The sequence below is a fragment of the Corynebacterium sp. CTNIH16 genome, assembly GCF_032821655.1.
GTDB classification, from domain to species: Bacteria; Actinomycetota; Actinomycetes; order Mycobacteriales; family Mycobacteriaceae; genus Corynebacterium; species Corynebacterium marquesiae.
Genome location: NZ_JAVBIG010000009.1, coordinates 1 through 56,157, shown reverse-complemented (window position 1 = coordinate 56,157; position 56,157 = coordinate 1). Strand labels below are relative to the sequence as shown.

Here is a 56,157-nt window from a genome sequence, read left to right as displayed (position 1 = left end):
CCGCCCCGCAGATCGAGCGCATCAAGCGCGCGGCCCCGAACGCCCGCGTCCAGATCGTTGGCTACCCCACCATCGGTTCTGGCCCGTACTACTGCCTCTTCCATTTCGGCCCGCGCCCGGCCGATTCCACCTTCCTGCCGCCAATCCAGGACTTTGAGAATAAGGCGCAGTGGATGCAGGTGGACTTGGCGGCGCGCACCGGCGTGCAGTTCCTGGATATGAAGCCTTCCACCCGCAATAACGGCATGTGTGCCGATGCAAACCAGCGCATGTGGGCTGGTCTGGTGGACTTTACTGGTGGTGACGGCAACCTGCCCATCCACATGAACCAGCGTGGCCATGAGCATGCGGCCAACGTCATCGCCCGATCCTAAAAAGGTTTTCAGTAATGCGCCGGTTTTGAAAATATCGGTACGCTCGGGCGCATGACTGTAAAAGCTGTTATTGCCCGCTCCAAGGGTGCAGAAGTCGAAACCGTCAACATTGTCGTTCCTGATCCCGGCCCTAACGACGTCATCGTGCGCGTCCAGGCCTGCGGTGTGTGCCACACCGACCTTGCCTATCGCGATGGCGATATTGAAGACGCCTTCCCCTTCCTGCTCGGCCACGAGGCCGCAGGCGTAGTAGAGACCGTAGGTTCTGCGGTCACCCACGTGGAGGAAGGCGACTTCGTCATTTTGAACTGGCGCGCCGTGTGCGGCGAGTGCCGCGCCTGCAAGAAGGGCGAGCCAAAGTACTGCTTCAATACCCACAACGCCTCCAAGAAGATGACCCTCGAGGATGGCACCGAACTTACCCCTGCGCTGGGCATCGGTTCCTTCGCGGAGAAGACCTTGGTCCACGAGGGCCAGTGCACCAAGGTGGAAGACACCGACCCGGCTGCCGCTGGCCTGCTGGGTTGCGGCATCATGGCGGGCCTCGGCGCTGCCGTGAATACCGGCGATATCCAGCTCGGCGAGTCCGTTGCCGTCTTTGGCTGCGGCGGCGTTGGCATGGCGGCCATTGCGGGCGCCAAGCTGGCGAGCGCGGCGAAAATCATCGCCGTGGATATCGACGAGTCCAAGCTGGAGACCGCCCGCGAATTCGGCGCGACCGATACCATCTGCTCCAAGGACCTTTCGGAGCAGGAGGTTATTGACGCCGTCCGCGAGCTCACCGGCGGCTTCGGCACCGATGTCTCCATCGACGCCGTGGGCATCCAGCCCACCTGGCGCCAGGCCTTCTACTCTCGCGACCACGCCGGCCGCATGGTCATGGTGGGCGTGCCGAACCTCACCGACCACGTGGACATTCCGGCCATCGACCTCTACGGCCGCGGTGGTTCCATCAAGCCTGCGTGGTACGGCGATTGCCTCCCAGAGCGCGATTTCCCCGCTTACGTAGCGCTGTCCAAGGCCGGCAACTTCCCGCTGGACAAGTTCGTCACCGAGCGCATTGCGCTTGACGACGTCGAGCAGGCCTTCGCTACCATGAAGTCCGGCAAGGTTCTGCGTTCTGTGGTGGAGTTCTAATGCGTATCGATAGCACGGTTACTTCTGGCAAGTTCCGCCTCGATGGCGGCGAATGGGATGTGGACAATAATGTCTACGTCGTGGGCGATGACTCCAGCGTCTACGTGGTGGACCCCTCCCACGACCTCGATGCGGTAGCAGAGCTCGTGGGCGACCGTCGCGTAGAAGGCATCTTGCTCACCCACGCGCACAATGACCATTGCGAGCTCGCCCCCGAGGCCGCAAAGCGCTTTGATACCGAGGTCTACCTGCACCCGGACGATGACATGCTGTGGCAGGAGTCCAATGGCGATGCTCCGTACACGCCATTGGCGGACCGCGGTCAGTTCGATATTGGCGGCGAGAAGATTACGGTCTACCACACCCCGGGTCACTCGCCGGGCTGCGTGGTGCTGCATGTGGGCGAGACGCTGCTGTCGGGCGATACGCTCTTCAACGGCGGCCCTGGTGCCACTGGCCGCAAGTACTCCGACTTCGATGTGATCATCGAGTCGCTGAAGAACGTCGTCTTCACCCTGCCGGAGGACACTAAGGTCCTGCCAGGGCATGGCGACGCCACCACGGTGGGCGCGGAGGCCGCGCGCATCGACGAATACATCGAGCGCGGCTACTAGCCTCTAAAACGCCCGCAGGTACTCGCCGTAGCCGGACTTGAGTAACGGCTCGGCGAGTTTTTCTAGCTGGGCGCGGTCGATAAAGCCCGCCTCATATGCGGCGACCTCGGGCGATCCGATAACGATCCCGGTGCGTTTTTGCATCACCTCGACGTAGGCGGAGGCCTCGCTCATCGAGTCCACCGTTCCCGTATCGAGCCATACGCTCCCGCGGTGCAGGCGCTGAACATTGAGCTCGCCGCGGCGCAGGTACTCTTCGTTCACAGCCGTGATTTCCAGTTCGCCGCGGCCGCTGGGCTTGATGCCCCTGGCTATCTCCACCACCGAGTTGTCGTAGAAGTACAAGCCCACCACCGCGTGGTTCGATCGCGGTACCTCCGGCTTTTCCTCGATGCTCAGCGCATGGCCCGCGGCGTCGAATTCCACGACACCATAGCGCTGCGGATCCGAGACCTCGTAGGCGAAGATGATGCCGCCCTCCGGATCTTGGCAGTGGGCGAGCTCGCCGCCGAAGCCGTGGAAGATATTATCGCCGAGCACGAGTGCGACGCTGTCATCGCCAATGAAATCCTCGCCAATCAAGAAGGCCTGTGCGAGTCCCTCCGGCCGCGGCTGGACCGCGTAATCGATCATCAGCCCAAGCTGCGATCCATCACCAAAGAGCCGCTGGAAGGCCTCCGCATCCTCCGGGGTGGTAATGATGAGGATCTCCCGAATACCCGCTTGAATGAGCGTGGTTAGCGGGTAATAAATCATCGGCTTGTCATAAATGGGCATGAGCTGCTTCGAGATGCCCTTGGTAATCGGGTAGAGCCGCGTGCCGGAACCGCCGGCCAGGATGATGCCTTTCATTTAATCCTCCGGGTACAGCGCCAAATACAGGGCAAGGGCCGCACGCCAATTCTGCGGCTTGAAGCCGGTAGCCTCGATTTTATCTAGCGCAAGCGTCGACTCCTTAGGGCGCGGCGCCTCGGGGCCCGCGATCTCGCGGTACTGCTCGGTGCTTACCGGAGTGACCTCGGCCGGGTCGTGGCCGATCCCGATGAACACGGCCATGGCAATCTCATCGCGGCCGACGGTATCGCCCGAGTTGGAGAGGTTATACACGCCGTAGTCCGCGTTGGAGCTGAGCAGGTGGACGATGCCCTTGGCAAGATCCTCGGCAAACGTGGGCCGCCCGCGCTGGTCGTGGATGACCTTCGGCTCCACTCCCTTATTGGCCAGCCGGCGCATGGTGGACATGAAATTTTCGCCCTCGCCAAACACCCACGAGGTGCGGATGACGTAGTGCTGCGGCGCGGTTTGCGCGGCGGTATCACCCGCGGCTTTCGACGCCCCGTATACACTGAGCGGCGACGGTAGCTCCTCCTCGGAGTGGACCTCGTTCGCCCCATCGAAGATATAGTCGCTCGAGACTTGCACCAGTGTGATCTGGTTTTCTGCGGCGATGCGTGCCAGCTTTGCAGGTCCCTCCGCGTTGACGGCCCAAGCGGCGGCGCGGTCGTTTTCGGCGCCGTTGACGTCGTTATACGCCGCGCAATTAATGATGGCCGAGTACTGCTTCCAATTCCGTTCCGGCGGATTGGTGATGTCGAAGTCGGCGTGGGTGCAAAATTCGGCGTCGGCAAGCAGGCGCTTCAACGCCCGCCCCAACTGCCCATTCGCGCCTGTGACGAGGATACGGCGGGCGGGCATCGGGCTTACGCCTTTAAGGCCTGGGTGCTGCTTGTCCTTGTCCGAAATCTCGGTGGGTTCTTGCGGCCAGTCCACGATGTCGAGGTTCACCGCGGCATAGCGCGCCTCGGCAGACCAATGCTCATTGACCAGGTAGCAGTAGGAGGTTTCCTCCAGCGCCTGAAAGCCATTAGCGACGCCCCGCGGCACAAACACCGCTGTCTCCGGCCCCACCTCGTGGGTGACGACCTCGCCAAAGCTCTCCGATCCCTCGCGTAAATCGCACCACGCGCCGAAGATCTTGCCGTGCGCCACCGAGACGAGTTTGTCCCACGGCTCGGCGTGCAGGCCGCGGGTGGCTCCGGGGTGGTTATAAGAAATATTGTTCTGCACTGGCTGGAAGCTTGCGAGCTCGGGCGCGAGGCCGGTGAATTTTTCGCGTTGCCAATTCTCCTTAAACCAGCCGCGGTTATCGCCGTGCACGTCGAGGTCGATGATGAGCAGCCCCGGGATGGCGGTTTCGGTAATACGCATATCTACTGTCCTTGCTGCTTGTAGCGGGCTTCCACGTTTTCTTTCTCGGGCTTCCACCAGCCTTCGTTATCGCGATACCACGCGATGGTGGCTTCGAGACCGGCGCGGATATCCGTGAACCGCGGGGCCCAGCCTAGCTCGCGACGCAGCTTGGCGGCGTTCATGGCATAGCGCTGGTCATGGCCGGGGCGGTCCGCCACGTGCTCATAGAGTGCGCGTCCATTGCGGGTGTGGCCCATGATTTCGCAAATCAGCTCAATGACCTGCTTATTATTAATATCCTCTTGGTCCGCGCCGATATTGTAGGTCTCGCCGATGCGGCCCCGCTCGAGGATGGCGAGCACCGCTTTGTTGTGGTCATCGACGTGAATCCAATCGCGCACCTGCTCGCCCGTGCCGTAGAGCTTGGGCGTGTGTCCGGAGAGGATATTGGTGATTTGGCGGGGGATGAACTTCTCAATGTGCTGGTACGGCCCGTAATTATTGGAGCAGTTTGAGATGGTCGCGCGCAGCCCGAAGGAACGCACCCATGCTCGCACGAGGTGGTCAGACCCCGCCTTGGTGGCTGAGTATGGGCTGGAGGGAGCGTAGGCGGTGTGCTCGATAAATTTGGTCGCTGCTCCTATCTCGAGGTCGCCGAAAACCTCGTCGGTGGAGACATGGTGGAGGCGGGTATCGTGCTTGCGGCAGGCTTCCAGAAGGGTGAATGTGCCTACGAGGTTCGTGTGGATGAAGGGCGAGGGGTCGCGCAAAGAATTGTCGTTATGGGACTCGGCGGCAAAATGAACCACTACATCCGCAGCGGCGACGAGCGGTTCTACGGTGGCGGGATCGGCGATATCCCCCTCCACGAGGTCGATATCGAGGCCGGCGAGGTTGGCGCGGTTTCCGGCGTAGGTGAGCTTATCGAGCACCGTAATGCGGGTATCGGGGCGCGCCTGGCATATTAGGCGCACGAAATTGGCGCCGATAAAACCGGCGCCGCCAGTGACGAGCATCGTTTGCATGGTTATCCAGTGTAGGGCAGTCGGGCGCGTGGCTGTGGCAGGCCGTGGGCCCCGGTCAGGCCGCACCCGGTGGTGACGGAGGTGGCGAGGGCGGATCCGTGAGCCTGCGGGCTGGGGCTTGTTCCGCAGCGGGGTGTTCGTTGACCTCCACGGTGGGCGATAGGCCGCTGGTGTGGGCGGCGCGGTAGCCCACCCGGCCAGTGACGGGATCCCGTTCGGCGTGTCCCATTCCGTTGCGGCCATCGCGGTAGTCGTTATTGTCCACGTGGTGCCGGCGGCACAGCAGCGTGAGGTTCTTGAGATCGGTGGCACCGCCGTGTGACCAGGCTTGGAGGTGGTGGACATCGCAGTCCTGCCAGGGGCGGTGGCACTCGGGGTGGGTGCAGACAAGCTCGGAGGCCGCTAGGGCTAGCTTCTGCCAGAGGGACGCGGTGCGCTTGGTGCGACCAAGCTCGAGGGGGAGGCCCTTGTCGTCCACGGCACAGAAGAAATCGTGCTGCGCGCCGCCGAGGCGGAGGAGATCGAGCGGGGAGAGTTCGATGCCGGTGCTGGTGGCGAAGCGGGTATCGCCGCCCATTGCCTCCAGTTCCTCCAAGGTGGTGGCGACGAAGAAGGAGCCGAGACCGTCGGAGTTCTTTTGGGTGGCGGAAAGATAGCTCGATAGCGCAGCGGTCAATTGGTCCGCCATGCGTTGGGCATAGGTGCGGGTATCGTCCTCGGGACTGAGATCCGCGCTGCCCTTATTCTTCGCGGGAGCAAAGGCGCTGGCGAGGATGGCGGCCGCAGAGGCGTCTAGGTAGCCGGAGATGTGCACACCGCCGTCGGCATCTTGGCGGGAGATGCTAAAGCGGCGCTTGCGGGTAGCGGCGTGTGGGTCGGGCTCGCCTGCTGGGGTGAGAGCGTGCTTATTCGCTTTGCGGATGGCCTTGCGTAGCCACTCTCGCAGGGAATCGAAGGGGCGGCGCTTGGCCTGTTCGAGGGCCTGGTTGCGCAGTTCGCTTGGGCCGGGGATGGCGTACTTGCTGAGGCTACGTAGCTCATTCTCGATGAGGTTAAGGATGCGCTCGGGGATAGGCTCTTCCTCAAAGAGCTTCTTGCGGCGCTTCTCTTCCTCGCGGCGCTCGCGGTCAGCGTGGCGGCGAGCTTCTTCTTCGGCTTGGGCGCGTGCGGCTTCGTCGGCATCGGGGCCCGCAGGGGGAGCCGGCTCCGGATCGGGGATGGGTGCGAAGAGGTTGCGTCCATTGCGGAGGCGGGCGGCGGCCTCGGCATCGGTAAGGCCTAGGCGCGTGGTCAGGTAGTCCTTGGTCTTGGAAGAGCCTACGCGGCGGCCGGCGTCATCGCGGTCTGCAATGAAAGCAAAGGCGGCGTCGATGGTGGACTTATTTCCTAGCGCCCGCTCCAAGTGTTCGAAATGTGGATGAAGAAGCTCGAAAGACAGATCGGAGGGATCTTGCATGAGGCCGCGCAGCTGGGTGAGCCCAGTGGCAACCTGCGCGATGGCGGAGTCTATCTCCGCGTGCTTGGTGGTTTGCATGATCTCTCCCTTCCTGTTCGTTTACATGTTCTATTTTGCCCAGATAAAACACCCCGTCAACAGGAAAGAAGGAATTGGTCAATAGATTAGACATTCCCCAAGAAAACGCAGCCAAAACCCCGCAAAGCGGGGCCAAAACCACTAATTCGGGAAGGGGGGAAGGGCCTTCTGGTTGAGCCAGGCGTCTACGGTGGCGTCGAAAAGCGCGGCATCAGGAGCGGCGGCGCGGAAGGTATCCAGCAACATGGAAGCTTCTACCACCGAATGCCGGTGCTCGGTGAGGTAGCTGCGGAGGGTGCTAAAGAAGGCGTCGCCAAGCAGGCGGTGAATGGCATGCACAGCCAACGCGCCGCGCTTATACACGCGGTCATCGAACATATCGCGCGCACCCGGATCAGAAACGGTGAGGTCCTGTGCCTTGCGTCCCAAGACGTGGTAGTGGGCACGCGCCGCCTCGTGCGCGGTGGTCTCGCCCTTATGCTCGGCCCATAGCCACTCGCTGTAGCAGGCAAAGCCCTCGTTGAGCCAGATATCCTTCCACTCGCTCAGGCCCACGGAATTGCCAAACCATTGGTGGGAAAGCTCGTGCGCGATAAGGCGTTCGAAGGCGTGGTCGCCCTTAATATGATTGGAGCCAAAGATGGACAGGCCCTGCGCCTCCAGCGGGATTTCTAGCTCATCTTCCGTGATGACCACCTGGTAATCCGCAAATGGGTATGGGCCATAAATGGAGGCGAAGAAGTCCACCATTTCCTGCTGCTGGGCAAACTCATCCAGCACGCGCTCGCGCAGCGCGGCCGGCGCCCAAGCGCGCGTGGAAGGTCCCAAATCAAAATTAGAGAACTCTCCTACCTGCACCGTCGCCAGATAGGTGGCCATGGGCTCGCGGGTGCGGTAGTGCCAGCGCGTGGTGGAACCGCCCGCCCGGCGGGAGACAAGGTCACCATTAGAAACCACGATAAAGGGATCATCGGCCGTAATGATGATGTCATAGAGTGCCTTGGCAGAAGGCGTATCGTCGCAGGGGAACCAGCTCGGCGCGCCATTGGGCTGGCTGGCCACCAGCGAACCGGACTCGGTTTCTTCCCAGCCGATCTCTCCCCAGGTGGTGCGGATCGGCCGCGGGCTGCCGCCGTAGCGGATCACCAGCTCAAACTCCGTGCCGGCTGCAATCTCTTCTGCGAAACGCAGGCGCAGCTTGCCGGAGGATTGGCGGAATTTAGCCACCCGCGGCGCACCCTTTGCGGTCACGCGCCGGGCCACCATCGCCCCGCCTAGATCCAGGGTCAGGGACGCCAAACCTTCATCGGCCCGGATGGCCAAAATAGCCTCGCCGTGGAGCAGGTTGGGCTCCACGCGGTAGGTCAGATCCAGCGTGTAGTGGGAAACCTCGAAACCGAGATTAAAATCTACGCCGGTATAAGGATCAGTGTGGGCACGCGAAAGGGCGGTAGGAAGCAACTTCATAATGCTGCAAGCCTACCGCCCTTTCAGTCGCGGAAAGAAACGAGCTTATTTATTGAAAGCGCGCTCGAAGACCGGCCAGGAGTCCTTAAGGTCCGCAATCCAGTGCGGCCAGGAGTGGGTGCCGGTATTGCGGAAGTTATAGGTTGCCGGGATGCCAGCCTGGTCCAGCTTGGCCTTGAAGTTGTGGGTGCAGTAGTTCACGCCAGCCTCGATGGCACCGCCTTCACCCTGCAGAATAGCGGAGCCTGCAGCGGCTGCCATAGGGTTCGTGCCCTTAGCCACGTGGTAGGAGAAGGTATCCTCCTTGCCTGCCAACCCAGAACCGGAAGAGATGTACAGCTCCGTGCCGCGCAGCTTCTCGTGGTTCATCATCGCGTCGTTATAGCGGTTTGTGGGGGAGCCGAACGGGCCCCACATCTGCTCCGTGGTCGCACCACCGCGGTTAACGGTGAGCTCAACGGCCTTGTGCTCTACCGGGTAAGCGGTGGCCGCGCAGCCGGCATAGGAGCCGACGGCATCATAGAAGCCCTGGTTGTGCTCCGCCAGTAGCAGGGAGGAGGTCGCGGACATGGACATGCCCGCAATAGCGCGGTGGTTATCGGCCTTGATGTGGCCCTCGATGGCGCCCGGCAGTTCCTTGGTAAGGAAGGTTTCCCACTTCTGCGGGCCCTTGAGGTACTTGGAGTTCGGCTCGGATACCCAGTCGGTGTAGTAGGAGAAAGCACCGGCCTGCGGGATAACCACGTTGACGTTCCTGGAGTGGTAGAAATCAACGGCATCGGAAAGCTTCAGCCAGTCCATGTCCTGCTCCGCGCCGCCTGCGCCATTGAGCAGGTAGATGGTCGGGCGGTTCTCATCCTTCGCGCGAATGACGGCCAGCGGAATCTTGCGGCCGTTCATGGCAGGGGAGGTGGCCTGCAGCTTTTCGACGCGCGGATCGTCCTTGTACTTCTGGTACCAAGTCTGCTGCTCCAGCTCCGGGGTGACCTCCAACGGGGCCAAGGTGGACTGGGCAGCGTTGCCTGCTACCTGCTGCGGGGTGAGCTGTGCGGCCCCCGCCAGCGGGGCGGATGCTAGGCCGGCGCACACGGCGGTGGCGGCCAGGATGGAGCTAAGGCGCTTCATAGTGCTTCTTTCCTGTAGTTAATGAATTCCTGATTATTCGGCAGCGACAGCAGCCTCGGCGGCCGCTGCAGCCTCCGCAGCGTTCGGAGCCGCTGCGCCCTCTGCGTCCTTGCCCTCGACAAAGTCCTTGTCCGGGGACTGGTCAGCGGCGCTCGGGGCGTCCTTAACCTGCGCATTTTCCTCGGCCTGCGGTGCCTCGATGGAAAGCTCATTAGCCTCTACCGCCGGTGCGGCCGGTCCTTCTGCAGCGTCCTTGTTAAAGCCGCGCTCGAAGGTGGCCCAGGAGGTGAAGAGGTCATCGCGCCAGCCCGGCCAGGAGTGGGTGCCGGTATTGCGGAAGTTCCAGTCTGCGTCCATGCCCTGGGAGTCCATTTTGGCCTTGAGGTCATGGGTGCAGGAGTTCATCGCGGCCTCGATGACGCCGCCCTCAACGATGAGGGTGGACGAGCCCTTAGCGCCCCAGTCATTGGCGCCGCCCAGACCGGAGTTGACCGAAACGTAGGTCTCGGATTGGCCCAGGTTATTCGGGTTAGCGTTCACCAGGGCATCGTTGTACACGTTGTAATCGCTGCCCATAGCCCCCCACATCTGGTCGGCCGAGCCACCGCCGCGGTTGACGGTCAGCTGGGTGTATAGGCGCGGCAGTGGGCGGGAGGTTGCGGCGCAGCCGGAGAAGGAGCCCACAGCGTTGTAGAAGCCCGGGTTATGCTCCGCCAGCAGCAGGGAAGAGGTAGCGGACATGGACATGCCGGCAATCGCGCGCTTGCCATTGCCGCCGATGTGCTCCTCCAGTTTGTTCGGCAGCTCCTTGGTGAGGAAGGTCTCCCACTTCTGCGGGCCCTTGAGGTAGCCGCTATTCGGGGAAGATACCCAGTCGGTGTAATAGGAGAAGGCGCCGGCCTGTGGGATGACCACGTTGACATCCTTGGACGTGTAGAAGTCCACCATGTCTTGTACGCCCTCGGTCTCAGGGTCGATGTCGTGGTTGACGGTGGCGGTTAGCCAGTCCATGCCCTGCTCAGCGCCGCCCGCGCCGTTGAGCAGGTACAGGGTGGGGCGCTTCTTCTCAAAGTCGCCGTCTGGGGTGATGACAGCCAGCGGAACCTCGCGGCCGCCCATGGCGGCGGAGGTGGCGGTCAGGGCCTTAACGTGGTTGCCGTAGTGCTTGCCCTGGCCGCTCTCGTGACCAAAGGCGTAGCCCTTCCACTTGTCCTTATCATCCAATTTGGCAATGTCTGCCACGCGGTTTTCACCCTCGATGGTGATGGCGTAGTTGATATTCTCCGGGTCCGCAGGGTTGGTCAGGTTAACCTCGCGGATGGTGGACGGGGTGGCGTCCCCCTGAATCTCGTCCGGTTCGACGGCGGAGGCGATAGGGGCGGAGAGGACTCCTGCCGCGATGGCGATGCCTGCGACGCTAGAGCCGATAGAGCGCAAAGTATGCATATTTTTAGCTTCCTCGAGTTAAGAGAATCTTCTCAGTAGGTATCGTTCCGCATAGCGGGGGTGTTAGCAAGACTCTATGCCTTAATAGCCCTTTTAATGTAGCAAAACCTGTGACGCATGTGGTTTGTGTGTCATAATTCTGAACGCAGCGCGTATGTAACGGTGGCGCTACAATCTCCGCTAGTACTAAACGTGTGAATAATGAGGTCCGCCTCCCGGGCCCATCCCTCGCTCTAGGCAAGTAAAAACACAGAAAGAAGCATAATGAACGTTTTCGATTCCATCCTCGTATCCATCAATGAAGTTCTGGGCCAGTTCCTGCACATGGGTTCCTCCATGTCCTCCGCCGCCGCATTGGCTCTCGGCCTGTTCTAAAACACCGAACCCATAGCCCTGCGTGGGGGTGTCGCGCGCTTGCCGACGCCACCGTGCAGGGCCTTTGCGCGTTTTACCCCCGAAGCGTGGGGGACTCGGGCACAAGAGTGTGACCCAATGCGCGACATGGAGGGCAAAGTTACGTATCCTAAAGGGCGTGACTAATGAACATTATGACGTAGTAGTACTCGGCGCGGGCCCTGGCGGCTACGTGGCCGCCATCCGTGCAGCTCAGCTTGGTAAGAAAGTTGCCGTAATCGAGAAGCAGTACTGGGGCGGTGTCTGCCTCAACGTAGGCTGCATCCCTTCCAAGGCGCTGCTGAAGAACGCTGAGGTTGCCCACACCTTCAACCACGAGGCCAAGGACTTCGGCATTTCCGGCGATGTCTCCTTCGACTTCGGTGTTGCCCACAAGCGTTCCCGCAAGGTTTCCGCGGGCATCGTCAAGGGTGTCCATTACCTGATGAAGAAGAACAAGATCACCGAGATCAACGGCCTTGGCTCCTTCAAGGACGATAAGACTATCGAAATCACCGATGGTGATGACAAGGGTAAGACCGTCACCTTCGATGACTGCATCATCGCTACCGGCTCCGTGGTCAAGTCTCTGCCGGGCGTAGAGCTCGGCGGCAACATCGTGTCCTACGAGGAGCAGATCCTCAACGATGAGGCCCCGAAGTCCATGGTCATCGTCGGTGCCGGCGCCATCGGCATGGAATTTGCTTATGTTCTGGCCAACTACGGCGTGGACGTTACCATCGTGGAGTTCATGGACCGCGTCCTGCCGAACGAGGACAAGGACGTCTCCAAGGCCATTGCCAAGGAGTACAAGAAGCTCGGCGTCAAGCTGCTGACCGGCTACAAGACCACCTCCGTGAAGGACAACGGCGATAATGTCACCGTTGAGGTGGAGTCCAAGGACGGCTCCAAGCAGGACACTCTCACCGTGGACCGTGCCATGATCTCCATCGGCTTCGCCCCGCGCACCGAGGGCTTCGGTCTGGAGAACACCGGCGTTGAGCTCACCGAGCGCGGCGCTATTGCCATCGATGACACCATGCGTACCAACGTCGACCACATCTACGCCATCGGTGACGTCACCGCGAAGCTGCAGCTCGCCCACGTTGCTGAGGCCCAGGGCGTTGTGGCTGCAGAGACCATCGCCGGCGTGGAGACCCAGCTTTTGGGCGACTACATGAATATGCCGCGCGCTACCTTCTGCAACCCGCAGGTCGCTTCCTTCGGCTACACCGAAGAGGCTGCCAAGGAGAAGTTCGCGGACCGCGACATTAAGGTCGCTACCTTCCCGTTCTCCGCTAACGGCAAGGCTGCTGGCCTCAATGAGACCGCGGGCTTTGTCAAGCTCATCGCGGACGGCGAGTACGGCGAGCTCATCGGCGGCCACATGGTGGGCTCCAACGTTTCCGAGCTGCTGCCAGAGCTGACCCTGGCGCAGCGCTTCGACCTCACCGCTGAGGAAATCGGCCGCAACGTCCACACCCACCCGACCCTCTCTGAGGCCATGAAGGAAGCTGCCGAGGGTATTGGCGGCCACATGATTAACCTCTAAGCAGGGCTGCTTGCCGACGTCCACCTTTTCTCCCACCACCGCCGGGAGGCTAGGACCTCGGCACACCACAACGGCAACAGCATCGGCACCGCTGATCCTCCTCCGCCCACACGGGGCAGGAGGGAAGCAGCGGTGCCGTTGCTCTTTGTATGCATAACGCGCGCAACCCTCACTGCTACTCGAAAAATTTTCGAGTAGCTTTCGAGTACTGCTAAACCGCCAGTTCAGCAGGTTATTTACTCGAAATGAGCTTTTTCGAGTAGCTTTCGAGTACTGCTAAACCGCCAGTTCAGCAGGTTATTTACTCGAAATGAGCTTTTTCGAGTAGCTTTCGAGTACTGCCGAGCATTGAATAGGTGTTAAATATTTTCGGTGGCGGACCACGTGGCGCGTGGATCTTTGGGGGATGTGCCGTGCCAGAAAATTAGGCCGGCTCTCCTGAGCTGCTGTAGGGCGGTGCGAGCAGTAGGAACGCTGAGATCGGTTAGTTCAGAAACTTCTCGAGTCCCCAGGGGGCGGGAATGTAGTTGCAGCGTATGAAGAACCTCCTCGGCGCCCTTAGGGAGGCTATCGAGCACAGAAGCGGGAACCCGTTTCTGTGCTGGGAGCGTTAGAATCACCGAGCCCGATGTTTGTTTATAGATGGGATCCGATAGTCCTACGAGCCGCATTTCGCTGTAGATTCTTCTAATTCCTTCGCCGAGTTCTTGGCCGATTTTTAATTCAGCTGCCACACGGGCGATATGCGGATTGCGAGCGAATCGAGCAATTTCTTCTGGCTTAGAAGGGTCTACTAGGCCGGGAAAGCGGCCTGGTGAGGAAATTGTGATCTTATCGGGGAAAATTTCGAAGCGAATATGGTCTCCACTGTTCGAATAAGACCTGTGGATTGCCGCATTTACTAGACCTTCGAGCCATACATCGGGTGGAATTAGAGTCTCGCGTTGAAAATGTAGGCCGGTACCTTTTCTTTCAACTTCGGGCAAGAGTGACATGATGGTCTCTCGAGCCTTTTCTAGTTGTTGTGGAATTGTTCCTTCGAAGCGCTTGTCGAAGGCCAGCTGCTGTTGACGTCCAGGTAGGCGATCAGGTTCTTCAAACTTGAGCACGCGAATATGTGCGTTTGGGAAATATAGCTGGGGTGATTTTCCAAACATGAGGACGGAGGCGACAGTGGGGCGGTCGGGCTGGCGGAGAAGGCCCCGCGCCTTAAGCGCATCGATAGGAGTGGAGGAGCCTAGAGAATGTGCATAGCTAGCTACGGATTCGTCATTCAGGTCCACAACGTTGGCTCCGCTGACTTCCGTGGAATCAAAGGTTTGCTCGCCTTTGGTATAGCGCAACTCCAGTATGTCATCGGCTTTGAGCTTCTGTGTTTGGTCCCCAACCCTTAGATAGCACTCTCCTGCGGTTGTGTAGTGGACGTTCTCTGTTGGGGAGACATGAAACAGATATATTTGCGCCGGCCCTTTGGTTGATGGGGAGTGCGATCCTGGATCTGGAATGTCGACGATTTTGACTTCATACCTGGTAGTGGGATCCGTGAATTCATGGGGAGCTTGACGCAGTTGGTTAGCCTGTTTGGCGGAAGGTAGGCCATCCAAAGTGCGGTCTGTAATCCCGACGGCGATGATCCCACCCTCCGCGTTGGCAAACGCTACTAACGCTTTTGCGAGATCTTTGGGTTGAATGTTAAAAGATTTTCGGTCAAACCATTGATCTTCTGGCTGGCTCAGTAGCTTTTCCCATGATGAGGCATATGGGGACTGGGGGTCGTAGCTCATAAGGGTAACTCTACTCGAAAATTTTTCGAGTAGATTTCGAGTAGGCTTCGAGTGCTGCCAAACCGGCAGGTCATAACGTTATTTACTCGAAACGAGCTCTTTCGAGTAGCTTTCGAGTAGTTTTCGAGTAGGTCGATTGGCGCCCAAGACGCTAGTAGGGTGCAACTGCGGAGCGGTGCGCGTCAATACTGATGATCTCATTAATGGGCGGGAAGGCGCGTTGCGCGCAATTTTCGCGCGGGCAAGTGCGGCAACCGGAGCCGATAGGGGTAGCAGAAGAGAGATCTTTGAGGTCGAGACCCTCTGCGTAGACGGTGCGGTCAGCGTGGCGAGCCTCGCAGCCTAGGCCAATGGCGAAGAGCTTATTGGTATCGCCAAAGCGACCCTGGTGGTGCTGGACGGCGCGGGAGATCCACAGGTAATTGCGGCCATCGGGCATCTGGGCCAGCTGGCGGGAGATAATGCCGGGCTGGGTGAAGGTCTCGTAAACATTCCACAACGGGCAGGTGCCGCCATTATTGGAAAAGTGCACGCCGGTGGCGGATTGGCGCTTGGACATGTTTCCTGCGCGGTCGACGCGGACAAAAGTAAAAGGAATGCCGCGGAGGTTATCGCGCTGCAGGGTGGACAGGCGGGAGGCCACGGATTCATAGCCCACGCCGAAGACCTGGCAGAGGTATTCCACGTCGTAGCCGGAGCGCTCGGCTTCGGAATGCATCAGTGCATAGGGCATCACGGTGGCGGCGGCGAAGTAGCTGGCCAAGCCGCGTTGTGCGAGGTTGCGTGAAGCATCCGAGGTAAACGGCTCCTCCTCCACTAGGGCGGCGATGTCCTCCCCGGCCTCGAGGAAGCTCAGCTCCGCGGCCATGCGGAAGGCGCGCTGGCCTTCGCTCAGGCGCGACGCGAGCCGGAACTCGCCGGTCTCGCGGTTAAAGCTGTGTAGCGTGCCATCCATCTGGGAAGTGATGTGGATATCTACGTTGTGGCGATCGCGCAGGCGCTGGGCCAGGGCGTGTTCGGTGTCGCGAATGCCGAAGTGGGTGACCGAGAGGGCGTCGGCAAGCTGCTCTGCATGGTGGTCCAGGTTGTCCAAGTAGTTTTGGCGAGCGTAGAAGAAGTCGCGCACCTCGTCGTGCGGCATGGATAGGGCCTGGGTGGCCTCGGTGGTGCGGCGGGCATCGGTGGCCAGCGAGAGCTTATCGCGCACATTGCGGTAGCGACGGTGGACGTCTACCAGTGTGCGAGCCACGGTGGGGTGGTTATAGACCAGCTCGGAGAGCTCCTGCAGCTCGACAGGGGAGGGGCAGAGCTCCTTGTCCTGGATGACGTCCTGGATCTCGGCAAGAAGGCGGGAGTCGTCATCACGGGAGAAGAAGGTGGCATCGACGCCGAAGACCTCCGTGATGCGCAGGAGCACCGGGACGGTGAGCGGGCGGACGTCGTGCTCGATCTGATTGACGTAGCTGGCGGAGAGCCCCAGCGTCGCAGCAAGGGAAGCCTGACTGAGATCGCGCTCACGGCGAAGCTGGCGAAGGCGGGATCCCACATACGTCTTACTCATGCCGGCAAGGTTACTGGCTGGCCTGCGGGTGTGCACCCTAATCGCAAAGATCTTGCAAAGAATGTTCACCTCCCTGTGGGCTGCATGTGGGTTTCATGCGAAAGTTTGACGCATAAAGGGGTAAGGCGGTCACTCTAGTAACACCGGGTGACCAAGTTCACAACTACGGAAGAAATTACGCAACGTCAATATTGCGGAATTCCGAGCAGCCAAGGTAGTGACGTTTTGCTCCGAGGCTTTTAAGGCAACCCTTACCTAAAAGAATTCTGACTTTAACCGTACCGCCGTACCGTTAGGTGAAACGCTGCAGGAATTGACTGGTAACCAGCGGTTAAGCCCAGTTAAAGTGAGGGCGACAATGGAGGTGTCATGACTTTAAGAAATCCCGACCGTGAGGCAGTAGCTCACGGCCACATTACTAACGAACCAATCCGTCAGAAGCCGGGAGTGCCCTCCTGGGTTCTGAAGCTCATCATGGCCGTCACTGGCCTGCTTTTCGCCCTCTTCGTTGTTGGCCACATGGCCGGCAACCTGAAGTTGTACTTGCCGGCGCACGGCGGCGAAGAGGCGCTGGATGAATACGGCGCATTCCTGCGCTCCATGGGCGAGCCACTGTTCCCGCATGAGGGCGCATTGTGGATCATTCGCGCCATCCTGCTGGTTGCCATCATCGCCCATATCTACGGCGCGATCGCTTTGACTGCTCGTTCCAAGGCATCCCGCGGCAAGTTCCGCCGCAGCAACCTGATGGGCGGCCTTGATTCCTTCGCCACCAAGTCCATGCTGGTCTCCGGCATCGTTTTGCTGCTGTTCATCATCTTCCACCTGCTGGACCTGACCATGGGCGTACAGCCCATCGCCCCAGGTGACTTCGCAGAGGGAGCGGTGAAGGCCAACATGATTGCTACCTTCAGTCGCTGGCCGGTCACCATCGTGTACGTGATTGCCATGTGCTTCCTGTTCCTGCACCTCACCCACGGCATTCGCCTTGCTGCCTCTGACCTGGGTATCACCGGTGCGAAGTGGCGTCAGACCTTCCTGATCTTGGCGTACGTTATCCCGGCCGTTGTCTGCATCGGCAACATCGTTATGCCTTTGTCCGTTGCCCTGGGCTTGGTCAGCTAAAGGAGTTAGAAACCCATGACTAATACTGAACTCAAGCGCGAGCACCCAAATTTCTCGCACCCACAGTCCATCGTTCCGGGCGTCACCGCCGGCAAGATCCTCGAATCTAAAGAGCCGCACGGCGTGCCGATGAAGGATATGTGGTCCCACCAAAAGGACCACATGCAGCTGGTATCCCCGCTGAACCGTCGCAAGTTTGAAGTCCTCGTGGTTGGTACCGGCCTGTCCGCCGGTTCCGCCGCGGCCGCATTGGGCGAGCTGGGCTACAAGGTGAAGGTCTTCACCTTCCATGACTCCCCGCGTCGTGCGCACTCCGTCGCCGCACAGGGTGGTGTTAACTCCTCCCGTGCCAAGAAGGTGGACAATGACTCCACCTACCGCCACACCAAGGACACCGTGAAGGGCGGCGACTACCGCTGCCGCGAGTCCGACTGCTGGCGCTTGGCCAACGAGTCCGTGCGCGTGATTGACCATATGAACGCCATCGGCGCACCATTCGCCCGCGAGTACGGCGGCACCTTGGCTACCCGTTCCTTCGGTGGTGTGCAGGTCTCCCGTACCTACTACACGCGTGGCCAAACAGGCCAGCAGCTGCAGCTGTCCACCACTTCTGCGCTTTACCGCCAGATCGGCTTGGGCAATGTGGAGCTTTTCGCTCACCACGACCTGCAGGAAATCATCACCTATAACGATGGCGGTAAGAAGCGGGCGGGCGGCATCGTCACCCGCAACCTGATTAACGGTGAGCTCACCGCCTTCACCGGTCACGCCGTCATCCTGGGTACTGGCGGTTACGGCAATGTGTTCCACATGTCCACGTTGGCTAAGAACTCCAATGCTGGCGGCATGATGCGTGCGTATGAAAACGGCGCGTACCTGGCTTCCCCGGCATTCATCCAGTTCCACCCAACGGGTCTTCCGGTCAACTCCGATTGGCAGTCCAAGACCATCCTCATGTCGGAGTCCCTGCGTAACGATGGCCGTATCTGGTCTCCGATTAAGCCGGAAGATGACCGCCCGGCTAATGAGATTCCGGAAGATGAGCGCGACTACTTCTTGGAGCGCCGCTACCCGGCATTCGGCAACCTGGTCCCGCGTGACGTTGCTTCCCGCGCCATCTCCCAGCAGATCAACAAGGGCTTGGGCGTTGGACCGCTACACAACTCGGTGTATCTGGACTTCCGTGACGCCATCGAGCGTCTGGGCAAGGATAAGATCCGTGAGCGCTACTCTAACCTCATCGAGATGTACGAAGAGGCCATTGGCGAGTCCGCTTATGAGACCCCGATGCGTATCGCTCCGACCTGCCACTTCACCATGGGTGGCCTGTGGACCGACTTCAACGAGATGACCGCTATCGACGGCCTCTTTGCCGCCGGTGAGTGCTCCTGGACCTACCACGGTGCAAACCGTCTGGGTGCTAACTCCCTGCTGTCGGCTTCTGTGGATGGCTGGTTCACCCTGCCGTTTACCATCCCGAACTACTTGGCTGATCACCTTGGTGAGGAGAAGCTGGCTGAGGACTCCCAGGAAGCACAGGCTGCAGTGGCACAGGCACAGGAGCGTATTGACCGCCTGATGGGCGTACGTGGCGAGGACCCGCACGGTCCGGCCTACTACCACCGCCAGCTGGGCGATATCCTCTACCACGGCTGCGGTGTGTCCCGTAACGTGGAAGACCTCAAGGAAGCCATCACCAAGATCCGTAAGCTGCGCGAGGACTTCTGGGCTAATGTCCGCATCCCGGGTGAGGCTAACGACATGAACCAGGTGCTGGAGTACGGCCTGCGCGTTGCCGACTACCTGGACCTGGGCGAGCTCATGTGTGTTGACGCTTTGGACCGCGATGAGTCCTGTGGCGCCCACTTCCGCGAGGACCACCTCACCGAGGACGGCGAGGCAGAACGCGACGATGAGAACTGGTGCTTTGTTTCCGCATGGGAGCCGGGCGCTAATAAGAACGAGTTCATTCGCCACGCCGAGCCGCTGTACTTTGATTCGATCCCGCTGATGACAAGGAACTACAAGTAATGAAACTGACACTTGAGATCTGGCGTCAAGCCGGACCGACCCAAGAAGGCCACTTCGAAACCGTCCAGGTGGACGATGCCTCTGAGCAGATGTCCATCCTGGAGCTGTTGGACCACGTCAACGAGGGCTACATTGAGCGCGGCGAAGAGCCCTTCGCTTTCGCTTCCGACTGCCGTGAGGGCATCTGTGGTACCTGCGGCCTGACCGTCAATGGCCGCCCGCACGGCCCTGGCCAGAACACCCCGGCCTGCCAGCAGCGCCTGTTCAACTTCACCGATGGCGACACGATCAAGCTGGAGCCCTTCCGTTCCGCTGCCTACCCGGTCATTAAGGACATGATTGTGGACCGCACGGCTCTGGATCACGTGATGGAGCAGGGCGGCTACGTCTCCATGGACGCTGGTACCGCTCCGGATGCGGATACCATGCACATCAACCATGAGACCTCCGAGTACTCGCTGGACCACGCTGCCTGCATTGGCTGCGGTGCCTGCGTTGCTGCCTGCCCGAACGGTGCGGCTCACCTGTTTACCGGCGCAAAGCTGGTGCACCTTTCCCTCATGCCGCTGGGCAAGGAAGAGCGTGGCCGCCGTGCCCGCAACATGGTTGATGACCTGGAAGCCAACTTCGGCCACTGCTCCCTCTATGGTGAGTGCGCCGATGTCTGCCCGGCCGGCGTTCCGCTGACCGCGGTTTCCGCGGTTACCCGCGAACGTGCACGTGCTGCTTTCCGTGGCAAGGACGACTAAGCTAAGGTTATTCCGTAGGAATACTAGGAACGAGAGAAAGACAGAAAGACTCCGCCATGAGCGATAACACCCACGCAGTCGCTGACTACACCAGCGAGACTTACCCGGAGTTCTCCGGCAAGATTCAGGACACCTACATTGAGGGCTACGATCCCGTGTCCTTCGGTGCTCCTCACTCTTCCCTTCTTCGCACCTCCACCTGGGTGGGCATGGGTCTGATCCTGTCTTGCCTCCCGGCTGCCGGCATCATTATTTGGGGCCTTGGCGTGTGGGATACCCCGCTGGGCACCGCAGGTGAGGGTGACTACACCCTGACCATGATCATCGGCATCATCGCCCTAGTCATTGTGGCCATCGCCGCAGTAGGCACCGTCCACTACGGCCGCCGCTACTACCGCAAGTACCGCAAGGAAACCGGCCGAGTTAACTAAGGTGCTTGCCTAATCCAGGCATTGCCTAAGTTTCTGTACTGACTCGACGCCACCCCCGCCTCCATTAGCATGTTCACCGTGCAGGAGACGGGGGTTGCGTGATCTCTCACCATCTAAACGACGCTGCCGCTAGCACGTGGTAGCGATTCAACAAGTCGCTGGAATGACGGCAACCACCGGGCATGTCCGAGGTGGGCACTAGTGTTATAGAACGAAGCTGAAATACACCTTCACAACCTCAAGGAGAACTCATGACGCACCGCGCGGAGGAAGGCCTCGAAACGGCTACGGTAACGGCATCGTCGGGTGCTGCTCCCGTCCCGCAGGCTGGCAATCAGGAGGCGCGGCGTGCGGACCTGCGCCGGTGGAAGGCGATTGCGCTGTCGTTCCTGATTGGTGCGGCGGTGATCTTTTTGGGGTGTTCGTGGTGGCAGACGTCGGAAAGCGGGGCCCCAGTGTGGGTGGGCTACGTGCGTGCAGCGGCGGAGGCCGGCATGGTAGGTGGCTTGGCGGACTGGTTTGCGGTGACCGCGCTATTTCGCCGGCCGATGGGGCTGCCCATCCCGCATACAGCGCTGATCCCGAATAATAAGGACCGCGTGGGCGATGCCTTGAAGGACTTTGTGGAGGAGAACTTCCTTACCGCGGATGCGCTTAGCGCCAAGGTTCGCGAGGCGGAGTTGCCGCTATGGCTGGCGCGCCAAGGCGTAGAGCCGGGCAAGGCGGAGGAAGTCTCCGCCTGGATTGGCGAGCGTGCCGCCAGCGTGGTCGCAGATTTGGACCCCGAAGAGGCAGAGCATTTCATCCGCACCCAAGTCATGGACCGCCTAGCCGAGCCAGAGTGGGGCCCGCCGCTGGGTAGGTTGCTGGAGGGCTATATTGCAGACGGCAAGGCTCGTCCGCTGGAAGATGATCTCATTGAGTGGGCGCACGGCAAGATTCTGAGCATGGAGTCCACCGTGGTCACCGCCATCGACGAGCGCATGCCGGGGTGGGCGCCGCGCTTTGCCCGCGAGATGGTGGGGGAGAAGGTCTATACCGAGCTCGTGGAATTTGCTGATGAGGTGCGCCGCAATGGCAACCACGAGGCTCGCCTGGCCATTCGCCGCAACCTGTCTAAGCTGGCCTCAGATCTGCAGTGGGATGCGGACATGCGCGGGCGCATCGAGGGCATCAAGCAAGAGATGCTCGCCTCCGATCAAGCGCAGCAGGCGCCGGCAGCCATGTGGCGTACGGTATCCACTATGCTCATTGACCAGCTCAATGATCCGGAGTCTTTCCTGCGCCAGAAGATTACGGCGAAGGTAAAGGAGTTGACGCACCGTCTGCTCGAGGACTCCGAATTCTTGGCCCAGGCCAATGCGCTCGTGGATAAGGCCGCGCGCTACGCGGTGGAGAAATTCGCGCCGGAAATTATCGCTATTATCCCGGAGACCATCAAGCGCTGGGATGCGGAGGAAGCCTCCCAAAATATCGAGCTCATGGTGGGCAAGGACCTGCAATTTATTCGTTTGAACGGCACTATCGTCGGTTCCCTGGCAGGATTGGTGATATTCGCGATCAACCACCTTATCTTTGGTGCTTAGACATAAGGAGTAATGAGCAATGAGCGATAATAAGAAGATTTTCGATTCCCTGAAAGATGCCGGCAGCGCTGCTTTTGAGGTAGCCAAGGACTTCGGTGGCCGCCTGCAAGAAGAACGCACCCAGCACGCTAATGGCGCGCAAGCGAAAAGCCCTTATGGCGCATCCGGCAAGGAGGGCTTGGTGGATAAGGCCACTGCTACCGCGAAGGAGTTCGGTGCCACTGTGAAGAAGGCCGCGGACGGCACCCGTGAGTCCGCTGCTTTCGACGCCGCTAAGGGCAAGTTCTCCACCGCTTATAACGAGACCCGCGAGGGCGTGATGGACGCCTATAATTCCGCGCAGGCCCGCCGTGCGGAAAAGAAGAATGCGGCGCGCTCTGGCCAGGATTCTGCTCCTTCGCAGGGCGATAATATTATCGATGGCGAAGTAATCGACACCGACGACCCACAGAATTAATCTGCATGTATTTCCTTTATAATCTTGCCCTGCATCTAGACAGCTACATCTTCCAAATCCTCACCCTGACCGCCATCGTCGGTGCGATCCTCGCCGCTACCACGCGCGAGGACGCCTTCCGCGCCGGCGACCGTCAGGGCAAGTGGGTGTGGGTTGGCCTGCTGGCCGGTTCCGCGGTAGCGATGGGCACCGGCTTGGCCTTTTTGTCTTGGATCGGCGCGGTCATTACCGGCGTGTACTGGTTTGACGTGCGCCCGCAGCTCAAGGCCATTATCAACGGCGATTATAGCTACTAATGCTTAACCTGCTTGACGCCCCAGCCGCGACGGTCAAGGATCGCGCTGCCGATAACACCGTCCTCGTCTCCCCGCACCATGTTTCCCTTGCCGCAGGCGCGGGCGCGGCCGATATTATCTCCGTCGCGGGGTATCCCACCGGCCGCCACCACACGCTCATCAAGGCCTCTGAGGCGCGCTTGGCCATTCAATCCGGCGCCAGCGAGGTGTGGGTCAGCCTCGATGAGACCGTGACGGATGCCAATGCCGTGCTCTCCGAGCTCATCGCCATCCGCGAGGCCTGCCCCGATCCGGCCCGCTTGGGCCTCATCGTGCCGGGGGCTGTGGGCGCAGATGCGGCCGATGCCGCAGCTGCCGCGGTTACGGCTGCACAGCAGGCCGGTTATCAGCGTCTCATTGTGCGCAGTTCTGCCGCCGTGGACAACGAGGAATCCGGTGCCGGGGGAGAGGAGATGAAAAAAGGACCGGCGTTGGCCGCTGCCAAGCTTCCGGTCATCGAATTTCCCGCCGCTGCGGTTTAGGCGGCTTTCTCCTGCGCGCCCTGCTGCGGCGCGCCAGAGCCAGTGGCCCCGCCCTGGCCTGCGGAGTCACCGCCGCCGGCCAGCTTATCCATGTCATTCATCGGAACATCGGTGCCGGTGATGGTGAGCTTGAGCTCGCCATCGAGCACCTCTACGGAATCGACGTTCATGTCAGAACCCACGAATTGATCCGACATGCCGTTCTGCAGTGCGGAGGAGATGGCTTCGGTGGCCTGATCCGGCAGCTCGAGGCCGAAGATGGAGGCCTCGGTGGCGCGGATATCGAGCTTTCCGTCGTGGGCGGTGGGCTCTAGCGAGAGGTTGGCAAGGCCGCCGGCAAACTTCACGTCCAGCACGTGGTCTTGCTCATTGGCGGTGATCTCCGTAACCACCATATTGCCCACCTTCTCGCTGCCTGCCTGCTCGGAAATGCCTTTCTGGAAGGATGCCAGCAGGTAGTCATCCGGCACGGTGGTAGAAGCGCGCAGCTTGCCGGCTACCGGATTCTCCTGGTCGGTGCTCATATCTTCCACGTGGATCTCGGAGGCAGGTTGGCCCTTGATCTCGGTGCCGTCGATTTGCAGGGTGGACGGCGTGGTCATATCCATTTGGGAAATGGAGCCCTTGAACAGCCCTACGAGCAGTGGGCTGCCGCCAAAGCTGACGGAGGGATCTTCTTTGACCTGGATTCCCTCTTGCTCCGCGGCCTCGTTGAATTGCGAGGTCATCTGGTGACCGATGAACCAGCGCAGGCCGAACTCGGCCAAGAGGATGAGCACGAGCAGTGCTACGAGGATGCCAATGATGATTTTCCAGGCGAGTGAACCTGCCGATTTCTTCGAAGCCATGCGTACCAGTGTGGCGCATGAGTCGGCGCGGGGCAAAGTTTGCGGCAGTTCTCGGGCACATTGCTAGGCACTTCACAGCTCCCCAGCTGCCATCAGCGCGCGGCGCGTTTAGTCCCGTGGTGCGACAGACTCCCAGTCCACGGTGAGCACATTATCGCGCAGGCGCCGGCGGACGGGGTGGATATTAAAGGGGGCGTCGGCAAGCGCGGCTCTTGCCCTACGCCAGCGCACGCGCGGGCCGTAGGGTGCCCACCCCGCCGCGTGGTCCCAGGCCTCGTCGGCGGCCTGAAGCAGCTCGTGGATGGGCTCGCCGGGCACATTGCGGTGGATGAGGATTTTGGGCAAGCGCTCGGCAATATCGGAAGGGCGCGCCACATCAAACGGGTCCCACGCCAGGGTGAGTGTCCGCGGACCATGGGCATCGAGCAGCAACCAGGCCGCGCGTCGGCCGAGCTCATCGCAGGTGCCCTCCACAAAGAAGCCGCCCGGGGCAAGGCGGGAGCACACCGTCTGCCAGGCCTCTTCCACCTGGTCCACGTCATACTGGCGCAGCACATTAAACGCGCGCACTAGCTGCGGCCGGTAGCCGGCCAGCTCAAAACCGCCCAGCTCGAAGCGCACGCCATCGTGCGGTGGCAGCACCCGGTCCGGGTGGATTTCCAGTCCGCGCACGTCTACCTGCGGATTCGCCCGACGCAGCCACCCCGCCCACTCCACGGTGGTCGCATGCGAGGCCCCGTAGCCCACGTCGAGCGCCAGCGGGGTATCTACATGCCGCAGCAGCGCGGAAATCTCCGGGTGCGCGAGCATCCACCTATCGCAGCGGCGCAGCCGGTTGTGGTTGGTGGTGCCGCGGGTGATAACGCCAAAAGGCCGACCCGCAGCTGCGCTAGCGCGCAGATTATGTGCGTGGTCGGCCATAAATTTCGGTTCTGTAGAACTTAGGCGTTCTCAGAGATCCACTGTTCGGTCAGCTTGCCCTCGTTATCGAAGAGCTCGCCCAGGGACTCGCCCACCTTTGGCTCGATGGCGGCGCCCATCATCGGGATATTGACGGAAATCTCGTTGACGTAGGACAGCTTGGTCATTTCGCCTTCGCCAGCCAGGGAGATATCGCCCTTGAAATCAACCGGGGTGCCCTTGACATCCGCGGTGTAGTTAACGTCAGCAGCCTCGCCGCTGAGCTCGCCCACGGTAACCACGCGCTTGACCTTCAGGTCCTGGGAGACCATGGCACGCACTGCCTCTGGCAGCAGGGTGGTCGGCAGAACCTCGAAGAGGGTGGCTACGTTATCGCTGAAGTCGTGCACCTGGCCCGCCTCGGGGGAGAGGTTGGCCACGATGTACTCCCAGTATTCCTTGGTGAGCAGCGCCTTGTGAACCTTTTCGATGGGCTGATTGATGGTTACGGTGTTTTCACTACGGGTTGACATGCCTAACAGACTACCTTGGTAGGCGTGCTTGATAAATCTTTGACGCAACAGCTCACAGCGATCGACGGGGTAGAACTGGACCCCGCCGCCACCTTCGCGGACCTGACTACGCTGCGTGTAGGCGGAAAACCGCAGGCCGCACTGCGCTGCTCGCAGCCGGAGGCTGCCGTCGCCGTGGTGCGTGCCCTTGATCACGCCGAAGTGAAATTCATCGTCGTTGGCGGCGGCTCCAACCTCTTGGTGGCCGATGGCGCAGTGGATCTCGTCGCGGTCATCCTTGACTTTGATGAGGTTTCCATGGACACCGAAACCGGCGTGGTGCGCGCACAGGCGGGCGCCGTCTGGGATGACGTGGTGGCTCGCTCCGTGCAGCTCGGCCTGGGTGGCATCGAGTGCCTCTCCGGCATCCCCGGCACCGTGGGCGCGGTCCCCGTGCAGAATGTGGGTGCCTATGGCGCGGAGATCTCTGAGGTCCTTACCCGCGTGCGCCTTTATAACCGCCGCACCGATAGCGATGAGTGGGTCCCCGCCTCCGACCTGGAGCTAGCGTATCGCTATTCCAACCTGAAATTCACCGGCCGCGCCGTGGTCCTTGAGGTGGAGCTGCAGCTCGATACCGAGGGCCTTTCCCGCCCGCTGCGCTTTGGCCAGCTCACCCAGAATCCGGGCGAGCGCCGCCCCGTGGCCGAGGTCCGCGAGCAGGTCCTCAAGCTGCGCCGCGGCAAGGGCATGGTGCTCGACCCCACCGACCATGACACCTGGTCCGCTGGCTCTTTCTTTACCAACCCGGTGGTGGACTCCGCTCTTGCCGACGCCGTCCAGGCCAAGGTCCGTGCCTCGCTTGGCGAGGCCACCGCAGACTCCATACCCCGCCACCCCTCTGCAGAGACCGGCCGGGAAAAGCTCTCCGCGGCCTGGCTCATTGACCGCGCCGGGTTTGCCAAGGGCTACCCGGGCTCCGGCAGGGCCACGCTCTCGACGAAGCACACGCTGGCGCTGACCAACCGCGGCGAGGCTAAGGCCGCCGATATCGTGGACCTCGCCCGCACCATCCGCGACGGCGTCCATGAGACCTTCGGTGTGGAACTCGTGCCCGAACCCGTGTGGATCGGCCTTTCCCTCGACGAGTAGCACGCGACTGCTTTTCGCTCCGGGCTCTAGGGCCTAAAACCTACAAAGCAGCCACGATAGCGCCCTTAACCACACGGTTTTCGGGACTATCGTGGCCGCTTTTTCAGTTCGGCACCTACTGGGCCGGTGAATTCGCTTGGCTTAGGCGGCCATGACTTGGAGCCACTCATCCTTAGCGCCCAAGAATGCGCGGGCCGCCTCCTGCGCGCCCTCCAAGCTGTGGTGCGCACCCCAGCCGCACTGCTCTTCGTTGGCGGCCGGTACCTCGGTAGCGTTAAGAATATCGTTAAGCGCGCCTTCCACCGCGCGCAGCAGCTCGTCTTGTTCCATGCCGTTGGTGATGGCGTAGAAGCCAGTGCGGCAGCCCATCGGGGCAAAACCGATGAGCTTATCGGTGTAATTGCGCATGAAGTTGGCCATCATGTGCTCCACCGAATGCAGCGCCTTGGTATCCAGGTGGTCCTGGTTCGGCTGGCAGAAGCGCAGGTCATACTTGATGATTTCGACGCCGCCGCCCAAATCCGTGCGGTCGGCTACGCGAATATACGGCGCGCTAACGAGACGGTGGTCGAGTTCGAAGGACTTCACGTTGAGCTTCTTATCATTCTGTTCAGTCATGCTTCTCCAGTGTAATCACAGCTGAGTGTCACTTCCTGAAATAGATTCTTTACCGCATACGCTGGGATAATATGAGCACACTGGACGATTCCGCCGAGGTTCCTGGCGCCGCACGCACCCCTGGCAATTCGTCTTCCGGCGAACCGCCGAGCGCTGCGGCTACTCCGGTGGGCAAATCCGTCTATGAGGGCGCGGATAAAATCGTGCCGAGCACTGCGCCCACCGTGGTCAAGATTGAAGGCCACGCCGAAAATGTCGATCCGTTGGCCCGCGGCAACCGCCTGCGTAAGGAAAGCTGGGGGCTGGTGCTCCGCCGCGTGTGGGCGGACTTCTTCCACGATGCCTTGATGGATCGCGCCGCCACGATGACGTACTTCACGCTTATGGCCTTTGCCCCTACGGTGCTCGCGGCCTATTCGATAGCCACGCTCATCTTCTCCTCTCGACGCGCCGAGGTACACGAATTAACTTCGCAGTTCATTGCAGACTACGTGCCCAGTTCGATGACGGAGCAGGCCGAAAAACTGGTTGGCTCCATCATTGGTTCGACAGCCCAGGGTACTTTCGCGCTGGTGGTATCCGTGCTGGTTTCTCTTTTTGCGGCCTCGGCCTATGTGCGCGCCTTCTCCCGCACCGCCAATACCGTTTACGGGCGGGTAGAAGGCCGCGGGATTATCCGCACCTGGGCGCTCATGTGGGGGCTTACCATCATCTTGGTCATCGGCGCGGTCATCGTGCTTTTTGCCAACCTGCTGCGCGATACCATCGTGAGCGGTGTGGTCGAACCGCTGGCTGGCAAGCTGGACATGCAAGGCACCGCAGATTTTTTGGGCGGCATTTTTATGCCGGTGTGGAATTGGCTGCGCTTCCCGCTCACCGTGGTGATCGTGCTGAGCTTGATCGCTATCTTGTATCACTTTTCCCCGAACGTGCGGCCGGCGCGCTTTCGGTGGATAACCCTCGGCTCCGTTGTGGCGCTTAGCACCAATGTGGTGGTGTGGGGAGCTTTCGCTCTTTATACCCAGCGATTTGCTGGTGCCAGCGTCTACGGCGCCTTCAGCCTCATCATGGCTGTATTCATGGCCGTGTGGCTATCTAATACGATGCTCATTTTGGGCATCAAAATCGATGCGGAGGTTCTGCGCGCCAAAGAACTGCAATTGGGCCTGCACGCCGCGCGGCATATTCAGGCCCCGCCGCGTTCCGACGCCGCCGCTAAATCCCAAGCCCGCGCCCAGCACGACCTTGAGGAGCGAGCCGAGCGCATCTACGAACAGGCGGTGCGCCGAGAAGCGCGTGAAGAAGGCTAGCCCTGGTTGAGCAGGGCGAGGAGATCGCGTTGGACATCGCGGCGGCGCAGCTTGCCCAGCTGGTCGGCGGCGAGCGTCTCCATGGCAAAGAAGCGCTGCGGGACCTTATAGCGTGCCAACAACCCGCGGCAATGGTCGCGTAAGGCAGACTCGTCGAGTTGCGCGCCGGGGGCAAGCACCACGCAAGCGGCGACATCCTCTGAACCATCGGAGCGAGGAACGCCCACGACTGCGGCCTGGGCAATATCAGGATGGGAGGCTAAGGTCTTCTCAACCTCGCCGGGATAAACATTGAAGCCACCGGTGATGATGATTTCCTTGATGCGGCCCACCAACCTGATATGGCCATCGGGCTCGCGAACGCCCATGTCTCCGGTGCGGAACCAGCCTTCATGGAAGGCGGCGGCGGTGGCGGGGGCGTCGGCAAGGTAGCCGTTAAAGACCTGCGGGCCGCGGGCGAGGATCTCGCCGGCCTCGCCATCCGGCTGGGTGCGGCTGAGGTCCTGAGGATCGCCGATGCGCAGCTGCGTATCCGGAAGCGGCAGGCCGATGGTGCCGGCTCGCCGGGCGTCATTAAGGGGATTGATGGTCAGCACGGGAGAGGTTTCGGTGAGCCCATAGCCTTCCACCAGCATGCCGCCGGTGCGTGCTTCCCAGGGATCGATGATGCGCGAGGGCAGCGAGGCCGCGCCCGAAATGGAATAGCGCACCCCGCCGAGATCCGTGGGGGCGGATGAGCCAGCGGCGGTGGGCGCGGCCGCCATGGCCCGCTCGTAGATGGTGGGCACGCCCGGCATCCAGGTGGGGCGGCGCGTGGCTAGCGCCTTGGTCACCGCATCGGTGTGTGGGGCGGCAAGCAGGATGATCTCGGCCGCGCAGCGCACCGCGAGCAACACGCTCATCGTCAGGCCATAGGAATGGAACATGGGCAGCGCGGCCAGGAAGCGCTCGTGGCCAGCGCGCAGCGGGGCCTGGGTTTCTAGCTGCAGGCAGTTCGCCGCGAGGTTGCCGTGGGTTAAGACCACACCCTTGGGGTGGGCGGTGGTGCCGGAGGTGTAGAGGATAAGGGCGGCGTCGGCAAGCGTGGCGGGGTGTGCCTCTACCGGGGCGCCGTTTAGCGGAAGCGGTGCGCTAAGGGAGACGGAGATGGTGGTCTCTACCTGCGCGGAGACGGTGGGGGCGATGTCCTCCCAGGCAATCGCCACGCGGGCGCCATGGTGGGCGAGCAGCGGCGTGAGCTCGTGCGCGGTATAGCGCGGGTTATGCTCCACCACCACCGCGCCCAAGCGCAGGATGGCGAAGAATGCCACCACATGCTGCGGGCAATTGGGCAACAGAATCGCCACGCGGTCGCCGGGCCGCACGCCCATCTCGCGCAGGGCCCCAGCCGCGGCTGCCACCTGGGCATCGAGCTCGCCATAGGTCAGCGTCTGGCCGGCGAAGTAGGTGGCGGGACGCTGCGGAAACCTCGCGACGGCGGCGGCGAGGAAATCCGTCAAGGTGGCACCGTAATGAATATCTGCCATAGCCGCTAAGTTTAGGCCTTCGTCCCCAGCAGCTCGAGTAGGTCCTTGCGCACCTGGTGGCGGCGAATCTTGCCCAGGTGGTCGCGCGCCAGATCTTCGAAGTGATAGAAGGTGCGCGGCACCTTATAGCCGGTGAGGCGCTCGCGGCAGAATTCCTTCAAGCCCTCGGGATCGAGCACGGCACCATCGCGCAGGGTGACGCAGCCGACGACGTCCTCCGAGCCATCCTGGCGCGGGCGGCCCACGGCGGCGACATCTACGACGTCGGGATGCTGGGCAATCGCCTCTTCTACCTCTGCGGGGTAGACGTTGAAGCCGCCGGTGATGATGATTTCCTTGATGCGGCTGACCAGCTTGATATAGCCATCCGGCTCCATGAGCGCCATATCGCCGGTGCGGAACCAGCCATTGTGAAAGGTCTTTTCAGTGGCGGCGGCATTGCCAAAATAACCCTGGAAAATCTGCGGGCCGCGCGCGAGCATCTCACCCGGTTGGCCGTCGGGCTGGGTTTCATCCAGGTTTTCGGGGTTGGCAATGCGCACTTCCGTATCCGGGAAGGGCACGCCCACATAGCCGGGGCGGTGCTTGCCATTCATAGGGTTGGCGGTGAGGACCGGGGAGGTTTCTGTCATACCGAATCCTTCCACGAGCCGGCCACCGGTTAAGTTTTCCCAGCGCTCCACAATCTCTACGGGCAGCGTGGCGGCGCCGGAGAAGGCATTGCGGATGCCGCTTAGGTCCACGTCCTTTTCTTCCGCTGCGTCCATGATTTTTTGATACAGCGTGGGCACGCCCGGAAGCCAGGTAGGCGTGCGCTTTTTCACGATGTCCAGAATGAGCGGCATTTGTGGGGAGGGGACAAGGATGAGCTCGGCGCCCAAGTAGATGCTGAAGATACACAGCGTGGTCATGCCATAGGCGTGGAAGATGGGCAGTGCCGCGAGGAAGCGCTCTTGTTGCTTGCCCATCTGCGGCACCCAGGCCTTGCCCTGGATGGCGTTGGCAAAGAGGTTGCCGTGTGAGAGGAGCGCGCCTTTAGGTTTTCCGGTGGTGCCGGAGGTGTAGAGGATGAGCGCAATATCGTCTTGGGAGATCTCAGGGACATCGAGATCCGAGCCATCGCCGCCGATGGCCGAGCCGATGAGGGTGGACCACTCCACGGTATTGGGCGCGGGGCTGGTGAGCTGCTCGCGCTTGGCGGCCAGCGGCGGGATGGGCAGACGCAGCGCGAGGCGCTTGAGCGGGGGCATGGCCTCGACCATGTTGACGGAGACGATGGTCTCTAGCGGGGTGGTTGAGCGCAGCTTTTCCAGCGTAGAGGTGGTTTTATCCCAGGAGATAGCCACACGCGCGCCATGGTCATTGAGCAGCCCTTCCAGCTCCGGGGCGGTATAGAGCGGGTTGTGCTCGACCACGGTGGCACCAAGTAGCTGCACCGCATAGAACGCGGCGACGTGCTGGGGACAGTTTGGCAGGACGATGGTCACCTTGTCACCCGGGCGAATGCCAAAGGCCTTGAGCCCGGCCGCGGCGGCGCGCACCTGGGCGTCGAGCTCCGCGTAGGTTTGCGTGCGGCCGAAGAAGTAGGTGGCGGATTTATTGGCGTTGGCCCGCAGGTTATCGCGGTAGTAGTCGACGATGGTCTTATCGCCGTAGTCCAGCGTGTGTGGGGTCCAATCGCTGTAGTGCTCGAGCCAGGCTCGGGAGGTGGAAACGGACACGCGAAAAACCTTTCGTTTGGCTACAAAAACTATTTCTGAGGGGATAGCATATCCCAAACGCGAAGAAGCCCTCTAGTTTTCTTCTAATGTCAGCAAAAAACGTTTGGCTTCCAGACCGCCCGCATAGCCGCCGAGCCCGCCGTCGCTGCGCAGCACACGGTGGCATGGCCGCACGATGAGCAGGGGATTGGCGCCACACGCACTGCCCACGGCCCGCGTCGCGCCGGGGCGGCCGAGTAACTTAGCGACGTCGCGGTAGGTGACCGTCTCCCCGTAGCCAATTTCCGCCAACTGCGCATGCACCACGGCGCGGAAGTCGGTCGTCGCAGGCGGGTCGAGGGGAAGCTCGAAGGCGCGGCGCTGGCCGGCGAAATACTCCGCGAGCTGCGCCTGGGCGGCATCGAGCACGTCTGCACTGCGCTTTCCGACGTCCCCTTCTTCCACACCGCCCATCTCTTTCTGCAGGATGCTGGCTGCGGTGAATTCGACACGGGAAAGCCCCCGCGGGCTCGCCTGCAGGCGCAGGGGTCCGAGGGGGCTATCGATAAGGCGGAACATCTCAGTTCTGTTCGGCCTCGAGGCGGCGGATGAGGTCTGCCTGGACCTCGCGGCGGCGGATCTTGCCCATCTGGTCCTTCGCCAGCTCCTCAAAGTGGTAGAAGGTGCGGGGGACCTTGTAGCGGGTCAGGCGCTCGCGACAGTAGTCCTTCAGGCCCTCCGGGTCGAGGGCGGCACCGTCGGCGAGGTCGAGGCAGGCCACGACGTCCTCGGAGCCGTCCTCGCGCGGGCGGCCGACCACGGCGACGTCATCAATGCTTGGGTGCTCGCGCAGGATTTCTTCCACCTCGCCCGGATACACGTTGAAGCCGCCGGTGATGATGATTTCCTTGATGCGACTGACCAGGCGGATGAAACCATCCTCTTCCATGACGCCCATGTCACCGGTGCGGAACCACTCACCGTGGAAGGCGGCCTCGGTGGCCTCGTCATTGTTGAGGTAGCCCTTGAAGATCTGCGGGCCGCGGGCCAGCACCTCGCCCTCAACGCCGTCTGGTTGTGTCTCATCCAGGTTATCCGGGTTGGCAATGCGCACCTGGGTATCCGGGAACGGGATGCCCACGTAACCTGGGCGGCGGTCGGTGCTCATGGGGTTGCCCACGATAATCGGCGAGCATTCGGTGAGGCCATAGCCCTCCACTAAGAGGCCGCCGGTGTAGTTCTCCCACTTGTTGACCGTGTCCGAAGGCAGGGTAGACGCACCGGAGAAGGCCGCACGCACACCCTTGATGGGGATTTCCTGATACTCGGCGGCCTTCACGATGCGCTCGTAAAGCGTCGGCACGCCCGGAACCCAGGTCGGGGTGTGCTTCTTCATCAACTGCATAATGAGCGACATATCCGGCTTTGGCAGGATGACCAGCTCACCGCCGATGAACTGCGCCAAGGTCACGTTCATGGTCAGGCCATAAGCATGGAAGAAGGGGAGGGCGGCTAGCATACGCTCCGGCTTATCGCCCAGGCCGGGAACCCACGCCTTGCCCTGCAACAGGTTGGAAAAGAGGTTGCCGTGCGAGAGCATGGCGCCCTTCGGGGCGCCGGTGGTGCCAGAGGTGTACATAATTAGCGCGATGGTGTCCTTGTCCACGTCCTGCGGCGTGGTGATATCGCTGCCGTCGCCGCCGATGGCGTTGCCCACCAAGGTTTCCCACGGCACGGTATTGGGCGCCGGGGAAGAGAGCTGCTCGCGCTTGGATTTCAGTGGCGGGATGGGCAGGCGCAGGGCGGCGCGCTGCAGGGTAGGCATGGCGTTGATCATGTTGATGGACACGACTGTTTCCAGGTTGGTGGTCGCGCGCAGCTTCTCCAAAGTCGGCGCTGCCTTATCCCAGGCGATGGCGATGCGCGCGCCGTGATCCTGGAAGAGCCCTTCTAGCTCGTGGGCGGTGTAGAGCGGGTTGTGTAGTACCACCTGGGCGCCCAGCTTCAAGATGGCGTAGAACGCCGCGATGTACTGCGGCGAGTTTGGTGCCACGATGGCGACTCGGTCACCGGGGCGCACACCGAAGGCCTTCAAGCCAGCGGCCGCAGCGCGAACCTGACGGTCCAGCTCCGCATACGTTTGGGTGCGTCCGAAGAAGTAGGTGGCCGGTTTATCGGCGTTGACCTCAAGATTGTTGTCGTAGATATCCAGCAACGTGGTGTCGCCGTACTCGAGATGGTGCGGTGTCCATTCCGGGTAATACTGGAGCCAAGCCTGTGATTCGTATGCGGACAAAACTTTACCTTTCGGTAGCGTAGGTTTCTGGCAGGGGCCAGTATAGCGCCGGTAGAATTGAGCGCCATGCGCATCGCCATGATCTCTATGCATACCTCGCCGATTGAACAGCCCGGCTCGGGGGACGCCGGCGGCATGAACGTCTACGTCCTCAATAGTGCGCGCCAACTGGCTCGCCGGGGAATAGAGGTGGACGTCTATACCCGCGCCACTCGGCCTAGCCAGGGCGAAATCATTGAGGTTGAACCCCATCTGCGCGTCATTAATATCGTCGCCGGGCCGTACGAGGGTCTGGATAAAGAGGATCTGCCGACCCAACTGACCGCTTTCGCGGGCGGCATGGTGCAATTTGCCAAGTGGCAGGGCAAGAAATATGACCTTATTCACTCCCACTACTGGCTCTCCGGCCAGGTGGGCTGGCTGCTACGGGATCTCTGGGGCATTCCGCTCATCCACACGGCCCATACCCTCGCCGCGGTGAAAAACGCCTCCCGGACCGCGGATGACACCTTGGAGTCCGAGGCCCGCCGCATCTGCGAGCAGCAACTGGTGGATAACGCGGACCTGCTCGTGGTCAATACCGAGCAAGAAGCTCGCGACTTGGCCGAACACTATGATGCCGAGTGCGACATCATTCGCGTGGTCTCGCCCGGCGCCGACGTAGAGCTTTTTACCCCTGGCACGGACCGCAATACCGAGCGATCCCGCCGCGAGCTGGGTATTCCACTGCACACCAAGGTGGTGGCCTTTGTGGGGCGTCTGCAAAAATTCAAGGGCCCAGAGGTCCTCATTCGCGCCACGGCCGAGCTCTTCCGCCGCGAACCGGCGCGCGACCTGCGCGTGGTCATCTGTGGTGGCCCGTCGGGGGCCAATACGGCGCCGGAGGCCTATAGGGAGTTGGCGCGCGAGTTGGGCGTCGATAAGCGCGTGCGCTTTTTAGGCGCCCGCCCGCCAGAGGAGCTGGTGGGGGTCTACCGCGCGGCCGATATCGTAGCGGTGCCTAGCTATAACGAGTCCTTCGGTCTGGTGTCGCTGGAGGCCCAGGCTTCTGGCACGCCGGTGGTAGCCGCGGCCGTCGGCGGGCTGCCCATCGCCGTGGCCGACGAGGAGACCGGCTTGCTGGTGCACTCGCATGACCCGTCCGACTGGGCCGATGCTCTAGTCCGCCTGCTTGACGACGACCCCATGCGCATCGCCATGGGCGAAGCCGCCGTCGCCCACGCCGCACGCTTTAGCTGGGCCAGCTCCGCTGCCGCGCTCGCAGAAATCTATGACGAGGCCAGCCGCATCGAGGTTCCGGATTGCCATCAACGGCGGGCGATCGGGGATTAAACCCTGACGCCGGTAATAATTTCGTGGCATGCTGGAGGCATGACTAACGGAAAACTGATTCTTCTTCGCCATGGCCAATCCAAGTGGAACGAGTCCAACCAGTTCACTGGCTGGGTCGATGTAGATCTGACCGAAAAGGGCGAGGCGGAAGCCAAGCGCGGCGGTGAGCTGCTCGCGCAGGAAGGCGTTCTGCCCGACGTCCTGTATACCTCTCTTTTGCGTCGCGCTATCCGCACCGCAAATATCGCTCTCAACGCCGCCGACCGCCACTGGATCCCAGTGGTGCGCGATTGGCGCCTCAACGAGCGCCACTACGGCGCCCTGCAGGGCCTGAACAAGGCCGAGACCAAGGAAGAGTACGGCGAGGAAAAGTTCATGGCATGGCGACGCTCCTATGACACGCGCCCGCCGGAGCTGGCCGATGACTCCGAATACTCCCAGGCCAATGACCTGCGCTACGCGGACCTGGATAAGGTCCCGCAGACCGAGTGCCTGAAGGACGTCGTCGCCCGCTTCGTGCCGTACTTTGAAGAAGAAATCCTCCCACGCGCCAAGAAGGGCGAGACCGTACTTATCGCCGCGCACGGCAACTCCCTGCGCGCACTGGTTAAGCACCTGGACAATATCTCCGATGATGACATTGCCGGCCTGAACATTCCAACCGGCATCCCGCTGGTTTATGAGATCACCGAAGACGGCTCCGTAGTAAACCCAGGTGGCACTTACCTGGATCCGGAAGCCGCCGCTGCCGGTGCCGCCGCCGTTGCTGCGCAGGGCGGTAAGTAAGAAACTGCGCCACAGTCCCCGGGGAGTATTCCCTGGGGACTTTGTGATGGATAGGCTAGACACGTGGAATTGATTCTTTCCTTTGCCGCCGGCGTGGTGGCCTGCGGGCTGGCGCTGCCGGTGATTTCCTGGTTGCGCGGGCGCATTGCGCGCTACCGCCAAGCCACCGATGCCGAGGCTAACCAGGTCACGACGGTCAGCCAGGTGCTGCACCTGGCCGTGCAAGGCTCGCCGACGGCCCTGGCGGTGCTAGACCGCAACCAAGAAATCGTCATGTCCAATCCCGCCGCCCACGAGATGTCCCTGGTGCATGATCGCGCCGTGAACCCGGAGGTGTGGCAGACCGCGCAGGAGGTCTTCGAGGACAAGGAAACCCGCACCGTCGACCTGGCCATTCCTAAGCGCCGCACGGGTCACCGCGTCACCCAGTTCAAGGCGGTCATTAAGCCGCTGACGCTTAACGACGGCCGCTTTGTCATCATCTACGGAACCGATGAGAGCGAAAACGTCCGCATGGAATCCGCCCGCCGCGACTTTGTGGCAAACGTCTCCCACGAGCTCAAGACCCCCGTCGGCGGTATTGCCTTGCTGGCCGAGGCCCTGCTCCAAGACCCCGGCGACCAAGAGACCGTGGAGTACTTTGGCAACAAGGTCTACAAGGAAGCCAACCGCATGGCCGATATGGTCAGCGAGCTTATTTCCTTGTCCAAGCTGCAAGGCGCTGAGGCGCTGCCAGAGATGGAACCGCTAGCCGTCGATGACCTCATCGAGGAAGCGCTCTCGCGCAACCAACTGGCTGCGGAGGCTCGCTCCATCGAGCTCAACCGGGGCGCTTCCGTCGGCGTGCAGGTCAAAGGAGATAGGTCCCTGCTGGTCACCGCACTGTCTAACCTCGTCTCCAACGCGATTAACTATTCGCCGGAGAAGATGCCGGTATCGGTCTCCCAAAAAGTGGTGGATGGCGGGGTCGTGCTCATCCGCGTCACGGACCGCGGAATCGGTATCGCACCGGATGATCAAAAGCGCGTCTTCGAGCGCTTCTTCCGCGTAGACCAAGCCCGGTCGCGGCAGACCGGAGGCACTGGCCTAGGATTAGCAATTGTTAAACACGTGGTGGCCAACCATGGCGGCAACATCAAACTGTGGTCCCGGCCCGGTACGGGTTCTACATTCACCATCGAATTGCCCATTTACAGGGAAGAAAAGCCAGCGCAGGATGCTGGCATGAAGGATAATGAGAAAAGGGATGCCGTCGACGCGGCGGCGCCTGGGCTCCCGCGTGCAGTAGCACGCGTTGCAGCACGTCGAAAGGATAAAGCACAATGACCACCATCCTCATCGTTGAAGATGAAGAGTCGCTGGCAGATCCGCTGGCATTCCTCCTCCGCAAGGAGGGCTTCGAGCCGATCATCGCGCACGATGGCCCCACCGCGCTGGAAAAGTTTGCCGCTAACGACATCGATATCGTCCTTCTAGACCTCATGCTGCCCGGCATGTCCGGCACCGAGGTATGCAAGCAGCTGCGCACCACCTCGTCCGTGCCGGTCATCATGGTGACCGCGCGCGATTCTGAGATCGACAAGGTCGTCGGCCTCGAGCTCGGCGCCGATGATTACGTGACCAAGCCTTATTCCTCCCGCGAGCTCATCGCCCGCATCCGCGCGGTCCTGCGCCGCGGCCACGATTCCGGCGCCGCTGCCGATACCGAGGCGGAGGAAGAAGTAGCCGAGCAGATCCTCGAGGGCGGCCGCGTCAAGATGGACGTGGAACGCCACACCGTTACCGTCGCGGGCGAGCCGGTTTCCATGCCCCTCAAGGAATTCGACCTCCTGGAGTACCTGCTGCGCAACGCCGGCCGCGTACTAACCCGCGGCCAGCTCATTGATCGCATCTGGGGCGCCGATTATGTTGGCGACACCAAGACGCTCGATGTTCACGTCAAGCGCCTGCGCTCCAAGATCGAGGAGCAGCCTTCCCGTCCGAAGCACCTGGTTACGGTGCGCGGCCTGGGCTATAAATTCGAGCTCTAGCTCTCCGCCTGCTGGTTTCCTGCCTGTAGGCTCCCGGCCTTCACGCTGGCCGGATGCTGCGTGAGCTGGACGCCGTGCTCGGCCGCCGCGGCGCGTGCCTTGCAGTGCGCGGACAGAATCTCATAGGACTCTCGGCCCATGAGCGCTACCAGCTCGTCCTCGTGCGATTGCCACATCGGCAGCGGGTTGGCGTGGCAGGCGGCATCGGCCGAACAATACCAATCAAAGTCCTCGCCGCCATTGCCCCAACCGCGGCGGTCATACTCGCCGATCTGCGTGCGCAAAATCTCCTGCCCATCCGGGCGCTCTTCATAGTCTTCGTATCGGCGCAGCGGTAGCTGCCAGCACACCTCCGGCTTGACCACCGTGAGCTCCTCGCCGGTATCGACAGCCCACTGGTGCAGCGCGCAGCCCGTACCCGTAGCCCAGCCGGCGCGGTTGGCAAAAATGCACGCGCCGTCCACGATGGGTGTCTTCAGCGCCGGTTCCGGTTCGCCGTCCTCACCGTCGAGCTCGTCCCACTCTAGCCATGGCTCCAACTCGTCCGTAGCGTCCTGCGCGAGGAACTCATCTACCCCCGCTGGGCGCAGCTGCCAATACTTGGCGGGCATGCGCGAGACGGCGTCGTAAAGCTGGTCGCGGTCCTCCTCATCGGCCATATAGGCGCCATGCACGCAGCAGCCCACGTCGGGCTGGCTCTTATCGATGCCCCGGCATGCCGACGTTCCAAATTGGCAACTGTAGTGCGATTCCACCCATGTTAGGTCGATGGAAAAGACGTGGTGTGGGTCGTTCGGGTTGGTAAATTCGAGCCACTCCCGCGGGAAATCCGGGGCCTCTTCGCGGCCCGCTCTTATCGACGCCGCCGCGGGCGAGCTCGCGGGAAAACCTAGGTATACCGTGTCAGATTTTGGGCGATTCACACCTAACCACGGTAGACCTACTACGCTGTTAGTGTGCGATTAGGTGTATTAGATGTCGGAAGCAATACCGTCCACCTCGTTGCGGTCGATGCCGCGACGGGCGGGCGGCCCACTCCGATGAGTGATTGGAAGACCCCGCTCCGGCTGGTAGAACAGCTGGACAAGAAGGGCAACATCCATGAAAAGGGTGTAAAGAAGCTGGTCAGCGCCGTAGCGGAGGCGAGCGAGCTGGGCGATAAGTTGGGCTGCGCTGAATTTATCGCCTTTGCTACCTCGGCAGTGCGCTCCGCGCATAATTCGGAGGCCGTGCTCGATGAGGTGGAAAAGCAGACCGGCGTACGCCTGCAGATTCTCTCCGGCGTGGAAGAAGCCCAGCTGACCTTCCTCTCCGCACGCCGCTGGTACGGCTGGTCCGCCGGCCGTATTACCAACCTGGACATCGGCGGCGGCTCGCTAGAGCTGTCCACCGGTACCGACGAGCACCCCGACCTCGCCTTCTCCCTCGACCTGGGCGCTGGCCGGTTGACCCATAACTGGTTTGACACCGACCCACCGGAGAAAAAGAAGGTAAGTGCGCTGCGCGATTATATCGATGCGGAGCTCGAAGACGTTGCCCAGCAGATGAAGGCCATGGGCCCCGCTGGCCTCGCCGTGGGTACCTCCAAAACCTTCCGCACGCTGGCGCGCCTGACGGGTTCCGCCCCCTCGTCTGCCGGCCCATACGTCAAGCGCACGTTGACAGCACCGGGTCTGCGCCAGTTGATTTCCTTCATCTCCCGCATGACTGCGGCAGACAGAGCGGACCTAGAAGGTGTAAGTTCTAACCGATCGCACCAAATCGTTGCCGGCGCTCTAGTGGCCGAGGCATCCATGCGAGCCTTGGACATTGAGAAGCTGGAAATCTGCCCGTGGGCGCTGCGTGAGGGCGTCATTTTGCGCCGGACCGACAAGGGATTGGAATAGGAAGAGATCATGGCTGACAAGAAGAAGTTGACCGTGGCAGAGCTGCTGGCTCGCGATAAAAAGGCCCGCGGCGAAAAGGGCGGCAAGGACGACAAGCGTTCGCGCCGCCACCGCCGCAGCCTCGATGAAGGCGGCATTTCCGTTGCCGAGCTAACCGGCAACCTCAAGAAGGTCGAGGCTTCGCCTGCCGAGGCCAAGCACACCTCCGTCTCCATCGACGAGGACGCTCCCGTCATCCGCGCCCCCAAGGCCGCTGACGCGACCGATGCCGACTCCGCAAAGAAGTCCACCGACAAGCCAGCTTCTCAGTCCGCAGCCACGACCGCTGCTCAGCCTGCCGCGCCGAAGGCTGCGCCAAAGACCGCCGCAAAGGCAGAACCAAAGGCTGCTCCTAAATCCGCGGACCAGCCCGCAGCCAAGGCTGCCGCCAAGCCAGCGCAGACCGCAAAGCCGGCTGCTGCCGCCGCGGCACAGGAGGCGGAGAAGAAGAATCAGCCTTCTGCGGATGACACCGCGGTAATCCAGCGCGTGGGTAAGGCGAAGGCGGACGATGCCAAGCCTGCCGCTACCAAGCCCGCAGCGGAGAAGTCGGCCGCAGACAAGGCCGGCGCGGACAAGGCCACCGCAGCGAAGGCCGACAAGGGCGCGAAAGCGGCCGGAGCGGGAGCTGCGACAGCTGGTGCTGGAGCGGCCGCTGCGGCAGCGGTGCCGGCGTCGAAGAAGGCGGGCGTCGCTAAGGATGCCGAGGAAACCGGCAACCTGCCCAAGGTCGAGGACGACGAAGAATGGATCGAGGAAGAGCACGAGAAGCTCAATCCAGTATCCATCCTGCTGATGATTGTCGCGGGTATCCTGCTGGCGATTGTCATCTTCAAGGGCTTTGAGATTCTGTGGGATAGCTTCCCGCGCCTGGTCGTCGCCATCCTCGCGCTGTGCGTCACCGCGATTATGGTGGGCGTGACACACGCCCTGCGCACCGCGCGCGATGGATTCTCCATGTTCCTGGCCGGCTTTACCGGCCTTATCCTGACCTTCGGCCCACTGCTGTTGGTCATGCTCTAAGCCCCCGCTTGTCTACGCCCCGGTTACCCCACGTGGTAGCCGGGGTTCCGCATTTTTGGCATGGTGGAGACTATGACAAAGATTGCAATTTTAGGCGGCGGACAAATCGGCGAGGCTTTGACCTCGGGACTCGTGGCATCGGGTTTTGCGGGCTCGGATATCACGGTCACCAATCGCACCGAATCCCGCAGCCAGGAACTCAAAGAGACTTATGGCGTCAACGTCACCAGCGATAATGCGGCGGCGGTGGACGGCGCGGACTATATCTTCGCGTGCGTGAAGCCCTACGCCATCCTGGACCTGCTCGAAGGCCTTGAGCCGGCCAAGGATGCCGTGGTCGTGTCCATGGCCGCGGGCCTGACCCTAAAGCAGCTCCAGGGGGCGGCGGGCGAAGGCGTACCGGTGGTGCGCGTTATGCCCAATACCCCCATGTTGGTGCGTCGCGGCATGTGCACCTGCGCGGCCGGTGATCACGTGAGCGACGCCCAGATGGACGGCGTCCGCGAGCTGCTCGAGGCCGTAGGCGAGGTCGCGGTCATTCCGGAGAAGAATATCGATGCCGCCACCGCGCTGGCGGGCTCCTCCCCGGCTTATTTCTTCCTCGTGGCAGAAGCGCTTGTCGATGCCGGCGTGCAGCTCGGCCTTCCCCGCGACATCGCCGAGAAGCTTGCCGCCCAGGCCGCAGCCGGCTCTGGTGAGATGCTGGCTAGCTCTGGCCGCTCGGCCACCCAGCTGCGCGCTGGCGTAACCTCGCCGGGCGGCACCACTGCGGCCGCCGTCCGCGAGCTGGAGGAGTCCGGCCTGCGCGGCGCGTTCTACCGCGCGGCAGAGGCCTGCTCCGATAAGGCCAAAGAGCTCGGCTAGCGCCTCCGTGTGCGACCTCCCCGTGGTGGGGGTGTACCCACCCGGGAGTGCTGGGGCAGGTGTTAAGCAGCGCTTTTAGGGGAAACCCTAATGAATGCTGTGAAAAAATTTGGCACTTGGGTCGCATTAGTCACATGTTTCACGATAGGCTAGGGCAAGCACGTGCGTGAAGTCCTGTGGGAGGGGAAGCCTACAGCGCGTAACGAGCTGAAGGGTTAGATATATATGGCAAATGAAGAAAAGGGAACCTTTCTGACGATCGCGGAGGTCGCCGAGATTATGCGCGTCTCCAAAATGACCGTCTACCGTTTGGTTCACGCAGGCGAAATGCCGGCTGTTCGCGTCGGACGCTCCTTCCGCGTTCACGAGTCTGCCGTCAACGAGTACTTGGAGGCTTCCGTCTACGGAGCCTAGGCTCGCGCCGCACAGACAGCGCCCACCTCTGTTGGCCCTCGAGGTCAGCGGTGGTGGGCGCTGTTGTTTCGCATAGGCCCTTTTTGGTCACGGGCTGGGTGCTGGGTAAGATGGTGTGCATTCGTGTCGGCTCGCTGATGTGGCCCGCGGTCCGTGTGGCCACGGCGGCAAGAGTGCACCTTCGCCGTTTTAGCGCTGACAAGTTTGACAGTACGTACTACACGAAAGTGAGGACTCCATGGGTTCCGTCATTAAGAAGCGCCGCAAGCGCATGTCCAAGAAGAAGCACCGCAAGATGCTGCGCCGCACCCGCGTGCAGCGCCGTAAGCTGGGCAAGTAAACCCCAGCCCGCTTCTTGCCCTCCGCCATTGTGCGGAGGGTTTTTGCATGCTTGCCGAAGCCCCCAGCGCCCTCTACCGCCCTCGCTACCGCCGGTAGTAGCGCCAGCCGCCATAGGAAAAGGCGGCGGTGGCCAGCGCCGGGAGGCCATAGGTGCGGATGGCGCGGCGCACGGAGCGATAGTCGCGCACGAGCCAGCCACGGTCGCCAGCGATATCGCGCAGCTTGCGGTCCGGGTTGATGGCTACGGCGGTGCCAACCATGGACAACATGGGCACGTCGTTGGCGGAATCCGAATACGCGGTGCAGCGCGAGAGGTCGAGGCCTTCGATGGTCGCGAGCGCGGCCACGGCGTGCTTTTTGCCGGGCCCGTGGAGGATATCGCCGACCAGCCGGCCGGTGAACTTGCCGTCTTTGACCTCCGCGACGGTGCCGAGCGCGCCGGTAAACCCGAAGCGCCGAGCGAGCACCTGCGCTAGCTGGACCGGCGTGGCGGTGACCAGCCACACTTGCTGGCCGGCGGCTAGGTGCATCTCCGCCAGCTGTGTGGTGCCGGGGTAGGCGCGGCGGGCCAGCGAGGCGTCTACAATCTCCTCGCATAGCTCCACCAGCTCGTCGACGCTGCGGCCTTTGACAAACTCCAGCGCCTGCGCGCGGCCGACGGCCACGTCCTTGGCATTTTCGCTGCCGGAGACGCGGAACTTGAGCTGCTTCCACGCAATCGGCAGGATTTCAGAAAGCCGGAAGTAGCGCCTGCGCGCCAAGCCAAAGGCGAATTCCACGAGGGAAGAGCCTTGGATGAGGGTGTTGTCGACGTCGAAAAACGCTGCCGCGCCCACATCCACCGGTACGTCTGGGTCTTGGGCGGTGATGCGTTGTGCACCGGCCGCGTCATAGGAGCCGGTGACCGAGTCCACGCCGGAGGCGAAATCCTCCAACTCCAGCCCGAATTCCTCCAGCGCCGCGGCGGCCGCGGCTTCACCGGCGGTGCGCTGTGATTCCTCGTCCAGCGGGGCGAGCGCTTGGGTCTCCAAGAAATTACGCAGGTTACCGCGCGAGGCGGTCCAATTGGCCAAGAAGTCGCGGGGGGATTCGGGGAACCCTGGGGGAGTGGTAGCGGACACGAGTGAGACAAACAGCTTTCGCAAACGCGGGGTGGACTAACGTGTCCATAGTAATGGTTTCGACCGCCGCCGTCCTTGTGAGGAGAATATGTCTCAGCATCTCGTCGAGCTCATGGTGCGCACCACCTGCGGTTCTTGCGCGCGCGTGAGGGAGCAAATCACCCCCGTCGTCAAGCGGGCAGGCGCGGAGCTTGCTGTGCGTAACGTGGATGAGGACGCGGAGCTGGCCATGGAGTTCGGTGACCGCGTGCCCGTTGTGGTCATCGACGGCGAAGAGTTTGCCTGCTGGGAAGTAGACAACGAGGAGTTAGCGGCCGAGCTGGCCGGTTGATTCGGGATCCGCGACACCGACGGGTAGTCTTTTGGAGGATTAAAATCAATCAAAGGGTTGAGGAGTGTTGTGCATGAGCGTGCTCGTCGTGGGCATGTCCCACCAGTCGGCGCCGGTGGCGCTGCTGGAAAAGCTGAGCATGGATAGTGCGGTCCAGGATTCCGCCTGCGGGCAACTCGTGGCGGCCGAGCCGCTTTCAGAGGCCATGATTATCTCCACCTGCAACCGCATGGAGGTCTACACCGTCACCAGCTCCTTCCACGCCGGCGTGCAAGAAGTCGTGCGCGTGCTCACCCAGGTTTCCGGCGTGGGCGAGCAGGAGCTGCGCAACTACCTCTACGTGCGCTATGCCGACGCCGCGGCCGAGCACCTGATGTCCGTGACCTCCGGCCTGGATTCCATGGTGGTGGGCGAGCAGCAGATCATCGGCCAGGTGCGCAGCGCCTACCAGTCCGCCTCGGAGCAGGGCACGGTCGGCCCGCGCATCCACGCGCTGGCGCAGGCCGCGCTGCGGGCCGGCAAGCGCGTCCACTCCGAGACCGATATCGACGAGGCCGGCGCTTCCATGGTGTCCTTCGCCTTCGACCAGGCCCTGCAGCGCCTCGACGCCGAAGACCTGAGCGGCAAGACCGCGCTGGTCCTTGGCGCGGGCGCCATGGCATCCCTCGCCGCCACCCACGCCGGCCGGTTAGGCGTCAAGGAGCTGGTGTTGGCCAACCGCACCCGCGAGCGCGCCGAGCGCCTGGCCAGCCACGCCGAGGAAGCCGGCGTTGCCACCCGCGTCGTGGACTTTTCCGAGCGCGCCGCCGCGCTTTCCGACGTCGACCTGGCCATCTCCGCCACCGGCGCCGAGAACTTCACCATCGCGGCCACCGACATTCCTGCCGGCCGCGATCTCATGCTCATCGATCTTTCCCTGCCGCGCGATATCGACGATGCCGCCGCCGCGGCCGAGGGCGTGGATCTGGTCAATATCGAGCGCCTGAGTAAGTCGCTCTCGGCTGCCTCCACCGATCTCGCGGCCGGCACCAGCCCGCACGCGCAGGCCCGCCACATCGTCGACGCAGAACTCGCGGCCTATACCTCAGCCCAGCGCGTGCGCGACGTCGCCCCGGCCGTAAGCGCCCTGCACCGCCGCGCGGCCGACCTCGTCGAGTGCGAGGCCGCGCGCCTGCAACACAAGCACCCCGAGCTCGCGGGCAAGCAACTTGAGGACGTCCAGCGCGCCCTTAAGCGCGTGGCCGATAAGCTGCTGCATGAACCGACGGTGCGGGCGAAGAAGCTGGCGGCGTCGGAAAGCAGCGTCAGCAGCGAGAACGCCCTGCAGGAACTCTTTGGCCTGCAGCTGGAAGGCTCCGGCGTGTCCGTGGCCGTCAATGAATTGCCCACCATGACTAAGGAGGCCTAAATGTTTCAGATTGGTACCCGCGGCTCCAAGCTCGCCACCACCCAGGCGGGCCATGTGCGCGATTGGCTTATCGACGCCGGCTTTGACTCCCAAATCCACATCGTGACCACCGCCGGCGACGTCAATATGGCGCCCGTCGAGCGCATCGGCGTCGGCGTATTTACCCAGGCGCTGCGCGAGGCGCTCTATGCCGGTGAATGCGATATTGCCGTGCACTCGTTTAAGGACCTGCCCACCGCGCCCGATGATCGCTTCCGCCTCGTCGTGCCGCAGCGTCAGGATTCCCGCGAGGCGCTCGTCGCCCGCGATGGCCTGAGCCTGGAGCAGCTGCCGCAGGGCGCGCGCGTGGGCACCTCCGCCCCACGCCGCATCTCCCAGCTGGCCGCCCTCCGCTCGGACCTGGAGATTCGCCCGCTGCGCGGCAATATCGATACCCGCATGTCCAAGGTCACCGACGGCGAGCTCGACGCCGTCCTGCTCGCCTACGCCGGCCTGCTGCGCGGCGGCTACGCAGACCGTGCCACCGAAATCTTTGAGCCTACCGTCTTCATGCCGGCACCGGCCCAGGGCGCACTCGCCATTGAGGCCGTGGCCGGCACCGAGGCTGCTGCGGCCCTCGATGCCATCGTGGACGAGCGTGCCTCGGCCGCCGCTGCTGGTGAGCGCGCCGTACTGGCCCGCCTCGAGGCCGGCTGTACCGCGCCGGTGGCCGCCACCTCGCGCTGGGACGGCGACCAGCTCACCGTGCGCGGCGGCGTCTTCGCGCTCGACGGATCCCGCCAGCTCACCGCCACCGCCTCCGGCTCTGCGGCCAAAGCCGCCGATCTTGGCGCGCGCATCTCGGACGAGCTTTTCGCCGGTGGCGCGGCCGAGCTGCTGGGCAAGTAATTTCGCCTTTAGCCGCTAATAATTTAAGGTGTAGATACCACAGATCATTGTCCCGCAATGATCCGGCCCCCTTTAAGGGCATCCCAGGACGCAAGGCCTGGGATTTTGGCCGTTATGACCGTGTCACCCACCGCCGGCGCGGGGAACCACACCGCATGCGATCATGTCCGTGCGCGGTGCCGCGCGCCCGATTTTAGAAAAGAACTTTATGAGCAATGCCGCGCCAGACACCCAATTGGGCAAGATCGTCTTTGTGGGCGCTGGTCCAGGTAATCCCGACCTGCTGACCGTGCGCGCCCGCGAGGTTCTGGCAAATAGTGCCATCGCCGTGACCGATCCGCAGGTCATGCAAGGCGTGCGCGATGCCGTCGCCGCCGCGCTGCCCGTTCCGCAAGAGCTTCTCGACGCCGCCGAGGCCGAATACGCCCAAATGTGCGCCGATGCCAAGGCCAAGGGCGCGCGCCGCAAACCGCCGCGCCCCGCGCCGCCGACGGCCGCGGTGCTGTACGAGCCGGCCGAAGATATCGTCGGCCAGCTGCGCGAGTGCTTGGTCGAAGCCGATGGAGAGGACGTCATCCGCCTGGTCACCGGCAACCCGCTGCACCGCGAGTCCATCAAAGCCGAGATCAACGCCGTGGCGTCTGCCGGCCTGGAATTCCAGGTAGTGCCGGGCATGTCCCTGCCGTCTACCGTGCCGTCCTTTGCCGGTATTGCGCTCGGCTCGACCTATACCGAGGCCGACGTAACCGACGGCGCCGATTGGGACGCGCTGGCCAATGCCACCCAGCCCATCGTCCTGCAGGCTACCAAGGAGGACTTGCCGGTCATCTCCGACGAGCTGCAGCAGCGCGGCATGCCGGCCGAGACCGAAGCATTCGTCACCGTCCACGGCACCACCCGCCTGCAGCGCACCTATGAGACCACGCTGGGCACCATGGGAAAGCTGGACGCTGACCTCACCGGCCCGCTCGTGGTCACCCTCGGCCGCAGCATCGATGACCGCACCAAATACTCCTGGTGGGAAAACCGCCCCCTCTACGGCTGGCGCGTGCTCGTCCCGCGCACCAAGGAACAAGCCGGCCCGATGTCCGCGCGCCTGGCCGGCTACGGCGCCATCCCGCAAAACGTGCCCACCATCTCCATCGAGCCGCCGCGCAACCCGGCGCAGATGGACCGCGCCATCAAGGGCATCGTCGAGGGCCGCTATAAGTGGATCGTCTTCACCTCCGTCAACGCCGTGACCGCGGTGTGGGACAAGATTGCTCAGCTCGGCCTCGATGCCCGCGATTTCGCCGGCGTCCACCTTGCGGCCGTGGGCACGAAGACTGCGGCCGCCATCCGCGCCAAAGGCATGGTCCCGGAGCTTCTGCCACACAAGAAGAAGCAGAACGCCGAGGGCCTGCTCGATGTCTTCCCCAACTTTGTGGAAGATATCGACGCCGTCGGCCGCGTCCTGCTCCCGCGCGCCGATATCGCGGCCGATACCCTAGTTGACGGGCTCAAGGCCCTCGACTGGGAGGTCGACGACGTCGTAGCCTACCGCACCGTCCGCGCCGCCCCACCTTCGGCCGAAATCCGCGACATGATCAAGACCGGCGGCTTCGACGCCGTCGCCTTCACCTCCGGGTCCACTGTGCGCAATCTGGTGGGCATTGCTGGCAAACCGCACCAGCGGACGATCATTGCGTGTATCGGGCCGTCGGCAAGAGCGGCCGCGGAAGAGATGGGCCTGCGCGTCGATGTGGTGCCCGAAGTCGCCGACGTGCCCGCGCTTGTCGACGCCCTCGCAGACCACGTCGCCGCCCTCCGCGCCGCCGGAAACCTGCCCGCGCCGCGCAAGAAACGCCGCTCGCGCAAGAAGGCTACTAAGGTCGACAAGGCATAAGTTTTAGTCTCGCTCTAAGGAGTACCCAATGAGCACCTTCCCAGCCCGACGTCCACGCCGCCTGCGCACCACCCCACAGATGCGCAACCTCGTGGCCGAAACCGAGGTCCGCCCCTCGGACCTGATTTTGCCCATGTTCATCGTGGACGGTCTCGACGCCCCGCGCGAGATTCCCTCCATGCCGGGCGTCTACCAGCACACTTTCGACTCGCTGCGTCGCGCGGCCGAGGAGGCGCTGGAGGCCGGCGTGACCTGCGTCGACCTCTTCGGCGTGCCGCTGGAGGAAGAAAAAGATGACACCGGCTCCGTCGCCTGGGACCCGCAGGGCATTTTGAACCGCGGTATTTCCTGCCTGCACGAGGAATTCGGCGATGACCTCATCGTTATGGCCGATACCTGCCTCGACGAATTCACCTCCCACGGCCACTGCGGCGTGCTGGATGACAAGGGCCGCGTGCTTAACGACGAATCCGTCAAGCTCTACCAAGACATGGCCCGCTCCCAAGCCCGCGCCGGCGCCCAGATCGTCTCCCCGTCCGGCATGATGGACGGCCAGGTTGCCGCCATCCGCGCCGATCTCGACGAGGCCGGCCACGAGGACGTGGCCATCATGGCTTATTCCGCCAAGTACGCTTCTGCCTTCTTCGGCCCGTTCCGCGACGCGGTGGGTTCCTCCCTCGAGGGCGACCGCCGCACCTATCAGCAGGACCCGCGCAACTTCCGCGAATCCCTGCTCGAAGCCGAGCTCGACATCGAAGAGGGCGCGGACTTCGTCATGGTCAAGCCCGGTCTGCCCTACTTGGACGTGCTCTCGGCCGTGGCGGAGACTTCTCCCGTGCCGGTCGCGGTCTACCAGGTCTCCGGTGAGTACGCGATGGTCAAGGCCGCGGCCGCCAACGGGTGGATCGACGGCGAGGCCATCATGCTCGAGTCGCTGACCGCATTCAAGCGCGCCGGCGCCGGCCAGATTCTGACCTACTTCGCTACCGAAGCCGCCCGCCTTCTCAAGTAAAGGACCCCTGTGACTGCTACGCCCCCGTCGCCCGCCCCTGCCCCTCGCACGCAACGCCCGCCGCGGCAGCAGCAGCGGCCGGAGTCCGTGACGTACATGCTGTGGCTGTGGCTGGGCGCGCTATGCGGCGAGGCCGTGCACCAGGTGCTCAACGTGGTGCTCACGCTGCTCAACCACGACGTACTCATGTCGCAGGCCAAGGAGATGGCCAAATCCGCACCGGCCGGCGTGGATGAAGCCCAGCTTTCCGACGCCTTCCTCCGCACCGCCGCCTACGGCTCCGTCGCTCTTTCGGCTGCCATTTCCTTGGCGATTATCGTGCTGTTGGCCTTCCTGTTGCGGTCCCTTGCTAACCGCAGCAAGCGGGCCGGCACCTCGCGCCGCGTGTGGTTCGCTTTTTCGATCTACTTCGGATTCCGCATCCTGCTGACCTTTATGGTCACCCCAGCCGGCGCGGATGTGCCCGATTGGCTCTTTGCCGCCGATGGCATGGTGCAAATTCTCGTCGGCGTCGCGGCGGTGCTCGGCCTGATTTTCTCCGTGCGGGCCGATACCTTGGATTACACCGGCGAGCTCGAGCAGATGCGCGAGCTGGAAAAGGAACTCGAGCAAGCGCAGCGCGAGAAGAAGCGCGCCGAAGAAGAGCGCAAGCGTTCCAAGGGCGACCAGTGCAGCAAGCGCGATCGCGCCGACCACACCAACCGCACCGACCGCGCTGACCGGACCGACCGGGAGGATGAGCGATGAGCAATACCGATCGGCCCGGGCCCCGGGACTATAACCGGGCGGCCCCAAACACCTTGGCCAAGGAGAGCCTCGACGTGTGGCCGCGGCCCCTGCGTTGGGCATATTGGCTGCTCGTCGTCAGCGCCGTGATCATGCTGGTGAGCGGCATGGTGGGCATCTTCGGCTCGGGCGGGCCACAGGCAGAGCCGCAGAATGCGCAAGTAGCGGAGTATCTCCACTCGAATCGCCTGTTCGTCGCGGTGACCAATGCCGTCGGCGCCATCCTGCTTGCGCTCTTCGCGGCGCAGCTGGCCGGCGGGTCCAAGTGGGCGCGCCGCATCATTACCGTGGTCATCGCGTTCGCGCTTTTTACCAATATCGCCGCCCTCGCACTCGGGATCGGCGGGCTCGGGCTGCTGATTATCCCCATCACCTTGCTCGTCGCCCTCGCGCTGCTTTTCCAGCCGCAGTCCAACCGCTTCATCAAGGACCGCAGCTTGCGTGGCTAATTAGCCCTCACTCCAACTTTTGATTCATAATTGGGGCATGTCTCGACTCAATCGTGCCCCGCTTATCGACGCCGCCCTCGGCCGCACCCCCTCCCGCCCCCCAGTCTGGTTCATGCGCCAGGCCGGCCGCTCGCTGCCGGAGTACCGCGCCGCCCGCGAGGGGATTAGCATGCTCGATTCTTGCTTCATGCCGGAGCTGCTGGCCGAGATTACACTGCAGCCGGTGCGCCGCCACGACGTCGACGCCGCCATTTTATTCTCCGATATCGTCGTCCCGCTCAAGGCCGCCGGCGTCAAGGTCGATATCGTGCCGGGGCGTGGGCCGGTGATGGAAAAGGCGGTGAGGAGTAGGGAGGACGTCGGCAAGCTGCCGCTGCTGGAGACTGACGTCCCCGAAGTTACCGAAGGTATCGCCCGCATCCTGGCCGAGCTCACCGAAACCCAAGCGCTCATTGGCTTTGTTGGCGCGCCGTTCACGTTGGCCAGCTACCTCATTGAGGGCGGGCCATCCAAGAACCACGAGCGTACCAAGGCCCTCATGCACGCAGATCCGGAGACCTGGCACATGCTCATGCGCCGCCTAGTGCCGACCATCACCCGCTTCCTGCAGGTGCAGGTCGATGCCGGCATTGATGCCATGCAGCTTTTCGATTCCTGGGCCGGCTACCTCAACGAGCGCGACTACCGCGAGTTTGTGCTTCCGTACTCCCGGGAAATCCTGGCCGGCGTGGAGATTCCACGCATTCACTTCGGCGTCGGCACCGGCGAGCTGCTGCCGGCCATGTCGGAGGCGGGGTCGGAAGTTATGGGCGTCGATTATCGCGTGCCCATGGACGCCGCGGCCGAGCGCGTAAGCGCCCGCGTGCTGCAGGGTAACCTCGACCCGGCCATGCTTTTTGCCGGCGATGCCGCCGTGCGCCAGGCCGTGCGCACCATCCGCGGCGAGGTCGACCGAGCCCGCGAGCGCGGCGATATTGACGGCCATATCTGGAACCTCGGCCACGGGGTCTTGCCAACTACCGACGCGGAGGCCATCACCCGCGCCGTATCCATCATCCACGAGGAGGGCTAAATGCGTATTGCGATTATTGGTGCTGGCCTGGCGGGCTTGACGGCCGCTTACGAGCTGCGCGACCACGACGTTGAGGTTTTCGAGGCCGCCGGCCGTATCGGCGGCAAGCTGTACTCCGTGCCGTTTAATGACGGCCCCACCGACATGGGCGCCGAGGCCTTCCTCGCCCGCCGCCACGACGCCGTGGAGTTCATCGAATCCCTCGGCCTGGGCGACAGCCTGGTTGAGCCCTCCGGTCTGCACTCGCTGGTGTACTCCGGCGAGCTTAAGCCGCTGCCGCGCGGCGGGATGATGGGCATTCCTTCGCATTCGGAGCCGGTCGCACACTTGGTCTCGGTCGAGACTGCGCGTCGCATCGATAACGAGGAGCCTTTCGAGTGGACGGCTGGGAGCGACGTCTCCGTGGGCCGCCTGGTGCGCCAGCAGTTTGGCGACGACCTCGTAGACCACGTCATCTCCGCCCTCCTCGGCGGCGTCTACTCCTGCTCGGCCGATGACCTGGGTATGCGCGCGACCATCCCAGCGCTGGCCGAGACCCTCGACGCGCTCTCCGAGCGCGGCCCAGTCACACTCTCGGCCGCGGTTCGCTCGTTGGAAGAGGCCAGCGTGGCCAAGCCGAGCAGCGGCGGACCCGTCTTTCAGACCTTCCGCGGCGGCTACGCAGAACTCTACGAGGCACTGGCCGATAAATCGCGTGCCAAGATCTACCTCGATACCTTCATCTCGGGCATCACTCGCGAGGGCGAGAAATTCCGCTTGGCCGGCGCACCCGGCGATACCGTCCCCTTTGACCGCGTGCTGGTGGCCACCCCGGCCCCGACCGCAGCGCGCCTGCTGCCCAAGGTGTCCCCGCGGGCGGCGGAGCGGTTGAAGAGCGTGAAGCTAGCGGCGTCGGCAGTCGTGGGCCTGAAATTTGAGTCTGACACGGACCCGGCCGGCAAGGCATTGCCGCAGAACTCTGGCATCCTCGTGGCCACCGACCAAGACGACGTTCACGCCAAGGCATTCACGCTGTCCTCGCGCAAGTGGCCGCACTTGGCAGAGCGCGGCGGGGCTCTCGTGCGCGCCTCCTTCGGCCGCTTTGGCGACGACGCCATCGTCCGCGCCGAGGAAGATGACCTCGTCGACTACGCCCTCGACGACCTTCAGCGGCTTACCGGCTTCGACGGCCGCGCCGCGGGCGTTGCCGAGATTTTCACCCAGCGCTGGTTCGGCGGCCTGCCGCGCTTTGATGCCGGCCACCTGGAAACCGTGGCCGGTGCGCGCGGTGCCCTCGCGGCGACGCCGGGCATCGATGCCGCCGGCGCTTGGGCCGGCGGGGTTGGGGTGCCAAACGTTATCGCGGACGCCCGCGCTGCTGCGGCCCGCATCGCTCGCTAGCGGCGGGGCTCGCTAGCTGCGGGCATGCCAATGCGGCAGCAGGGCATCCTGCTGCCTGGCGGTTGCGGGGCTACTGGGGCGATGATGGCGCGGTGTGAGCCCAGGGCGGCTGCCACACCACGCGGCCTCGGCGTCGAACGAGGCGCCCGCGCACCGGTGGGGCATTCGGGTCATCGTCGTTGACGCCGTTGTGGTACGGGCAACAGGTCGCGAGGTTTGCCATATTGGTATCGCCGCCGTGTCGCCACGCCTGCAAGTGGTGTACCTGGCATTTATCCGCCGGATAGTTGCATTCGACCCACGGGCATACCGGATTTTCGGCAGCAGCCATGAGCCGTTGCTTTTCACTGGCCATGCGTTCCGTGCGGTAGAGATTGACCGCGCCCTCGAAGGGGTGAACGAGGGTGATAAGCCCGCGCTCTGCCAGCGTGCGCGAAACGAGTTCCGCGCCGGTGAGGCGGGCACCGTTGGTGAGCTGGATGGTGATTTCCTCGCCGTCGCCATCGATGATGCGGTCGAGTTCGTCGAGCGTGATAATTGCATTCGTCGTAATGGTCGGACGGGTGGCTGGGGCGGCGCCGGAAGGGGAGAAGAGCTCCGCAACGGAATCGAGCGGAGCATCCTCATCCAGGCTGGATTCCAAATCCGCGATGAGCGAAGAGGGCCCGGTAATCGCGAGGGTCCACGGCGCGTCCTTGCGGCGGCGGATGCGCACGCCGGGGAGCGGCGGGGCTGGGGGATTGAGCTCGCGCAGCTTCTTGCGCGCCAGCTTTTCCATCTCATCGGTATCGGCGGCAGTGCGACACAGCTCCACGCGCAGGCGCCAGGCATCGCGCTTGGTCTTAGCGCGGGAGGCGTAGCGCTCGATAACCTCCAGAGTGGGCAGCGGGTGGGCGCGGTCGCGCGCGGCGGTAACCGCCTGGCGTTGCTGGCGGGTGAAGGAGGTGGGGGCAAAGAGGGCGTCGGCAAGCGTGAGCAAAGTGCGGGCCGTCTTATTGGGCGCCCCTGCGGCGCGCAGCTGGTCTTCAGACATGCCGGCGCACCCGGCAACGATGTCGATGCCAGGCGCTAGGGCCGCAAGATAAGTCTGAAGGGCTGTCATGCCCCGCAGCCTAAGCCACGGCGCGCAACCCGCGCGAGGGCGAGCGCGCGAACCTGTGGATAACTAGGGCCCAAAGGGCGAATTTCCGCCCGCACGCCCGGCGGGCCTGTGGATAACTAGCCCTTATTGCGGAAGACGAAGATGGAGGAGAAGTCCTGGTCCCCGTGGCCCATGGCCTGCATTTCCTCGAAGCGGCCGATGGCGGCGGTCAGGGCGGGCAGCGGCTTGGTGGAGGTCATCTCCATGAGCTTGGCGTCCTTGGCTAGGGCGTCGACGGTGAAATCGCCCGGGTCGGTATTGCGCTCGCCGGTGATAAACGGCGCCTTCATATTGGCGATGAATGACAGGCCGGTGATATCGAGCATCTGCAGCACCACCTCGGAGTCTAGGCCCTCGGACTCGCCGAGCTGCAGGGCTTCGAGCAGGCCCTCGGCGGTGACGGCGAGCGCGAGGTTTGCCAGCAGCTTTCCGATGGCCGCCGTGGCCGCCGCCTCCACTCCGATGAGCTTGTCTTCGCCCGCCCAGGACTCGGCGAGGGACATGGCTTGCTCGCGGCGGGCGTCGTCAGGCGTGCCCACATAGACGCCGAGCTTGCCCTCGCGGGCCGGGCCGAGCGTGCCGACGACTGGGGCGTGGACGTAGGTTTCCACGGCGGCGGCGAACTCGCGGGCATCATTGGGCGAGACGGTGGTGGTGTCGATCCAAGTCACGCCCGCGGGGATGAGCTGCGGCTCGACGACGACCTCGCGGACATCGTCAGGCCCGAAGAGAGAGGTAATAATGACCTCGGCGTTCGCTACGGCCTCGGTGGGCGAGGTGGCGAGCTCGGCGCCTTCTTCCACGAGCGGTTGGGCGCGCTCGGCGGTGCGGTTCCATACGGTCAATTCGATGCCGTCTTGCTCATTGAGCAGGCGGCGGGCTAGTTCGGTTCCCATGCGGCCAGTTCCAAGAAATGCAATCCTCATGCTTTCCCAGTGTGCCATCATTGGGTGCAGGCTCGCTGCCTTTCGTGCGGGCCCCGGACGAGGGAGCCGTACCCGGCGACGCGAAAAGACGGCCAGGAAGCAGCTATGGCGTGGTTCATCTTGATTTTCTCCGGCGCATTCGAGGCCGTGTGGGCGGCGGCGCTGGATAAGTCCGCAGGTTTTACTCGCCTGTGGCCCTCGCTCATTTTCCTCGTGGCTTGCGCGATTTCCATGGGCGGGCTGGCCTGGGCGATGCGCAGCATCCCGGTGGGCACGGCCTATGCGGTGTGGGCGGGTGTTGGCGCGTCGGTGGCGGTTATTTACTCCTTCGCCGCTGGACACGAGGCCGCCACGGTGTGGAAGGAGTTATTCCTCGCTATGATCATCGGCGGCATCGTGGGGCTGAAAGCGGTGAGCTAGAGGCCCGGAATGGGCGGCGCGGGCGGCAGCGGCAACTCCGGCGGGGCGGGCGCAGGCACGGCGGGCACGGCCGGCACGGCCGGCACATCAGGCACCGCGTCTTCGATGCGCCCGCGGACCTCGTGCGGCGGGATATTCAGGTTCGGAAAGCCGCTTTTATCCCGCGCAGGTGGGCGTGGGGCCGGCGCCGCAGGTTGCGGGCGGGGAGCCAGTGCAGGCGCTGGTGCGGGACGCTGCTGGGGAGCAGAAACCGGGCTAGGATGCGCATCAGGTTTAGGCGCAGGAGCAGGCGCCTTGTCCGAAGAGACAGGCTGCTCGGCCGACGGCGAAGGAGCGGCCGGCTTGTCCTCCCGAGGAAGGTC

General features: G+C 62.7%; 54 protein-coding genes and 1 riboswitch (1 of these 55 only partly in view). Of the genes, 33 read left to right on the top strand and 21 right to left on the bottom strand.

Annotated elements, in window-relative coordinates:
• The 3 genes in view from RAE04_RS08775 to RAE04_RS08765 are tightly spaced (at most 51 nt apart) and all read left to right on the top strand, a layout consistent with a single transcriptional unit that may run on beyond the window.
• On the top strand, positions 1–374 hold the end of the coding sequence (locus RAE04_RS08775; protein ID WP_049377809.1) for a GDSL-type esterase/lipase family protein. 442 nt of this gene lie to the left of the window's left edge; the window shows 374 of its 816 coding nt (coding positions 443–816); its start codon lies beyond the left edge, outside the window; the stop codon is at positions 372–374.
• Between the two features lie 51 nt (positions 375–425).
• Entirely contained in the window at positions 426–1,511 is a 1,086-nt protein-coding gene (locus tag RAE04_RS08770; RefSeq protein ID WP_049377810.1) for an S-(hydroxymethyl)mycothiol dehydrogenase, read from the top strand.
• A complete protein-coding gene (locus tag RAE04_RS08765) occupies positions 1,511–2,125 on the top strand; it encodes an MBL fold metallo-hydrolase (protein ID WP_005323087.1) in 615 nt (204 codons plus the stop codon). The genes RAE04_RS08770 and RAE04_RS08765 overlap by 1 nt, the downstream gene beginning before the upstream one ends.
• 3 nt (positions 2,126–2,128) lie before the next feature.
• Here the strand turns inward: RAE04_RS08765 and rfbA are convergent, their stop codons facing one another.
• The 7 genes from rfbA to RAE04_RS08730 all read right to left on the bottom strand — a co-directional run bounded on the left by rfbA (position 2,129) and on the right by RAE04_RS08730 (position 10,912).
• Complete coding sequence (gene rfbA / locus RAE04_RS08760; RefSeq protein WP_049377811.1) at positions 2,129–2,977, bottom strand: glucose-1-phosphate thymidylyltransferase RfbA; 849 nt, start codon at positions 2,975–2,977, stop codon at positions 2,129–2,131.
• Positions 2,978–4,333: a dTDP-4-dehydrorhamnose reductase gene (rfbD, locus tag RAE04_RS08755; RefSeq protein WP_317027116.1), complete on the bottom strand. Its 1,356-nt coding sequence runs from the start codon at positions 4,331–4,333 to the stop codon at positions 2,978–2,980.
• Between the two features lie 2 nt (positions 4,334–4,335).
• A complete protein-coding gene (rfbB, locus tag RAE04_RS08750; RefSeq protein ID WP_317027115.1) occupies positions 4,336–5,340 on the bottom strand; it encodes a dTDP-glucose 4,6-dehydratase in 1,005 nt (334 codons plus the stop codon).
• A 55-nt stretch (positions 5,341–5,395) separates the two neighbouring features.
• Positions 5,396–6,874, bottom strand: a complete 1,479-nt coding sequence (locus tag RAE04_RS08745; RefSeq protein WP_317027114.1) for an HNH endonuclease signature motif containing protein — start codon at positions 6,872–6,874, stop codon at positions 5,396–5,398.
• Positions 6,875–7,015: 141 nt separating this feature from the next.
• Positions 7,016–8,341: a M1 family metallopeptidase gene (locus RAE04_RS08740; RefSeq protein WP_317027113.1), complete on the bottom strand. Its 1,326-nt coding sequence runs from the start codon at positions 8,339–8,341 to the stop codon at positions 7,016–7,018.
• A 45-nt stretch (positions 8,342–8,386) separates the two neighbouring features.
• Positions 8,387–9,466 carry an alpha/beta hydrolase family protein gene (locus RAE04_RS08735; RefSeq protein ID WP_317027112.1) on the bottom strand — a complete coding sequence of 360 codons (1,080 nt, stop codon included), beginning with the start codon at positions 9,464–9,466 and terminating at the stop codon, positions 8,387–8,389.
• Positions 9,467–9,499: 33 nt separating this feature from the next.
• Positions 9,500–10,912: an alpha/beta hydrolase family protein gene (locus tag RAE04_RS08730; RefSeq protein WP_317027111.1), complete on the bottom strand. Its 1,413-nt coding sequence runs from the start codon at positions 10,910–10,912 to the stop codon at positions 9,500–9,502.
• Positions 10,913–11,444: 532 nt separating this feature from the next.
• On the opposite strand from RAE04_RS08730, the gene lpdA reads away from it, so the two are divergent.
• Complete coding sequence (lpdA, locus tag RAE04_RS08725) at positions 11,445–12,857, top strand: dihydrolipoyl dehydrogenase (protein WP_049377818.1); 1,413 nt, start codon at positions 11,445–11,447, stop codon at positions 12,855–12,857.
• A gap of 359 nt (positions 12,858–13,216) precedes the next feature.
• On the opposite strand, the gene RAE04_RS08720 is transcribed toward lpdA, so the two are convergent.
• Both RAE04_RS08720 and ramB read right to left on the bottom strand, forming a co-directional pair.
• On the bottom strand, positions 13,217–14,641 hold the full coding sequence (locus RAE04_RS08720; RefSeq protein ID WP_317027110.1) for an RNA-binding domain-containing protein: 1,425 nt from the start codon (positions 14,639–14,641) through the stop codon (positions 13,217–13,219).
• A gap of 151 nt (positions 14,642–14,792) precedes the next feature.
• The gene (gene ramB, locus RAE04_RS08715) at positions 14,793–16,202 is read right to left on the bottom strand and encodes an acetate metabolism transcriptional regulator RamB (protein WP_317027109.1); all 1,410 of its coding nucleotides are present in this window, start codon (positions 16,200–16,202) and stop codon (positions 14,793–14,795) included.
• 369 nt (positions 16,203–16,571) lie between these two features.
• Between ramB and RAE04_RS08710 the strand changes: the two genes are divergently transcribed.
• The 8 genes from RAE04_RS08710 (at position 16,572) to RAE04_RS08675 (ending at position 23,398) form a co-directional block, all read left to right on the top strand.
• On the top strand, positions 16,572–17,327 hold the full coding sequence (locus tag RAE04_RS08710; protein ID WP_317027108.1) for a succinate dehydrogenase cytochrome b subunit: 756 nt from the start codon (positions 16,572–16,574) through the stop codon (positions 17,325–17,327).
• Positions 17,328–17,342: 15 nt separating this feature from the next.
• Positions 17,343–19,358, top strand: a complete 2,016-nt coding sequence (locus RAE04_RS08705; RefSeq protein WP_317027107.1) for a fumarate reductase/succinate dehydrogenase flavoprotein subunit — start codon at positions 17,343–17,345, stop codon at positions 19,356–19,358.
• A complete protein-coding gene (locus RAE04_RS08700; RefSeq protein ID WP_286687793.1) occupies positions 19,358–20,107 on the top strand; it encodes a succinate dehydrogenase/fumarate reductase iron-sulfur subunit in 750 nt (249 codons plus the stop codon). The genes RAE04_RS08705 and RAE04_RS08700 overlap by 1 nt, the downstream gene beginning before the upstream one ends.
• 56 nt (positions 20,108–20,163) lie before the next feature.
• Positions 20,164–20,538, top strand: coding sequence for a hypothetical protein (locus RAE04_RS08695; protein WP_284769393.1), 375 nt, complete (start codon positions 20,164–20,166; stop codon positions 20,536–20,538).
• Between the two features lie 251 nt (positions 20,539–20,789).
• A complete protein-coding gene (locus RAE04_RS08690) occupies positions 20,790–22,124 on the top strand; it encodes a DUF445 domain-containing protein (protein WP_317027106.1) in 1,335 nt (444 codons plus the stop codon).
• A 19-nt stretch (positions 22,125–22,143) separates the two neighbouring features.
• The gene (locus RAE04_RS08685; protein WP_317027105.1) at positions 22,144–22,581 is read left to right on the top strand and encodes a CGLAU_01105 family protein; all 438 of its coding nucleotides are present in this window, start codon (positions 22,144–22,146) and stop codon (positions 22,579–22,581) included.
• Between the two features lie 5 nt (positions 22,582–22,586).
• Positions 22,587–22,877: a DUF2516 family protein gene (locus RAE04_RS08680; protein ID WP_317027104.1), complete on the top strand. Its 291-nt coding sequence runs from the start codon at positions 22,587–22,589 to the stop codon at positions 22,875–22,877.
• Positions 22,877–23,398 carry a deoxyribose-phosphate aldolase gene (locus RAE04_RS08675; RefSeq protein ID WP_317027103.1) on the top strand — a complete coding sequence of 174 codons (522 nt, stop codon included), beginning with the start codon at positions 22,877–22,879 and terminating at the stop codon, positions 23,396–23,398. Before RAE04_RS08680 ends, RAE04_RS08675 begins: the two co-directional genes overlap by 1 nt.
• Here the strand turns inward: RAE04_RS08675 and RAE04_RS08670 are convergent.
• The 3 genes from RAE04_RS08670 to RAE04_RS08660 form a co-directional block, all read right to left on the bottom strand.
• Positions 23,395–24,246: a DUF2993 domain-containing protein gene (locus RAE04_RS08670; protein ID WP_317027102.1), complete on the bottom strand. Its 852-nt coding sequence runs from the start codon at positions 24,244–24,246 to the stop codon at positions 23,395–23,397. The genes RAE04_RS08675 and RAE04_RS08670 overlap by 4 nt on opposite strands.
• Positions 24,247–24,354: 108 nt before the next feature.
• Positions 24,355–25,167: a class I SAM-dependent methyltransferase gene (locus tag RAE04_RS08665; protein ID WP_316127970.1), complete on the bottom strand. Its 813-nt coding sequence runs from the start codon at positions 25,165–25,167 to the stop codon at positions 24,355–24,357.
• A gap of 20 nt (positions 25,168–25,187) precedes the next feature.
• A complete protein-coding gene (locus RAE04_RS08660; protein ID WP_049377830.1) occupies positions 25,188–25,679 on the bottom strand; it encodes a DUF2505 domain-containing protein in 492 nt (163 codons plus the stop codon).
• Between the two features lie 24 nt (positions 25,680–25,703).
• On the opposite strand from RAE04_RS08660, the gene RAE04_RS08655 reads away from it, so the two are divergent.
• Complete coding sequence (locus RAE04_RS08655) at positions 25,704–26,810, top strand: UDP-N-acetylmuramate dehydrogenase (RefSeq protein ID WP_316127968.1); 1,107 nt, start codon at positions 25,704–25,706, stop codon at positions 26,808–26,810.
• A 141-nt stretch (positions 26,811–26,951) separates the two neighbouring features.
• Here RAE04_RS08655 and RAE04_RS08650 read toward each other — a convergent pair whose 3' ends face one another.
• Complete coding sequence (locus RAE04_RS08650; protein WP_023020462.1) at positions 26,952–27,428, bottom strand: S-ribosylhomocysteine lyase; 477 nt, start codon at positions 27,426–27,428, stop codon at positions 26,952–26,954.
• A 71-nt stretch (positions 27,429–27,499) separates the two neighbouring features.
• On the opposite strand from RAE04_RS08650, the gene RAE04_RS08645 reads away from it, so the two are divergent.
• Entirely contained in the window at positions 27,500–28,738 is a 1,239-nt protein-coding gene (locus RAE04_RS08645; RefSeq protein WP_317027101.1) for a YihY/virulence factor BrkB family protein, read from the top strand.
• Here the strand turns inward: RAE04_RS08645 and RAE04_RS08640 are convergent.
• The 4 genes from RAE04_RS08640 to RAE04_RS08625 all read right to left on the bottom strand — a co-directional run bounded on the left by RAE04_RS08640 (position 28,735) and on the right by RAE04_RS08625 (position 34,260).
• Positions 28,735–30,264 carry an AMP-binding protein gene (locus RAE04_RS08640; protein ID WP_317027100.1) on the bottom strand — a complete coding sequence of 510 codons (1,530 nt, stop codon included), beginning with the start codon at positions 30,262–30,264 and terminating at the stop codon, positions 28,735–28,737. The genes RAE04_RS08645 and RAE04_RS08640 overlap by 4 nt on opposite strands.
• An 11-nt stretch (positions 30,265–30,275) precedes the next feature.
• Positions 30,276–31,985, bottom strand: a complete 1,710-nt coding sequence (locus RAE04_RS08635) for a long-chain-fatty-acid--CoA ligase (protein WP_317027099.1) — start codon at positions 31,983–31,985, stop codon at positions 30,276–30,278.
• Positions 31,986–32,057: 72 nt separating this feature from the next.
• A complete protein-coding gene (locus RAE04_RS08630; RefSeq protein WP_317027098.1) occupies positions 32,058–32,543 on the bottom strand; it encodes a methylated-DNA--[protein]-cysteine S-methyltransferase in 486 nt (161 codons plus the stop codon).
• Position 32,544: 1 nt separating this feature from the next.
• Positions 32,545–34,260: a long-chain-fatty-acid--CoA ligase gene (locus RAE04_RS08625; RefSeq protein WP_317027097.1), complete on the bottom strand. Its 1,716-nt coding sequence runs from the start codon at positions 34,258–34,260 to the stop codon at positions 32,545–32,547.
• A 66-nt stretch (positions 34,261–34,326) separates the two neighbouring features.
• On the opposite strand from RAE04_RS08625, the gene mshA reads away from it, so the two are divergent.
• The 4 genes from mshA to RAE04_RS08605 all read left to right on the top strand — a co-directional run bounded on the left by mshA (position 34,327) and on the right by RAE04_RS08605 (position 38,408).
• Entirely contained in the window at positions 34,327–35,592 is a 1,266-nt protein-coding gene (gene mshA / locus RAE04_RS08620) for a D-inositol-3-phosphate glycosyltransferase (RefSeq protein ID WP_317027096.1), read from the top strand.
• A gap of 39 nt (positions 35,593–35,631) precedes the next feature.
• Positions 35,632–36,378 (top strand): phosphoglyceromutase, encoded by a 747-nt coding sequence (locus RAE04_RS08615; RefSeq protein WP_286687780.1) that lies wholly within the window; start codon positions 35,632–35,634, stop codon positions 36,376–36,378.
• Positions 36,379–36,441: 63 nt separating this feature from the next.
• The gene (locus tag RAE04_RS08610) at positions 36,442–37,704 is read left to right on the top strand and encodes a sensor histidine kinase (protein WP_286687779.1); all 1,263 of its coding nucleotides are present in this window, start codon (positions 36,442–36,444) and stop codon (positions 37,702–37,704) included.
• Positions 37,701–38,408, top strand: coding sequence for a response regulator transcription factor (locus tag RAE04_RS08605; RefSeq protein WP_317027095.1), 708 nt, complete (start codon positions 37,701–37,703; stop codon positions 38,406–38,408). Before RAE04_RS08610 ends, RAE04_RS08605 begins: the two co-directional genes overlap by 4 nt.
• Here the strand turns inward: RAE04_RS08605 and RAE04_RS08600 are convergent.
• The gene (locus RAE04_RS08600) at positions 38,405–39,331 is read right to left on the bottom strand and encodes a hypothetical protein (protein WP_317027094.1); all 927 of its coding nucleotides are present in this window, start codon (positions 39,329–39,331) and stop codon (positions 38,405–38,407) included. The genes RAE04_RS08605 and RAE04_RS08600 overlap by 4 nt on opposite strands.
• A 33-nt stretch (positions 39,332–39,364) precedes the next feature.
• On the opposite strand from RAE04_RS08600, the gene RAE04_RS08595 reads away from it, so the two are divergent.
• From RAE04_RS08595 to RAE04_RS08575, 5 genes are all read left to right on the top strand, one after another.
• A complete protein-coding gene (locus RAE04_RS08595) occupies positions 39,365–40,294 on the top strand; it encodes a Ppx/GppA phosphatase family protein (protein WP_198492448.1) in 930 nt (309 codons plus the stop codon).
• A gap of 9 nt (positions 40,295–40,303) precedes the next feature.
• Positions 40,304–41,356: a tripartite tricarboxylate transporter TctB family protein gene (locus RAE04_RS08590; RefSeq protein WP_317027093.1), complete on the top strand. Its 1,053-nt coding sequence runs from the start codon at positions 40,304–40,306 to the stop codon at positions 41,354–41,356.
• A 72-nt stretch (positions 41,357–41,428) separates the two neighbouring features.
• Entirely contained in the window at positions 41,429–42,220 is a 792-nt protein-coding gene (proC, locus tag RAE04_RS08585; protein WP_317027092.1) for a pyrroline-5-carboxylate reductase, read from the top strand.
• 225 nt (positions 42,221–42,445) lie between these two features.
• Positions 42,446–42,634: a helix-turn-helix domain-containing protein gene (locus RAE04_RS08580; protein ID WP_005276651.1), complete on the top strand. Its 189-nt coding sequence runs from the start codon at positions 42,446–42,448 to the stop codon at positions 42,632–42,634.
• A 238-nt stretch (positions 42,635–42,872) separates the two neighbouring features.
• Entirely contained in the window at positions 42,873–42,974 is a 102-nt protein-coding gene (locus RAE04_RS08575; RefSeq protein ID WP_003855542.1) for a 30S ribosomal protein bS22, read from the top strand.
• Positions 42,975–43,059: 85 nt separating this feature from the next.
• On the opposite strand, the gene RAE04_RS08570 is transcribed toward RAE04_RS08575, so the two are convergent.
• Positions 43,060–44,097: an HAD family hydrolase gene (locus tag RAE04_RS08570; RefSeq protein WP_239274429.1), complete on the bottom strand. Its 1,038-nt coding sequence runs from the start codon at positions 44,095–44,097 to the stop codon at positions 43,060–43,062.
• A gap of 88 nt (positions 44,098–44,185) precedes the next feature.
• Between RAE04_RS08570 and RAE04_RS08565 the strand changes: the two genes are divergently transcribed.
• The 9 genes from RAE04_RS08565 (at position 44,186) to RAE04_RS08525 (ending at position 53,308) form a co-directional block, all read left to right on the top strand.
• Positions 44,186–44,428: a glutaredoxin family protein gene (locus RAE04_RS08565; protein WP_198492452.1), complete on the top strand. Its 243-nt coding sequence runs from the start codon at positions 44,186–44,188 to the stop codon at positions 44,426–44,428.
• Positions 44,429–44,501: 73 nt separating this feature from the next.
• Complete coding sequence (locus RAE04_RS08560) at positions 44,502–45,836, top strand: glutamyl-tRNA reductase (RefSeq protein WP_317027091.1); 1,335 nt, start codon at positions 44,502–44,504, stop codon at positions 45,834–45,836.
• Positions 45,837–46,724 (top strand): hydroxymethylbilane synthase, encoded by an 888-nt coding sequence (gene hemC, locus RAE04_RS08555; RefSeq protein ID WP_317027090.1) that lies wholly within the window; start codon positions 45,837–45,839, stop codon positions 46,722–46,724. It begins immediately after the preceding gene.
• Between the two features lie 208 nt (positions 46,725–46,932).
• On the top strand, positions 46,933–48,609 hold the full coding sequence (locus RAE04_RS08550) for a uroporphyrinogen-III synthase (RefSeq protein WP_234447402.1): 1,677 nt from the start codon (positions 46,933–46,935) through the stop codon (positions 48,607–48,609).
• Between the two features lie 28 nt (positions 48,610–48,637).
• Positions 48,638–49,621: a porphobilinogen synthase gene (hemB, locus tag RAE04_RS08545; RefSeq protein WP_317027089.1), complete on the top strand. Its 984-nt coding sequence runs from the start codon at positions 48,638–48,640 to the stop codon at positions 49,619–49,621.
• A gap of 9 nt (positions 49,622–49,630) precedes the next feature.
• The gene (locus RAE04_RS08540) at positions 49,631–50,368 is read left to right on the top strand and encodes a hypothetical protein (RefSeq protein ID WP_284836663.1); all 738 of its coding nucleotides are present in this window, start codon (positions 49,631–49,633) and stop codon (positions 50,366–50,368) included.
• Between the two features lie 74 nt (positions 50,369–50,442).
• Positions 50,443–50,856 carry a tellurium resistance protein TerC gene (locus RAE04_RS08535; RefSeq protein ID WP_317027088.1) on the top strand — a complete coding sequence of 138 codons (414 nt, stop codon included), beginning with the start codon at positions 50,443–50,445 and terminating at the stop codon, positions 50,854–50,856.
• A gap of 37 nt (positions 50,857–50,893) precedes the next feature.
• On the top strand, positions 50,894–51,928 hold the full coding sequence (hemE, locus tag RAE04_RS08530) for a uroporphyrinogen decarboxylase (RefSeq protein ID WP_317027087.1): 1,035 nt from the start codon (positions 50,894–50,896) through the stop codon (positions 51,926–51,928).
• Positions 51,929–53,308 carry a protoporphyrinogen oxidase gene (locus RAE04_RS08525; protein ID WP_317027086.1) on the top strand — a complete coding sequence of 460 codons (1,380 nt, stop codon included), beginning with the start codon at positions 51,929–51,931 and terminating at the stop codon, positions 53,306–53,308.
• A gap of 70 nt (positions 53,309–53,378) precedes the next feature.
• Here the strand turns inward: RAE04_RS08525 and RAE04_RS08520 are convergent, their stop codons facing one another.
• Positions 53,379–54,410 carry an HNH endonuclease signature motif containing protein gene (locus RAE04_RS08520; RefSeq protein ID WP_317027085.1) on the bottom strand — a complete coding sequence of 344 codons (1,032 nt, stop codon included), beginning with the start codon at positions 54,408–54,410 and terminating at the stop codon, positions 53,379–53,381.
• 116 nt (positions 54,411–54,526) lie between these two features.
• Positions 54,527–55,375: an NAD(P)-dependent oxidoreductase gene (locus RAE04_RS08515; protein ID WP_317027084.1), complete on the bottom strand. Its 849-nt coding sequence runs from the start codon at positions 55,373–55,375 to the stop codon at positions 54,527–54,529.
• A 26-nt stretch (positions 55,376–55,401) separates the two neighbouring features.
• Positions 55,402–55,472, top strand: a riboswitch (guanidine-III (ykkC-III) riboswitch).
• Positions 55,473–55,480: 8 nt separating this feature from the next.
• On the opposite strand from RAE04_RS08515, the gene RAE04_RS08510 reads away from it, so the two are divergent.
• Positions 55,481–55,795 carry a DMT family transporter gene (locus tag RAE04_RS08510; RefSeq protein WP_317027083.1) on the top strand — a complete coding sequence of 105 codons (315 nt, stop codon included), beginning with the start codon at positions 55,481–55,483 and terminating at the stop codon, positions 55,793–55,795.
• Positions 55,796–56,157: the final 362 nt, after the last annotated feature.

What these genes read in the sequence shown, in the direction of transcription:
- mshA (WP_317027096.1), top strand. Translation starts at nt 34,327, where the DNA reads ATGCGCATCGCCATGATCTCTATGCATACCTCGCCGATTGAACAGCCC.
- hemB (WP_317027089.1), top strand. Translation starts at nt 48,638, where the DNA reads ATGAGCACCTTCCCAGCCCGACGTCCACGCCGCCTGCGCACCACCCCA.
- RAE04_RS08665 (WP_316127970.1), bottom strand. Translation starts at nt 25,167, where the DNA reads ATGGCCGACCACGCACATAATCTGCGCGCTAGCGCAGCTGCGGGTCGG.
- RAE04_RS08550 (WP_234447402.1), top strand. Translation starts at nt 46,933, where the DNA reads ATGAGCAATGCCGCGCCAGACACCCAATTGGGCAAGATCGTCTTTGTG.
- RAE04_RS08700 (WP_286687793.1), top strand. Translation starts at nt 19,358, where the DNA reads ATGAAACTGACACTTGAGATCTGGCGTCAAGCCGGACCGACCCAAGAA.
- RAE04_RS08520 (WP_317027085.1), bottom strand. Translation starts at nt 54,410, where the DNA reads ATGACAGCCCTTCAGACTTATCTTGCGGCCCTAGCGCCTGGCATCGAC.
- RAE04_RS08580 (WP_005276651.1), top strand. Translation starts at nt 42,446, where the DNA reads ATGGCAAATGAAGAAAAGGGAACCTTTCTGACGATCGCGGAGGTCGCC.
- RAE04_RS08510 (WP_317027083.1), top strand. Translation starts at nt 55,481, where the DNA reads ATGGCGTGGTTCATCTTGATTTTCTCCGGCGCATTCGAGGCCGTGTGG.
- RAE04_RS08575 (WP_003855542.1), top strand. Translation starts at nt 42,873, where the DNA reads ATGGGTTCCGTCATTAAGAAGCGCCGCAAGCGCATGTCCAAGAAGAAG.
- RAE04_RS08685 (WP_317027105.1), top strand. Translation starts at nt 22,144, where the DNA reads ATGAGCGATAATAAGAAGATTTTCGATTCCCTGAAAGATGCCGGCAGC.
- rfbB (WP_317027115.1), bottom strand. Translation starts at nt 5,340, where the DNA reads ATGCAAACGATGCTCGTCACTGGCGGCGCCGGTTTTATCGGCGCCAAT.
- RAE04_RS08710 (WP_317027108.1), top strand. Translation starts at nt 16,572, where the DNA reads ATGACTTTAAGAAATCCCGACCGTGAGGCAGTAGCTCACGGCCACATT.
- RAE04_RS08590 (WP_317027093.1), top strand. Translation starts at nt 40,304, where the DNA reads ATGGCTGACAAGAAGAAGTTGACCGTGGCAGAGCTGCTGGCTCGCGAT.
- RAE04_RS08565 (WP_198492452.1), top strand. Translation starts at nt 44,186, where the DNA reads ATGTCTCAGCATCTCGTCGAGCTCATGGTGCGCACCACCTGCGGTTCT.
- RAE04_RS08675 (WP_317027103.1), top strand. Translation starts at nt 22,877, where the DNA reads ATGCTTAACCTGCTTGACGCCCCAGCCGCGACGGTCAAGGATCGCGCT.
- RAE04_RS08690 (WP_317027106.1), top strand. Translation starts at nt 20,790, where the DNA reads ATGACGCACCGCGCGGAGGAAGGCCTCGAAACGGCTACGGTAACGGCA.
- RAE04_RS08770 (WP_049377810.1), top strand. Translation starts at nt 426, where the DNA reads ATGACTGTAAAAGCTGTTATTGCCCGCTCCAAGGGTGCAGAAGTCGAA.
- RAE04_RS08740 (WP_317027113.1), bottom strand. Translation starts at nt 8,341, where the DNA reads ATGAAGTTGCTTCCTACCGCCCTTTCGCGTGCCCACACTGATCCTTAT.
- RAE04_RS08705 (WP_317027107.1), top strand. Translation starts at nt 17,343, where the DNA reads ATGACTAATACTGAACTCAAGCGCGAGCACCCAAATTTCTCGCACCCA.
- RAE04_RS08730 (WP_317027111.1), bottom strand. Translation starts at nt 10,912, where the DNA reads ATGCATACTTTGCGCTCTATCGGCTCTAGCGTCGCAGGCATCGCCATC.
- RAE04_RS08735 (WP_317027112.1), bottom strand. Translation starts at nt 9,466, where the DNA reads ATGAAGCGCCTTAGCTCCATCCTGGCCGCCACCGCCGTGTGCGCCGGC.
- RAE04_RS08650 (WP_023020462.1), bottom strand. Translation starts at nt 27,428, where the DNA reads ATGACTGAACAGAATGATAAGAAGCTCAACGTGAAGTCCTTCGAACTC.
- RAE04_RS08615 (WP_286687780.1), top strand. Translation starts at nt 35,632, where the DNA reads ATGACTAACGGAAAACTGATTCTTCTTCGCCATGGCCAATCCAAGTGG.
- RAE04_RS08560 (WP_317027091.1), top strand. Translation starts at nt 44,502, where the DNA reads ATGAGCGTGCTCGTCGTGGGCATGTCCCACCAGTCGGCGCCGGTGGCG.
- ramB (WP_317027109.1), bottom strand. Translation starts at nt 16,202, where the DNA reads ATGAGTAAGACGTATGTGGGATCCCGCCTTCGCCAGCTTCGCCGTGAG.
- hemE (WP_317027087.1), top strand. Translation starts at nt 50,894, where the DNA reads ATGTCTCGACTCAATCGTGCCCCGCTTATCGACGCCGCCCTCGGCCGC.
- RAE04_RS08640 (WP_317027100.1), bottom strand. Translation starts at nt 30,264, where the DNA reads ATGGCAGATATTCATTACGGTGCCACCTTGACGGATTTCCTCGCCGCC.
- RAE04_RS08670 (WP_317027102.1), bottom strand. Translation starts at nt 24,246, where the DNA reads ATGGCTTCGAAGAAATCGGCAGGTTCACTCGCCTGGAAAATCATCATT.
- RAE04_RS08695 (WP_284769393.1), top strand. Translation starts at nt 20,164, where the DNA reads ATGAGCGATAACACCCACGCAGTCGCTGACTACACCAGCGAGACTTAC.
- RAE04_RS08720 (WP_317027110.1), bottom strand. Translation starts at nt 14,641, where the DNA reads ATGAGCTACGACCCCCAGTCCCCATATGCCTCATCATGGGAAAAGCTA.
- RAE04_RS08515 (WP_317027084.1), bottom strand. Translation starts at nt 55,375, where the DNA reads ATGAGGATTGCATTTCTTGGAACTGGCCGCATGGGAACCGAACTAGCC.
- rfbA (WP_049377811.1), bottom strand. Translation starts at nt 2,977, where the DNA reads ATGAAAGGCATCATCCTGGCCGGCGGTTCCGGCACGCGGCTCTACCCG.
- RAE04_RS08645 (WP_317027101.1), top strand. Translation starts at nt 27,500, where the DNA reads ATGAGCACACTGGACGATTCCGCCGAGGTTCCTGGCGCCGCACGCACC.
- RAE04_RS08745 (WP_317027114.1), bottom strand. Translation starts at nt 6,874, where the DNA reads ATGCAAACCACCAAGCACGCGGAGATAGACTCCGCCATCGCGCAGGTT.
- hemC (WP_317027090.1), top strand. Translation starts at nt 45,837, where the DNA reads ATGTTTCAGATTGGTACCCGCGGCTCCAAGCTCGCCACCACCCAGGCG.
- RAE04_RS08630 (WP_317027098.1), bottom strand. Translation starts at nt 32,543, where the DNA reads ATGTTCCGCCTTATCGATAGCCCCCTCGGACCCCTGCGCCTGCAGGCG.
- RAE04_RS08765 (WP_005323087.1), top strand. Translation starts at nt 1,511, where the DNA reads ATGCGTATCGATAGCACGGTTACTTCTGGCAAGTTCCGCCTCGATGGC.
- RAE04_RS08660 (WP_049377830.1), bottom strand. Translation starts at nt 25,679, where the DNA reads ATGTCAACCCGTAGTGAAAACACCGTAACCATCAATCAGCCCATCGAA.
- proC (WP_317027092.1), top strand. Translation starts at nt 41,429, where the DNA reads ATGACAAAGATTGCAATTTTAGGCGGCGGACAAATCGGCGAGGCTTTG.
- RAE04_RS08525 (WP_317027086.1), top strand. Translation starts at nt 51,929, where the DNA reads ATGCGTATTGCGATTATTGGTGCTGGCCTGGCGGGCTTGACGGCCGCT.
- rfbD (WP_317027116.1), bottom strand. Translation starts at nt 4,333, where the DNA reads ATGCGTATTACCGAAACCGCCATCCCGGGGCTGCTCATCATCGACCTC.
- RAE04_RS08680 (WP_317027104.1), top strand. Translation starts at nt 22,587, where the DNA reads ATGTATTTCCTTTATAATCTTGCCCTGCATCTAGACAGCTACATCTTC.
- RAE04_RS08605 (WP_317027095.1), top strand. Translation starts at nt 37,701, where the DNA reads ATGACCACCATCCTCATCGTTGAAGATGAAGAGTCGCTGGCAGATCCG.